The sequence below is a fragment of the Nocardia neocaledoniensis genome (assembly GCF_003182135.1).
In the GTDB taxonomy this organism is placed as follows: domain Bacteria; phylum Actinomycetota; class Actinomycetes; order Mycobacteriales; family Mycobacteriaceae; genus Nocardia; species Nocardia neocaledoniensis.
Genome location: NZ_QGTL01000003.1, coordinates 228,971 through 285,946, shown reverse-complemented (window position 1 = coordinate 285,946; position 56,976 = coordinate 228,971). Strand labels below are relative to the sequence as shown.

Annotated in this window: 53 protein-coding genes (2 of these 53 only partly in view); 29 read left to right on the top strand and 24 right to left on the bottom strand. The window is 68.2% G+C overall.

The genetic code is table 11. From position 1 onward, the window contains the following. The 4 genes from eccCa to DFR69_RS09530 form a co-directional block, all read left to right on the top strand. On the top strand, positions 1-2,458 hold the 3' portion of the coding sequence (gene eccCa / locus DFR69_RS09545; protein WP_110037122.1) for a type VII secretion protein EccCa. Its footprint begins 1,580 nt before the window's first position; only the last 2,458 of its 4,038 coding nucleotides appear in the window; its start codon lies beyond the left edge, outside the window; its stop codon occupies positions 2,456-2,458. Next, complete coding sequence (locus DFR69_RS09540) at positions 2,455-3,885, top strand: type VII secretion-associated protein (RefSeq protein WP_110037121.1); 1,431 nt, start codon at positions 2,455-2,457, stop codon at positions 3,883-3,885. The genes eccCa and DFR69_RS09540 overlap by 4 nt, the downstream gene beginning before the upstream one ends. Before the next feature lie 281 nt (positions 3,886-4,166). Further along, positions 4,167-4,484 carry a WXG100 family type VII secretion target gene (locus tag DFR69_RS09535; protein WP_110037120.1) on the top strand — a complete coding sequence of 106 codons (318 nt, stop codon included), beginning with the start codon at positions 4,167-4,169 and terminating at the stop codon, positions 4,482-4,484. Positions 4,485-4,522: 38 nt separating this feature from the next. Beyond that, the gene (locus tag DFR69_RS09530) at positions 4,523-4,819 is read left to right on the top strand and encodes a WXG100 family type VII secretion target (protein WP_110037119.1); all 297 of its coding nucleotides are present in this window, start codon (positions 4,523-4,525) and stop codon (positions 4,817-4,819) included. A 112-nt stretch (positions 4,820-4,931) separates the two neighbouring features. Here DFR69_RS09530 and DFR69_RS09525 read toward each other — a convergent pair whose 3' ends face one another. The 7 genes from DFR69_RS09525 to DFR69_RS09495 all read right to left on the bottom strand — a co-directional run bounded on the left by DFR69_RS09525 (position 4,932) and on the right by DFR69_RS09495 (position 14,585). Then, positions 4,932-6,524 (bottom strand): serine/threonine-protein kinase, encoded by a 1,593-nt coding sequence (locus tag DFR69_RS09525; protein WP_167456208.1) that lies wholly within the window; start codon positions 6,522-6,524, stop codon positions 4,932-4,934. Between the two features lie 88 nt (positions 6,525-6,612). Continuing rightward, the gene (locus tag DFR69_RS09520) at positions 6,613-7,821 is read right to left on the bottom strand and encodes a DUF7373 family lipoprotein (RefSeq protein ID WP_146229244.1); all 1,209 of its coding nucleotides are present in this window, start codon (positions 7,819-7,821) and stop codon (positions 6,613-6,615) included. A 6-nt stretch (positions 7,822-7,827) separates the two neighbouring features. Then, a complete protein-coding gene (locus tag DFR69_RS09515) occupies positions 7,828-9,057 on the bottom strand; it encodes a DUF7373 family lipoprotein (RefSeq protein ID WP_146229243.1) in 1,230 nt (409 codons plus the stop codon). Positions 9,058-9,067: 10 nt separating this feature from the next. After that, on the bottom strand, positions 9,068-10,240 hold the full coding sequence (locus tag DFR69_RS09510; protein WP_110037115.1) for a DUF7373 family lipoprotein: 1,173 nt from the start codon (positions 10,238-10,240) through the stop codon (positions 9,068-9,070). Positions 10,241-10,473: 233 nt separating this feature from the next. Then, positions 10,474-12,054 carry a serine/threonine-protein kinase gene (locus tag DFR69_RS09505; protein ID WP_110037114.1) on the bottom strand — a complete coding sequence of 527 codons (1,581 nt, stop codon included), beginning with the start codon at positions 12,052-12,054 and terminating at the stop codon, positions 10,474-10,476. 48 nt (positions 12,055-12,102) lie between these two features. Beyond that, positions 12,103-13,326, bottom strand: a complete 1,224-nt coding sequence (locus tag DFR69_RS09500) for a DUF7373 family lipoprotein (RefSeq protein ID WP_146229242.1) — start codon at positions 13,324-13,326, stop codon at positions 12,103-12,105. Positions 13,327-13,352: 26 nt separating this feature from the next. Continuing rightward, on the bottom strand, positions 13,353-14,585 hold the full coding sequence (locus tag DFR69_RS09495; protein ID WP_146229241.1) for a DUF7373 family lipoprotein: 1,233 nt from the start codon (positions 14,583-14,585) through the stop codon (positions 13,353-13,355). Positions 14,586-14,897: 312 nt separating this feature from the next. Between DFR69_RS09495 and DFR69_RS09490 the strand changes: the two genes are divergently transcribed. After that, positions 14,898-15,371, top strand: a complete 474-nt coding sequence (locus DFR69_RS09490) for a hypothetical protein (protein ID WP_146229240.1) — start codon at positions 14,898-14,900, stop codon at positions 15,369-15,371. A gap of 35 nt (positions 15,372-15,406) precedes the next feature. On the opposite strand, the gene DFR69_RS09485 is transcribed toward DFR69_RS09490, so the two are convergent. The 4 genes from DFR69_RS09485 to DFR69_RS09470 all read right to left on the bottom strand — a co-directional run bounded on the left by DFR69_RS09485 (position 15,407) and on the right by DFR69_RS09470 (position 20,729). Continuing rightward, positions 15,407-16,930 carry a serine/threonine-protein kinase gene (locus tag DFR69_RS09485; RefSeq protein WP_373867054.1) on the bottom strand — a complete coding sequence of 508 codons (1,524 nt, stop codon included), beginning with the start codon at positions 16,928-16,930 and terminating at the stop codon, positions 15,407-15,409. Between the two features lie 90 nt (positions 16,931-17,020). Further along, positions 17,021-18,253 (bottom strand): DUF7373 family lipoprotein, encoded by a 1,233-nt coding sequence (locus tag DFR69_RS09480; RefSeq protein ID WP_110037109.1) that lies wholly within the window; start codon positions 18,251-18,253, stop codon positions 17,021-17,023. After that, the gene (locus DFR69_RS09475) at positions 18,250-19,449 is read right to left on the bottom strand and encodes a DUF7373 family lipoprotein (protein ID WP_244198177.1); all 1,200 of its coding nucleotides are present in this window, start codon (positions 19,447-19,449) and stop codon (positions 18,250-18,252) included. Before DFR69_RS09475 ends, DFR69_RS09480 begins: the two co-directional genes overlap by 4 nt. A gap of 74 nt (positions 19,450-19,523) precedes the next feature. Then, positions 19,524-20,729: a DUF7373 family lipoprotein gene (locus DFR69_RS09470; protein WP_110037108.1), complete on the bottom strand. Its 1,206-nt coding sequence runs from the start codon at positions 20,727-20,729 to the stop codon at positions 19,524-19,526. A 167-nt stretch (positions 20,730-20,896) separates the two neighbouring features. On the opposite strand from DFR69_RS09470, the gene DFR69_RS09465 reads away from it, so the two are divergent. After that, complete coding sequence (locus tag DFR69_RS09465) at positions 20,897-22,198, top strand: FHA domain-containing protein (RefSeq protein WP_244198176.1); 1,302 nt, start codon at positions 20,897-20,899, stop codon at positions 22,196-22,198. Here the strand turns inward: DFR69_RS09465 and DFR69_RS09460 are convergent. Next, on the bottom strand, positions 22,195-23,640 hold the full coding sequence (locus DFR69_RS09460) for a neutral zinc metallopeptidase (protein WP_110037106.1): 1,446 nt from the start codon (positions 23,638-23,640) through the stop codon (positions 22,195-22,197). The two genes, DFR69_RS09465 and DFR69_RS09460, sit on opposite strands and share 4 nt — an antisense overlap. Before the next feature lie 107 nt (positions 23,641-23,747). Between DFR69_RS09460 and DFR69_RS09455 the strand changes: the two genes are divergently transcribed. The 6 genes from DFR69_RS09455 to DFR69_RS09430 all read left to right on the top strand — a co-directional run bounded on the left by DFR69_RS09455 (position 23,748) and on the right by DFR69_RS09430 (position 30,805). Beyond that, positions 23,748-26,282, top strand: coding sequence for an FHA domain-containing protein (locus tag DFR69_RS09455; protein WP_167456207.1), 2,535 nt, complete (start codon positions 23,748-23,750; stop codon positions 26,280-26,282). A 73-nt stretch (positions 26,283-26,355) separates the two neighbouring features. Beyond that, the gene (locus tag DFR69_RS09450) at positions 26,356-27,681 is read left to right on the top strand and encodes a hypothetical protein (protein ID WP_244198175.1); all 1,326 of its coding nucleotides are present in this window, start codon (positions 26,356-26,358) and stop codon (positions 27,679-27,681) included. Between the two features lie 155 nt (positions 27,682-27,836). Further along, positions 27,837-28,280 carry a 50S ribosomal protein L13 gene (gene rplM / locus DFR69_RS09445; protein ID WP_022567307.1) on the top strand — a complete coding sequence of 148 codons (444 nt, stop codon included), beginning with the start codon at positions 27,837-27,839 and terminating at the stop codon, positions 28,278-28,280. Next, the gene (rpsI, locus tag DFR69_RS09440; RefSeq protein WP_110037104.1) at positions 28,277-28,795 is read left to right on the top strand and encodes a 30S ribosomal protein S9; all 519 of its coding nucleotides are present in this window, start codon (positions 28,277-28,279) and stop codon (positions 28,793-28,795) included. The genes rplM and rpsI overlap by 4 nt, the downstream gene beginning before the upstream one ends. A gap of 164 nt (positions 28,796-28,959) precedes the next feature. Beyond that, entirely contained in the window at positions 28,960-30,297 is a 1,338-nt protein-coding gene (glmM, locus tag DFR69_RS09435) for a phosphoglucosamine mutase (RefSeq protein WP_110037103.1), read from the top strand. A 133-nt stretch (positions 30,298-30,430) separates the two neighbouring features. Further along, the gene (locus DFR69_RS09430; RefSeq protein WP_110037102.1) at positions 30,431-30,805 is read left to right on the top strand and encodes a hypothetical protein; all 375 of its coding nucleotides are present in this window, start codon (positions 30,431-30,433) and stop codon (positions 30,803-30,805) included. On the opposite strand, the gene DFR69_RS09425 is transcribed toward DFR69_RS09430, so the two are convergent. Both DFR69_RS09425 and DFR69_RS09420 read right to left on the bottom strand, forming a co-directional pair. Continuing rightward, positions 30,806-31,231, bottom strand: a complete 426-nt coding sequence (locus DFR69_RS09425) for a hypothetical protein (protein WP_110037101.1) — start codon at positions 31,229-31,231, stop codon at positions 30,806-30,808. An 8-nt stretch (positions 31,232-31,239) separates the two neighbouring features. Then, complete coding sequence (locus DFR69_RS09420) at positions 31,240-32,880, bottom strand: ABC-F family ATP-binding cassette domain-containing protein (protein WP_110037100.1); 1,641 nt, start codon at positions 32,878-32,880, stop codon at positions 31,240-31,242. A gap of 146 nt (positions 32,881-33,026) precedes the next feature. On the opposite strand from DFR69_RS09420, the gene DFR69_RS09415 reads away from it, so the two are divergent. From DFR69_RS09415 to DFR69_RS09395, 6 genes are all read left to right on the top strand, one after another. Continuing rightward, positions 33,027-33,218 carry a PspC domain-containing protein gene (locus tag DFR69_RS09415; protein WP_110037099.1) on the top strand — a complete coding sequence of 64 codons (192 nt, stop codon included), beginning with the start codon at positions 33,027-33,029 and terminating at the stop codon, positions 33,216-33,218. Positions 33,219-33,310: 92 nt separating this feature from the next. Then, the gene (locus DFR69_RS09410) at positions 33,311-33,613 is read left to right on the top strand and encodes a DUF6802 family protein (RefSeq protein ID WP_110037098.1); all 303 of its coding nucleotides are present in this window, start codon (positions 33,311-33,313) and stop codon (positions 33,611-33,613) included. Between the two features lie 96 nt (positions 33,614-33,709). Beyond that, positions 33,710-34,042, top strand: coding sequence for a hypothetical protein (locus tag DFR69_RS09405; RefSeq protein ID WP_146229239.1), 333 nt, complete (start codon positions 33,710-33,712; stop codon positions 34,040-34,042). Between the two features lie 8 nt (positions 34,043-34,050). Then, on the top strand, positions 34,051-35,811 hold the full coding sequence (locus DFR69_RS09400; RefSeq protein ID WP_110037096.1) for a hypothetical protein: 1,761 nt from the start codon (positions 34,051-34,053) through the stop codon (positions 35,809-35,811). 50 nt (positions 35,812-35,861) lie between these two features. Next, a complete protein-coding gene (locus DFR69_RS34795; protein ID WP_186817430.1) occupies positions 35,862-36,290 on the top strand; it encodes a hypothetical protein in 429 nt (142 codons plus the stop codon). Between the two features lie 130 nt (positions 36,291-36,420). Continuing rightward, complete coding sequence (locus DFR69_RS09395) at positions 36,421-37,419, top strand: serine/threonine-protein kinase (RefSeq protein WP_425271596.1); 999 nt, start codon at positions 36,421-36,423, stop codon at positions 37,417-37,419. A gap of 18 nt (positions 37,420-37,437) precedes the next feature. Here the strand turns inward: DFR69_RS09395 and DFR69_RS09390 are convergent, their stop codons facing one another. From DFR69_RS09390 to DFR69_RS09365, 6 genes are all read right to left on the bottom strand, one after another. Beyond that, positions 37,438-38,022, bottom strand: coding sequence for a hypothetical protein (locus tag DFR69_RS09390; protein ID WP_146229238.1), 585 nt, complete (start codon positions 38,020-38,022; stop codon positions 37,438-37,440). A gap of 187 nt (positions 38,023-38,209) precedes the next feature. Further along, the gene (locus DFR69_RS09385) at positions 38,210-39,892 is read right to left on the bottom strand and encodes a serine/threonine-protein kinase (protein ID WP_261774597.1); all 1,683 of its coding nucleotides are present in this window, start codon (positions 39,890-39,892) and stop codon (positions 38,210-38,212) included. Positions 39,893-39,948: 56 nt separating this feature from the next. Continuing rightward, entirely contained in the window at positions 39,949-40,467 is a 519-nt protein-coding gene (locus DFR69_RS09380) for a hypothetical protein (protein ID WP_110037093.1), read from the bottom strand. Beyond that, positions 40,464-41,807 (bottom strand): WXG100 family type VII secretion target, encoded by a 1,344-nt coding sequence (locus tag DFR69_RS09375; RefSeq protein ID WP_110037092.1) that lies wholly within the window; start codon positions 41,805-41,807, stop codon positions 40,464-40,466. Before DFR69_RS09375 ends, DFR69_RS09380 begins: the two co-directional genes overlap by 4 nt. Beyond that, a complete protein-coding gene (locus tag DFR69_RS09370; RefSeq protein WP_110037091.1) occupies positions 41,807-42,121 on the bottom strand; it encodes a hypothetical protein in 315 nt (104 codons plus the stop codon). The genes DFR69_RS09375 and DFR69_RS09370 overlap by 1 nt, the downstream gene beginning before the upstream one ends. A gap of 149 nt (positions 42,122-42,270) precedes the next feature. After that, entirely contained in the window at positions 42,271-43,128 is an 858-nt protein-coding gene (locus tag DFR69_RS09365) for an alpha/beta hydrolase (protein ID WP_110037090.1), read from the bottom strand. An 84-nt stretch (positions 43,129-43,212) separates the two neighbouring features. Here DFR69_RS09365 and glmS point away from each other — a divergent pair, with 84 nt between their 5' ends. Continuing rightward, a complete protein-coding gene (glmS, locus tag DFR69_RS09360) occupies positions 43,213-45,093 on the top strand; it encodes a glutamine--fructose-6-phosphate transaminase (isomerizing) (protein ID WP_110037089.1) in 1,881 nt (626 codons plus the stop codon). Positions 45,094-45,096: 3 nt separating this feature from the next. Here the strand turns inward: glmS and DFR69_RS09355 are convergent, their stop codons facing one another. Further along, positions 45,097-45,522, bottom strand: coding sequence for a cupredoxin domain-containing protein (locus DFR69_RS09355; protein WP_110037088.1), 426 nt, complete (start codon positions 45,520-45,522; stop codon positions 45,097-45,099). Between the two features lie 70 nt (positions 45,523-45,592). Between DFR69_RS09355 and DFR69_RS09350 the strand changes: the two genes are divergently transcribed. From DFR69_RS09350 to tsaD, 8 genes are all read left to right on the top strand, one after another. Further along, complete coding sequence (locus DFR69_RS09350) at positions 45,593-47,032, top strand: NAD(P)H-hydrate dehydratase (RefSeq protein ID WP_110037087.1); 1,440 nt, start codon at positions 45,593-45,595, stop codon at positions 47,030-47,032. Next, entirely contained in the window at positions 47,013-47,162 is a 150-nt protein-coding gene (locus DFR69_RS34380) for a hypothetical protein (protein WP_167456206.1), read from the top strand. Before DFR69_RS09350 ends, DFR69_RS34380 begins: the two co-directional genes overlap by 20 nt. A 223-nt stretch (positions 47,163-47,385) precedes the next feature. Beyond that, a complete protein-coding gene (gene alr / locus DFR69_RS09345; protein WP_244198211.1) occupies positions 47,386-48,522 on the top strand; it encodes an alanine racemase in 1,137 nt (378 codons plus the stop codon). Further along, positions 48,519-49,598 carry an alpha/beta fold hydrolase gene (locus DFR69_RS09340; protein WP_110037530.1) on the top strand — a complete coding sequence of 360 codons (1,080 nt, stop codon included), beginning with the start codon at positions 48,519-48,521 and terminating at the stop codon, positions 49,596-49,598. The genes alr and DFR69_RS09340 overlap by 4 nt, the downstream gene beginning before the upstream one ends. Next, entirely contained in the window at positions 49,591-50,046 is a 456-nt protein-coding gene (gene tsaE, locus DFR69_RS09335) for a tRNA (adenosine(37)-N6)-threonylcarbamoyltransferase complex ATPase subunit type 1 TsaE (protein WP_110037086.1), read from the top strand. The genes DFR69_RS09340 and tsaE overlap by 8 nt, the downstream gene beginning before the upstream one ends. 65 nt (positions 50,047-50,111) lie before the next feature. Then, complete coding sequence (gene tsaB / locus DFR69_RS09330) at positions 50,112-50,804, top strand: tRNA (adenosine(37)-N6)-threonylcarbamoyltransferase complex dimerization subunit type 1 TsaB (RefSeq protein ID WP_110037085.1); 693 nt, start codon at positions 50,112-50,114, stop codon at positions 50,802-50,804. A gap of 29 nt (positions 50,805-50,833) precedes the next feature. Beyond that, positions 50,834-51,328: a ribosomal protein S18-alanine N-acetyltransferase gene (gene rimI / locus DFR69_RS09325; RefSeq protein ID WP_110037529.1), complete on the top strand. Its 495-nt coding sequence runs from the start codon at positions 50,834-50,836 to the stop codon at positions 51,326-51,328. Next, positions 51,325-52,371, top strand: a complete 1,047-nt coding sequence (gene tsaD, locus DFR69_RS09320) for a tRNA (adenosine(37)-N6)-threonylcarbamoyltransferase complex transferase subunit TsaD (protein ID WP_110037084.1) — start codon at positions 51,325-51,327, stop codon at positions 52,369-52,371. Before rimI ends, tsaD begins: the two co-directional genes overlap by 4 nt. 1 nt (position 52,372) lies before the next feature. Here the strand turns inward: tsaD and DFR69_RS09315 are convergent, their stop codons facing one another. Then, positions 52,373-53,875: a DUF7159 family protein gene (locus DFR69_RS09315; RefSeq protein WP_110037528.1), complete on the bottom strand. Its 1,503-nt coding sequence runs from the start codon at positions 53,873-53,875 to the stop codon at positions 52,373-52,375. Positions 53,876-54,235: 360 nt separating this feature from the next. Between DFR69_RS09315 and groES the strand changes: the two genes are divergently transcribed. Both groES and groL read left to right on the top strand, forming a co-directional pair. Continuing rightward, positions 54,236-54,535 carry a co-chaperone GroES gene (gene groES, locus DFR69_RS09310; RefSeq protein WP_110037083.1) on the top strand — a complete coding sequence of 100 codons (300 nt, stop codon included), beginning with the start codon at positions 54,236-54,238 and terminating at the stop codon, positions 54,533-54,535. A gap of 159 nt (positions 54,536-54,694) precedes the next feature. Beyond that, on the top strand, positions 54,695-56,305 hold the full coding sequence (groL, locus tag DFR69_RS09305) for a chaperonin GroEL (RefSeq protein WP_110037082.1): 1,611 nt from the start codon (positions 54,695-54,697) through the stop codon (positions 56,303-56,305). A 60-nt stretch (positions 56,306-56,365) separates the two neighbouring features. On the opposite strand, the gene DFR69_RS09300 is transcribed toward groL, so the two are convergent. Then, positions 56,366-56,617: an RskA family anti-sigma factor gene (locus tag DFR69_RS09300; RefSeq protein ID WP_110037081.1), complete on the bottom strand. Its 252-nt coding sequence runs from the start codon at positions 56,615-56,617 to the stop codon at positions 56,366-56,368. A 1-nt stretch (position 56,618) separates the two neighbouring features. After that, a protein-coding gene (locus DFR69_RS09295) for a sigma-70 family RNA polymerase sigma factor (RefSeq protein ID WP_373867072.1) crosses the window boundary here: on the bottom strand, positions 56,619-56,976 show its 3' portion. It continues 260 nt past the right edge of the window; the window shows 358 of its 618 coding nt (coding positions 261-618); its start codon lies beyond the right edge, outside the window; the stop codon is at positions 56,619-56,621.

Genomic DNA, 56,976 nt, shown 5'->3' with positions numbered 1-56,976 from the left:
CGTCCCGCACGTCGCCGCGGTCATCACCAACCTGGAAGAGGAAGCCGACCTCGTCGACCGTATGAAGGACGCGCTGGCCGGCGAGATGAACCGCCGCCAGGAAGTCCTGCGCCAGGCGGGCAACTTCGCCAACGTCTCCGAATACGAGAAGGCCCGTGCCGCGGGCGCCGACCTCGACCCGCTGCCCGCGCTGTTCGTCGTCCTCGACGAGTTCTCCGAACTCCTCACCCAGCACCCCGATTTCGCGGAACTGTTCGTGATGATCGGCCGCCTCGGCCGCTCGCTGCACGTCCACCTCCTGCTCGCCTCCCAACGCCTGGAAGAGGGCAAGCTCAAGGGCCTCGAATCGCACCTGTCCTACCGCATCGGCCTGAAGACCTTCTCCGCCAACGAATCCCGCCAGGTCCTCGGCGTCCCCGACGCCTACAACCTCCCGAATTCCCCCGGCGGCGGCTACCTCAAGGCCGACTCCGGCGAGATCCAGCGCTTCCAGGCCTCCTACGTCTCCGGCCCCTACGTCGGCGGCGGCCCCCAGCGCGAGGTCACCAGCGCCGGCATCGTCGGCGGCGAAATCGACGTCAACGCCCGCCCCTTCCACGCCACCCACGTCGAATTCCGCACGTCGGACCGGGTGCCGGTGCCGGTGGAGTCGAGTTACGAGCCCGAATCGCACAGCGACGACGGCGAACAGGTCTCGAACCTGAACATGCTGGTGTCCCGGATCGCCGGGCACGGCAGGCCCGCGCACGAGATCTGGCTGCCGCCGCTGGACGAAGCTCCCACGCTCGACCAGCTGGTGCCGCGCTCGATCCTCACCGGCGAGTACTCCGCGATCGCCACCCTACGGGCGCCCATGGGCATCGTCGACCGTCCCTACGATCAGCGTCGCGACCAGTTCATCGTCGACCTGTCCGGCGCGCGCGGCAACGTGGCCGTGGTCGGTGGTCCGCAGTCCGGTAAGTCGACCGCGCTGCGCACGCTGATCATGGCGATGTCGCTCACCCACACCGCCGAGCAGGTGCAGTTCTACTGCCTCGACTTCGGTGGCGGCACACTCGCCGCGCTCGAAGGCCTGCCGCACGTCGGTTCGGTGGCCAGCCGTCTCGACGAAGACCAGGTCCGTCGCACGGTCGCCGAGATGACCACCATCGTGCGTACCCGCGAGGCCCGGTTCCGCCAGCTCGGCATCGAGTCGATGGTCGAGTTCCGCAGGCTGCGCTCGATGGATCCGGCCTCCAGCCCGGCCGCCGCGGGCGCGCACGAGGATCCGTTCGGTGACGTCTTCCTGGTGATCGACGGCTTCGGCTCGATCCGTCAGGATTTCGACGCGCTCGAGCAGGTCGTCATGAACCTCGCGGTGCAGGGTTTGTCCTACGGCGTCCACGTCGTGATCGCGCTGAACCGCTGGGCCGAGGCCAGGCCCGCGCTCAAGGACCAGATCGGCACCCGGATCGAGCTCCGTCTCGGCGACCCGATGGACTCCGATCTGGGCCGCAAGTTCGCCTCGCTCGTCCCGCAGGGCCGCCCTGGCCGCGGTATGACCGCAGAGTGTCTGCACATGCTGACCGGCCTCCCGCGGATCGACGGCTCCTCCGACCCGTCGAACCTCGGTCAAGCGGTGGCCGCCGCGGTCGAGTCCATCTCGCGCATGACGCCGGGACGTCCGGCCCCGCAGGTGCGGATGCTGCCCGACCAGCTGCCGCGCGAGCAGCTGCTGTACCTGGCGGGCAACTGGCCGTCGCGGGTCGATCCCGCGTCCAAGTGCCTGCGAATCCCCATCGGTATCAACGAATCCGAGCTCGCGCCGGTCTACATCGACTTCGCGGAGAGCCCGCACTTCATCATCATCGGTGACACCGAGTCGGGTAAGACCACGCTGCTGCGTTCGCTCATCGACGGCATCGCCGCGTCCAACACTCCGGACCAGGCGCGCTTCATCGTCGGTGACTACCGCCGCTCGATGCTGGGCCTGATCCCCGAGGGGTATCAGGCCGGCTACGGTTCCACCGCCAAGCAGTTCTCGGACTACATGACCGGACTCGGCCAGTACGTCGCCAAGCGCACCCCGGGCCCGGATGTGACGCCGCAGCAGCTGCGTGAGCGGTCGTGGTGGAGCGGGCCGGAGCTGTACGTGATCATCGACGACTACGACCTGGTCGCCACCTCGCAGGGCAACCCGGTCAGCGCGCTGGTCGAACACCTCCCGCACGCGCGTGACCTCGGTTTCCACGTCATCATCGCCCGCCGCTCCGGCGGCGCCGGTCGGGCCATGTACGAGCCCACGTTGGCGCGGATGAAGGATCTCGGTTCGGCCGGCCTCATCCTCAGCTGCAGCCGCGACGAAGGTGTCCTGCTCGGCACCACCCGTCCCGGTCCCAAGCCGACCGGTCGCGGTACGTTCGTGACTCGCAACAGCGAGGGCCTCGTGCAGACCGCCTGGATGCCGCAGCCGGAATGACCACCGTCGAGCTCGTCGTCACCGAGGCGAAGATCTGGGCGCGCGGCGCGACCACCCACTGGGATGTGCCGCCCTCGATCGTGTTGGGCAGCAACAACTCCGACCTGGTCGTGGGTGAGCCGCTGACGACACCCACCCAGGTCGTGTCGGCTGTCCAGTACCTGATGTCGGACCACATCGCCGTGCCGCCGAGGGTGCCTTCGTCAGTGGAGGCGCTCACCGCGGTGGTCGCCGCGATCGTCGACTCCCTCGGAGTCGCGGCGCCTTGCGACCGCCTCGTCTGCGTGCACCCCACCGCGTGGGGTGCACGGTCGCTCGAGATGTTCGCCACCGTCGCACACGGATTCGCCCGCGAGGTCACGTTCGAGCCGTGCGCCGTGCGGGCCTCCGAGGTCGATACCGCGACGCGGCGCAGCCGTCGCACCGCGATCCTCGAGTTCGGCCTGCTGTCGACCACCGCGAGCACGGTCGTCTATGACGCGAACGGCACGCATATCGAGGCCGTCGAAGCCGAACCCAACCTGGCAGCGGTCGAACTCACCGCGGCACACGGCCGGGCGGCGTTGACCGATCTTCTGGAGCGTCTACTCGCCGACCGCCCGACGGACGTCCTGCAGGTGTTCGGCACCACCGATCCCGAGATCATGACGGTCGTGGGCGAGGTCGCCGAATCCGTAGCCGGGTCATCGATCGCCATCAGCCCCCTGACCGGGACCGACGTGGCCCGGCGCCCACAGCAGCCGACGCCGTACACGCCGAGCATTCCGCCGGCGCGATCCGAGTGGATGCAACCGCTCCGGGAGCGCGCCGCGGCGACCCATCCCGTCGATCGCCGCCCGCTGTATCTCGCGGCCGTCGCCGCTGTCGCCGTGATCGCGTCCGTCACGGCGGGCATCGTCCTGTGGGGCGGTGGTGACGATCCGACGCCGTCCGCGAATGCGGAGCCGACCTCGACACACACGGTGGCACCGACGACGACACCACCGCCGGCCACACCGAGGTCCGCCACCGAGACGATCGGGCGGGTCACACTCCGGGTTCCCGAGGGCTGGCGACGCGCGTCGGCGACCTCGCCCGTGACACGTGTCGACCTCTCCCCGGAAAGCGGTGCGCGACAGCGCATTACGATCGCCCAGCAGACGGTCGCCGCAGATGCCGGCTACGACGACATCGCTGCCGACCTCACCGCGCAGACCAGGAACAAGCCGCAGGGCACCGTCTCCGAGATCCGCCGCGACGTCGTCTTCGCGGGTCGCCCGGGACTCTCCTACGAGGAGCGCCCCCTGGACGGCTCGGAAGTCCGCTGGCACGTCCTCGTCGAACGCGGCATCCAGGTCAGCGTCGGCTGCCAGTTCATCGCGGGCCGGTGGGACGAGGTCTCGACCGCCTGCGAGCAGGCCGTGAGCGCGATCAGGGTCGATCCGTGACGATCGCGCGCCGGTCGGCATCACGTGACGTCGGGCTCGATCGGAGCAATTGCCCACTCGACCGGGACCGGGTATCGTCGCCGGGGCATGGTTCACATCAATGTTGGGGAGATTGATGGATTGGGTGGGGGAGATGCGTAGATGTCTCGCTAGTCATCTGCTGGCCGATCGCCGAAATTTTCTCAGATGAGTGGAACCAACCGCACACCTGTTGCGTCTAACTCAGTGTATGGCGACTGTCCCTCGAAGTGGGGGATGTCGGCGAACCGAAAGGAAAATCCATGGCTCTTGATGCCGATGTAGCTGCGCTGCAGGCGTTCTCGAAGCAAGCCGAGAGCTCCTACACCGAAATTGAAGGGCTTGTCAAGAAGATCTGGGCAGGCAAGATGTCGACGACGGAGACGTGGAAGGGTGGTGCGCAGCAGGCCTTCGACATGCTGATGGACCGGTATGTTTCCGCGGCGGAGAAGCTGAACGACAAGCTGCTCGACACGTCGCAGAAGATCATGGAGTCGTCAAACGCCTACTCCGAGCAGGATGCGGTCTTCAAGGGTCAGGTCGAGAGCAAGATGGCCGAGCTCGATCTTCCGGCTATCTGAAACATCCAACCTCATATTCTTGTAAGGAGATACTCGGCATGGTCGACAATGTTATTGCTTCAAACCGCGACTCAGTGGACATGGGTGCGCAGGATATGATTAACACTGCGAACCTCGTTGCTGACAAGCTTATCGCCTTCCATAAGGAGGTGGAGCGAGTTGTTACCACCAGCTGGGGTGGTAATGCTCAGGCTGCTTTCCAGGAAATGCAGAATGAATGGCAGAGGACTTCGACTCAGCTGAACACCACGCTGATGGAGGCCGCGAAGCTGGTCCAAACCGGTAACTCGGAACTGCATGACACGGACAAGTGGCTGTCGGGCAAGTTCGTCTGACTTACGTCGCGCGGTCGGCTCCAGGCATGCGCCTGGGGCCGACTCTTCTATTATCTGCAGTCCTCGGCCTTCTGCGTTGGCGTCGGCAGGTCCGATGGTAGCAGACTATGAGCTACTGTAGGACCTTGGATATTTCTGGAATCATCTTCTCAACTAAGGTTTCCGGCGACTGTGCAGTCCAAACTTGAAATGCTTGCACGGCGGATGGGTCGTCGATTATGACGACTTTTCCTGAGCCGCTCGTCAATGTGTATGGCAAGCCGCGAAATCCTCCGTTTCCTGCCTGAGTGTCGGTGCGGAATATGAGCACAATATCGGTATTGTTCTTTGGATTGTAGTCGCCGATTGAAAGTGCGCGGGGAGACTTTTCGTCACCCACGGCTTTGTACTCGGAGTTGTAGTCGAAGTCCAAGTCCCGCAGGAACTTCCATTGGTCGCTCGGGTTGAGGACAACGGACAGTGTCGAGTTTCCGAAGTTGTACGCGGTGATGGTCTTGCCGCTGAACTCGGGGTGGGTGGCACGCACCTGAGCCATCGGGTCCGCGCCGCCGCTGTTTGGCGAGCTGTTCGATCTGGTCAGGACGAAGACCCCGGTGCCGACGAGAGCTGCGACGACAAGGGTGATGAGGCCGGGGACCAGGAACCGCCTGGCTCGCTTCGGGCGATGAGACACGGGGTTTCGCGCGGTGAGTAGCTCGGATTCGGGGACGCCGCCGACGTGCACCGGGTTTCCGACGATCACACGATTCGGGTCGGTTCCACGCTGTGGATACATCCGGTCGGTAACTGCGGTGGTCGGGCCCGAGATAGGCGGGCGCTGTGCGGTAGTCATGCCCTGCGACTCAGGCGCGTGCATAACGGCGCCGTGTAGTGCGGAATGGGTGTCTTGGATGAATTCGCGGCAGGTGTTGTACCGGTCGTTGGGGTCCTTGGCCATCACCTTGGCGATGACGTGGTCGATCGCGGGCGGTAGGTCGGGACGGACTGCGGTCGGGCGCGGCGGTGGTTCGTGCAGATGTCCCATCATGACCATCGCGGGAACCGTCGCGGGAAAGGGGTTCAGGCCGGTGAGCAGCTTGTACAGCGAGCAGCCGAGGCTGTAGATATCCGCGCGATGGTCGAGGACGCTGCCCATCAGCTGCTCGGGCGGCGCGTACGCGACGGTGGCCATGAAATTGCCTGTCGCCGTGAGGTCCTGGCCGTCGTCGGTGGATTTGGCGACACCGAAGTCAGTGAGCAGGACGCGTTCCTCGTCGCCTTCATCCGCCGCAGCGATCATGAAGTTGGCCGGTTTGATGTCTCGGTGGAGTAGACCGCGGCGATGCGCGTAGTCCAGACCCTTGCCGACCTCACTGATGATGCGTAAGGCGCGCTGCGGTGGCATGGCGGAAGGGCCTTTGGCTACCTCGGCGGCCGCGTCGGTGCCGTCGATGTACTGCATCGCAATCCAGAGCTGGTCATCCTCGTGGCCGCGATTGTATACAGCGACGATATTGGGATGGTCGAGAGCTGCGGCGAGATTGGCTTCGCGCTCGAAACGACCGCGGAACTCGGGATCAGTCGACAGGTCACCGCTGAGAACTTTGAGCGCATCGCGGCGTGGAAGGCTCGGGTTCTGGGCGAGGTAGACGGTACCCATACCACCGGCTCCGAGGACCTTGATCACTCGGTAGCCACCCACAATTGCGCCGGGCCGCAAGGCCATTCGCATCTCCTCATCCTTCGCGCCCCGCAGTGCGTGTCAGCCAGGGCAATCTAGCAGGTGCTGATGAACCGTTCAGTCTTCGCAAACCTCACTCGAGCGCGGCCAACAGCTTGTATTGGGCGGCCGCGCGTTGGTGCACGTCCTGGATGTTCGTTCCACTCACCGCGAAGACGAATCTGCCGATGATGCCGTGGCACGTCGGGCGTACGAAGCTGTGCTTCTCCGCGGGATTCTTGTCGAAACAGTTGGCGGTCGGCATGTTTGCCGGGCGGGCGGCTTCGGCGTAGTCGCGGGCGTCGAGAGTCGCCTTGTTCATTGCCGCAAGGAACCGGTTCGCGGCAGACTCGTCGCGGCTGCGGTATATGGACCCCGCGTCGAAGGCGACGTAGTCGACTCCCGCATCGGCGAACGCCGGGCTCATGGTCTGGGCATTGTCTTCCATGTGCAGCACAGCTTGGGCCGGATAGACTGCAGCGCCGCTGGTCCCTTTGGGCCTCGATTCTTCCTCGGTCGGCAGCGCGTGAGCCAGCAGTTTGTCGCGGTCGAGCGGCAACTTATCGATATCACTCAGTGGTGTCGGCGTGTACATGCGCAGCATCTCGATCTGCTTGTCGAAAAACCGCTGGGCGACCATTGCGTCGGCGGCGGCATCGTAGGGTAGACCCAGCCAGTCCTCGACCTGGATGTGCAGCAGCATGTCACCACGGACCAGTGCGGCGCGCAGCGTCTGCACCGGGATGGGCTCGGGGTCGTCCTCAACCTTGATATACGCGTCGGAGTAGTTGGGGACCTGGAACAGCGACCCCGGGGTTCGCTGGAACAGCTCGGTCGCGGCGGACCTGGCTTGGTCAGCTGTTTCGAATCTGATGGTGTTCGTCTCGACGGTTCGCCCCGCGTTGGGCTCGTCGCGACGATTCCCGTTGCTCCGCCAGCCCGCGACGACGCCAGGGACCAGGGCGTTGAAGTCTTTGGACTCGATCCCGGTGCCGCGGAAGTAGGGGGGATCGGCCTGGGTGATGTGCCGGCCACCGCCACTACCCTTGGAGAAGACGAACCGCGCATCGTACTGGAATGGATACGGTGTCGCGGCGCCGATTCTTATCGACTCCTGCAAGGCTCCAGACGTTGGAACCCGGGTGGCTTCGAGATTCGTGGGCGTTGTGGGGTAGTTGCCGGAGTCGAGCGTGGCGATATCGATGGCGGGTGCCGACGATGTCGCATCCTCGCCGCCGTCACCGCAGCCACTCAAGACCAGACCAAGAGTCAGTAGCGCACTGCCTACACGGATTTTTCGCATGGACGTCTACTCGCTCTTCTTCAGGATCGCGTACTGCGCGGCGGTACGTTCCTGCAGGACGGGATCGACCTCGAGGGCGGCCTTCGACACCGATGCCAGTGACATCACGACCGCCACGTACCTGTCGTACACCAGGACACAGAACCCGTTGTATTCACGGTTCTTGTCCTCCTCCGCCAAGCGCACGCACTGGGCGTCGGCGATACCGGGCGGTGGGGCGAGGACAGTGTCGTTCTTTGCGCGCTTTGCCAGGACCGTTTGGAGCTTGAACGCGGCCTCGACGTCGCGGGCACGGTAAACCGTGCTGTAGCGACGTCCTACGAGGTCGACCCCCGCTTCCTCGAACGCTTTACGGGTCTCGAGGGTGTTGCGCTCGTAGTGCAGGATGCCCGAGGCCTCGAAGACACCGAAATCCTCGTTGTAGAAGCTTATTCCGAACGGATCGCCGCCGCCGGCCGACTTGTCCATCGTCCGCCGGACAATGCCTTCTCTGTCGCGGGGCAGGTCCATCAGGTCGTCGGGTGCGATCACCTTGAACTTGTCGAGCGCCGGGATCTGGGCGTCCATCGACTTCTTGATCGTGTCGGCCAGCCCGGTGACGTTCGGCGTGGACTGGGTCACCGAGTTGACGATCACGAACGGTCCGTGCTGCTGGAATGCATTCACGCCCTGGTCGTCAGCGCTGGACGCGTTGGCTTCGGGGTAGTTCGGAACTGCAACCGGGTGGCGCGGGCGCTCACCGGACATCGTCACCTGGAACATCGCGGCGGCGGCATTCTTGGCGTCCTGCTCGGACGCGAATTGGAGGACGCCGACAAGCATCTGCTCCGTGTTGCGTACGCTGCCATTCGTTCGCACGGCCGAGACACCGACGACCAATTTGTTCCTGGTGACGGCGTCAGCGTATTGCGCGGGAATGCCGCCGGTTTTCGACATCGCGTCCGCATTGGCGAAGATCCTGGTGTAGCCCAACTCGGGCAGGGATGGAAAGTAGTCGATGGGGTGCACCAGAACGTTGAGCAGTCTTCGCCCTTCGATCAACCGGATTCTCTCCGATGTCGCAGAGGGGAACCTCTCTACGAACTCGGTCGGTTCGGTGATCTGTGCCCCGGTCTTCAATGCGGCCAGGTCTACCGGAGTCATACCGGGTTTGGCCTTGCCTGAAATCGGTGCGGCACAACCGGATACGACAGCAAGCGCAGCCAATAGCCCCGCCACGCGTAGAGAGTTCTTCATCGTGAGTTCCTCAAGGGCGCGCGAGCAGGATGTACTGAGCGGTCACCTGCTGATGCAGGTTTTGCAGGTTCGAGTCTCTGGCCTGGACGACATAACGATCGACCTGCAGATAGCAGATGTAGTCTGCGATCTTTCGCACGCCTTCGGCTTCGAAGGTGTTGGCATGACAGTCGACCGGTACCGGCAGATTCTCGGGCGACTCCGCCTGTTGGTCCTTCTCGCCGAGTTTCTTCCACTCCTCGTACAGACCGTTCGCCCCCTCGGCCGTCGTCGAGCGGAAGACAACGCTCTGGCCGAATGTGATCAGATCCACGCCGTGCTCGGTGAGTTCTCGCAGTGCCTCGGCGCTCGGGTCGGCGAACAGGCTGAGGACACCACGACTTGTGACGAAGCCGTCCGGCTGCGCACGGACCGGGGCGGACTGATCGGATGGAAGGGTCCGGCCCAGCAGCCCGGACGGGTCGAGCGGGACGTGCTCGAGCTTGTCCGACGGAGTCGGCACGAACTTGTCGAGCAGGGGGATCTGTACCTCGAGGAGTTTCTCGACCTGTGTGGTCAGGGAACCGAGGTCGGGTGCCCGGGTCTCGTCCTCGAGCTTCATGAAGACCACATACCGGTCGTGCACGGTCCAGGAACCGATCGACGAGACCGACGGGCGCCAGTGCGCATAGGTCTTCGGGTACTTGGCGATCGGGACCTTCACGTTCTCGGGATTGAAGGTGAAATCGTCGTGCTCGAGCGTCGGACCGACGGATTCGGCGGTCTGTGCGTCAGGGAACATCAGGACCGAGAGATGCGCCTTGCGCTGTTTGCCCTCGGCGCTCGGTGCGGTCGCCCACGAGTTCAGCCACCCGGCGACCAGATCCTCGGCGACTTCGTCGAAGGTGTCGTTGACGATGAGCGCGCCGAGGCCTTTTCGGTTCAGGACGATCTGGGTGCCCGCTACGAACGAATCGAATCGGTTGTCCCTGACATAGGCCGGGTCGGCTTCGAACGGCAGGGCAACGTAGTCGCCGAGGCGCTGTGCTTCCCACGCCCGCGCCTGGGTCATGCTCTTGGCGTTGCCTACCGTGCGCGGCTGCGTCTGGTAGTTGCCGAAGTCCAGCTTCGATGTATCCAGTTCCGGCTTCGTGGCCGTTCCCGCCACCTCGGAACCGCAGCCGACGACAGCGGCCGAGACCATGGCCGCGACGACCGCCGTAACCGCTGCTCGCCGCCCCCGTGCACCACAATGAAGCAGCACACCCTCCCCCTCTACCTGTGGGTCTGACGTGATCGTGGGTGGCTGCTGATCAGCCTCCGCCCCCGGTGATCTGTCAGCGGGCATATTAGCGCACCCGCTGAATCGGTCCTGTCCGTGCGACCTGTTCGGCCAGGTCAGTCTTGCTGAGAGTCGACCGGCTACCTCGATCGGTGCTATTTGATCTGCTTGCTCAGGAGTGGGACCAAGTGGTCGACCAATTGCTGCTCGGACTTGTCGGTCCAGTTCCTGATCGCGGTCACCGTCGCTGGGTCGTCGACTACGATGACCGTGGCCTCGGAGGAGGCGATCGAACCCGGCATGCCGAGATGGCCGCCGCCGCCTGCCTTTTCGTCGGTTCGGATCGCGATGATGTAGTTGTTGCTCTTGAACTTCGAGAAGATGGTGTACCGGTCGTCCTTCGAGACGGCGCGGGGTGACGGCTCGTCCGCGGCCTTGGCGAACATCGGGTTGTACACCAGGCCGAGGTCGCTCAGGAAGGTCGTCTGCAGGGTCGGCGACAGGTACACCGAGATGTTCGGGTCCAGGCTGGTGCCGTCGGTGATATCGACCATGGCGACGGATTTCCCGGCGAACCCGGGGTTCGCCGCGCGGGCACGGTCGATGGGCTTCTGCGCGACGGTGGAACTGGCCGCGCCGCCTGTCGGCGCGTCGCCGCCGGACATCGCGAAGATCCCGACGGCGGCCGCTACCGCGACGACGGCCGCGGCCGCGCCCGCGATGAGCAGACGGGATCGGCCCTTGGCGGCGGGGCGTGTCCCCGGATCCATCGGCGGAGTGACCGTCGTACGTGGCCCCGTGGTGGAGATCGGGCCGAACTGGTTGTGCGGCCCCTGGTCGAGTACCTGGACCGGATAGGTGGGCGACGTATTCGTCGACACCGGGTTGTGGCCGGGAAGCAGGACGGCGGCCGCCGCGTCGGTGAATTCGCGGCAGGACGCGAACCGCTCCGCGGGATTCTTCGCCAATGCCCGGGCGAAGACTCTGTCGATGGCCGGTGGCAGACCCGGATTGACCGAGGTCGCGGTCGGCGGGGGCTCGTGCAGGTGCCCCATCATGACCATGGCGGGCTGGGTGGCCGGGTAGGGATTCCGGCCGGTCAGCAGCTTGAAGAACGAGCACGCCAGACTGTAGATGTCGGCGCGGTGATCCAGTGCGCCGCCGGCCAATTGCTCCGGCGGCGCATAGGCGATCGTCGCCAGGAAGCTTCCCGTCTGGGTGAGCTCGGACGCGTCGTCATTGGACTTGGCGACGCCGAAGTCCGTCAACAGGATCCGCTCGTCCTCCCCCGCCACGGCGGCGGACAGCAGGAAGTTGGCGGGCTTCACGTCACGATGCAGCAAGCCCTTGCGATGCGCGTAGTCCAGGCCCTTGCCGACCTCGGTGACGATCCGCAGTGCCCGAAGAGGATTCATCGAATACGGATCACGCGTCATCTCCGCCGACGCGTCCGTGCCCTCGATGTATTGCATCGCGATCCAGAGCTGGCCGTGCTCCTCGCCGCGGTTGAACACCGAGACGATGTTCGGATGATCCAGGCCCGCGGCGAGATTGGCCTCCCGCTCGAACCTGGCACGGAACTCGGCGTCGCGGGAGAGCTCCGAACTGAGAATCTTGAGGGCGTCCATCCGCGGCAGGCTGGGATGCTTGGCCAGATAGACCGAGCCCATGCCGCCGGCACCCAGGATTCGCTCGATTCGGTAACCGCCGATGACAGTCCCAGGGGTTATCGCCACCCTGATCGTCTCCTGTCGCGCTTCGAAGGGGTGTTCACGTTCACCTGGTCACTGGCTGTTCGCGAGCAGTGCGTACTGTGCCGCCGCGCGCTGATGCGCGTCGGCGAGCTGATCGCTTTCGACGGTCGCCACGTACTGGCGATAAGTCACCGCGCACCGGAAACGCTTGGTCTTGTAGTCGTCGTCGGGATCCTCGCCGCACAGTGCGTCCGGCACCGCCGAGGGCGGGGCAGCGGGATTCGGGTAGGCGCGCGCGAGAATCTGGGTGTTGAGCTTGCCCGCCGAGTCCTCGTCGCGGGCACGGAACAGCATGGTGGCGCTGGACATCGCGATGGACAGCGAGAATCGGTCCACTCCCGCGTCGGTGAGCACCGTTTTCCAGTGTGCCTGCGGGCCGACCTTGTGGAGGAATCCCCGAAGGTTCAGCGCTGCCTGCTGTCCGATGTTCGGCGACCCGTAGCCGTCCGGATTGAGCGTGCGGCGCAGCATCTGGTCCGGATCGTCCGGCAGGAAGAGCATCTCGGCCGGGCTGAGCGCGGGAATCTGATCCAGCAGCGGCAGCTGTGCGGCGTAGACCTTCTCCGTCAGGGCGGTCAACGCGCTGAGGTTCGCTTCCGGCGTGCCCAGGTAGAGGTTGACGACATAGCGCCCGTAGGCCAGCGTCGACCCGATCGTGGCGACGCCGGGACGCCAATGTGTATGCGCCGCAGGGTACTTGGACAGCGGAACGCGCTCGTTCTTGTCGGCGGCGACGGCGAAGTCGGTTTCCTCGATCTCGGTGGCGGCGCGCTTGGCGGTCTCGTCGTCCGGGAACTGCATCACCGTGACGGTGGTGAAGGTGGAACCGGGCACCGCCTTCGTGGAGTTGTCGTTCTCCTTGTCGGTCGAACTGCTGGCGAACCCGAACTGCATCCGATTTCGTTCCAGCACGGGCTTGTTGACGTTCGCCAGCACGTCGGTGGCCTTCTCGGCGTCCGTGATGGCGATGGACCCCGTGCCGAATTTGATCAGCGGGTCCACATCGACGCCGGTGACGACGTGGTCGGAGAGCCGCATGATGGCGAGATTCATCGCGCCGGAGAGATCGTTGTGGTAGTCGTATCGCATATCCAGCGGCGCGGTGGCCGCCGAGTACGAGCCCACATCCAAAGTGCGAACATCCAATTCGCCGGGAGTCGCGGTGCCGCTCGTGGTGCCGCAGCCCGAGGCGGTCAGAGCCGCGGTCACCGCGATGGCCACGCAGCTCAACACACGGGTTCGTGCCGAAGGCATCGACGATCCTTGCAATTTGTTCCGCATCACTTGGCCTTCGCGAGAATCGTGTACTGGGCGGCGACCCGCTGATGCACATCGATCAGCTGTGTCGCGGCGACCTGAGTGGTGTAGCGGTCGTAAGCGACGCTGCAGTAGTACTTCGTCGCGAACTTGTCGGGGCCGATGTATTCGAGGCATTTCGCGGTCGGCAGGTTCGCCGGGGCGGGGGCATCGCGCAGGAACTTCGACGAATCACCGAAGTAGTCCACGATCTTCGCCGCGCCAGCCGGATCCTTGGCGCGGAAGACGAAGTTGCCCTGCCAGGAGACGCGGTCGACTCCGCTCTCCTCGAACAGTTTCGCCATGTCCTCGGTGTCGCCGGTCAGTTGGAGACCACCATGGCGATCGTAAGCTCCGGGAATTCCGCGCTGATTCGAGTCGAGCGAGATCGTGTGCATCGCGCGGCCGAGCATTCCGTCGGGATCGACGTCGAGATCCATCATTTTGTCGACGGGGGTCGGAGTGAATTTCTGCAGCGCGGGCGCGACCTTGTTGATGCTCTTCTGGGCCAGTGTCACCAGTTTCTGTTCGTCCGCGGTCTTCAGGGTGCCCATGACGCTGTCGTAGACATAGGTGAAGATGACGAACCGGCCGATGGGCTTCCAGGATTTGATCATGCCCGGCCATTTCGGGCTCATCTGCGCGCGGACATCGTTGAGGTGCCCGACACCCGTCCCGACCGGCGGGAAGTAGGCATCCGGGTCGGTCGCCGCCTCTTCGGCGGCGAAGGCTTCGGCGGCCTTCGCGGCATCCTGTTCGGTATTGAACAGCATCGCGATGTTGTCGAGTTCGTAGGCGAGGGCCGGTTCCGCGTTCGAACGCGCCGTCGTGACGAATCCGGAGATGAATCCCGGTGCGCGTTCGTTCAATTTGGCCGCGTCGGCGCTCATGCGCGACTTGATCGCGGCGGACTCGTAGTCGACGAAAATTCGGACCGCGCCGCCCATAGCCGAAGGGGAGTATTTCGCCTCGGGCTCGATCTCCATGGGCAGCGGCATCGCATTACCGATACGCATGGCCTCGACCATGCCCGCCATGTCCATGTTGGTCGGTTTTCCGTAGACTTTCGGCTCCACGGGGAGGTTGCCGACGTCGAGTTTCGTCACATCGATGGTCGGCTGCGCCGACGTCCCCCCGTCGTCGGACCCGCATCCCGTGGTCGCCGCTATCGTCACAGCGAGACCGGCAGCGAGCAGCGCCGAACTCGTTCTCCTCATGTGATTCCCCTCCGTGGTGAGGCGACCGCGTCGTACTCGGTGGTCGCAGCCACTCGGAGCCTCCACAGCTACTTACCCGAGCGCTGGAGAGAAGATAGCACCCACATCGATCCATCTGCAGAGCTGATAGAACGCCCGCCCCGGCGCTGGATACGCTCTGGGGTCGTGGGATGTCGATGTGAGGTGCGGCGTGCGCTGGTGATGGGCGCAGCGCTGTTGTGGTTGGTGGGGTGCGGGGGTTCGGTGTCGGACCCGTCGAGTGCGACGCCTGGTCAGCATCTGGCCTGTGTCGCCGAGCGGCCCGCTGACTCGATGTTCACCAGCGAACCAGGGGTAGGGGGCTTCACGCTGCAGGTTCCGCGGCTGCCCGGTTGGACCCAGGGTCAACTGGAGGGCGCGTCGTCGCCGGGATTTGTGCTCCACCGGTTCGAGGCGCCGACAGCGGACGCCGAGATGGGCACGGCGACTGTCACAGTCAACGCATACAGCCCGATCGAGAACGCCGACGCCGCGCTCAGCACTCTCCGCACCCTGCGTGCGACCGGGCCCGGCTGGCAGGAATCGAGAAATGAGCCGATCGAGGTCTGCGGTCACCGGGGGCTGCGGGTCACCGGCATCGAGGTCACCACCGGGCTCGGTAGGCAGCTCGATTTTCTCGAATTTCCCTATGAGTCAGGGGGATCGGTGTATCCGATCCAGGTCGGAAGTCAGCTGAGGGTCGCCGACGCGGCACGCTATGAGGCGGATCTCCGCACCATCTTCGACGGTGTCCGCGTAGGGCCGTGAAACCGCGGACCCGGCCGCATGGCTGTGGCGTGCGGCTACTTCACCCGGCTTTTCAGGATGGGGAGCAGGCGGGAGAGGAGGGTTTGTTCGGAGTTGGCGGTCCAGGTGCGGATGGAGGTGACGGTGATCGGGTCGTCGATGGGGATGACGGTGGCTCGGGAGCCGGTGATCTGGTACGGGAGGCCGAGAAGGCCGCCGCCGCCTGCTTTTTCGTCGCTGCGGACGACGAGGATGTAGCTGTCGTCGGGGACGTCGAGGCGGGCGCTGGTGCTGTCGACCGGGCGGGGAGAGGGCTCGTCGCCGGACTTCGTGTAGTTGAAGTTGTAGACGAAACCGAGGTCCTGCAGGAATTGGGTCTGCAGGGTGCCGCCGAGGTAGGTGGCGACCTTTTTCTCGGCGTCGACGTCGACCATGAGGACCGTCTTGCCGGTGAAGGCCGGGTTGTCCTGGCGAGCCTGTTCGACGGGGCTCAGCGCGTTCTGCGCGGTCGTGGTCGTCGGGCCGCCGCCGGGGCCGCTGTCGCCGCTCGCCGCCCAGACGCCGATGCCGACGGCAACGGCGATGGCGGCGACCATGGCGCCCGCGGCGAGCGCGATCTTCTTCTTCGACGACTTCGGGGCGGGCGGCAGGGTCCGGTCGGACACGGTCGGCGCCTGGGCCGCCCACTGGGGCGGCGCCTGGATCGGGTACGTCGGTGACGTGTGATGGCCCGTGGGGTTCGATCCGGGGACCAGGGCGGCCGTCGCGGCGTCGGTGAATTCGCGGCAGGACAGGAATCGCTCGTGCGGATTCTTCGCCATCGCGCGGGCGAAGACCTGGTCGATGGCGGGCGGCAGGCCGGCGCGCACGCTCGTCGGGCGGGGCGGCGGCTCGTGCAGGTGGCCCATCATGACCATGGCCGGTTGCGTTGCGGGATAAGGGTTCTGGCCGGTGAGCAGCTTGTAGAACGAGCACGCCAGGCTGTAGATGTCGGCGCGGTGGTCGAGCTGGCCGCCGGAGAGCTGCTCGGGCGGGGCGTAGGCGATGGTCGCGAGGAAGCTGCCGGTCTGGGTGAGCTCGGAGGCGTCGTCGGTCGACTTGGCGACGCCGAAGTCGGTGAGCAGCACCCGTTCCTCGTCGCCGTAGGTGTTCGACAGCAGGAAGTTCGCGGGCTTCACGTCGCGGTGCAGCAGGCCGTGATGGTGCGCGAAGTCCAGGCCCTTGCCGACCTCGGTGACGATGCGCAGCGCGCGCAGCGGGGTCATCGCGTGCGGGTCGCGCGCGAGCTCGGCGGCGGCGTCGGTGCCCTCGACGAACTGCATGGCGATCCACAGCTGGCCGTGCTCCTCGCCGCGGTTGTAGACCGAGACGATGTTCGGGTGGTCCAGGCCGGCCGCGAGGTTGGCCTCGCGTTCGAAGCGGGCGCGGAACTCGGGATCGCGGCTGAGTTCGCCGCTCAGGATCTTGAGCGCGTCGGTCCTGGGCAGGCTCGGGTGACTGGCCAGATAGACCGAACCCATGCCACCCGCGCCCAGCTTGCGGATGATGCGGTACCCGCCGACGATGGTCCCTGGGCTCATCGCCATGTCCTACGATCTCCTGAGTCGTTACCGTGCTTCAGCTTCTCGGCGGGAGCATACTGGCCGCCGCGACAGTGCGCAGTCATCGGTTCAACGGGTGTTCGCGAAGAGCGCGTACTGCGCGGCCGCGCGCTGGTGGGCGTCGAGAAGCTGGTGACCGCCGACGATCCCGACGTACTGGTTGTAGGCGACCATGCAGCTGAAGCGCGTTTTGGTGGCCAGCGACTGGTTCTCCACGCAGACCGCGTTGGGCACATTGGGCGGTGCTGCGGCCTCGGCCTTGGTCCGCCAGGGGAACAGCTTGTCGGCGACCGCCCGCTTCGCGGTGCCGGGGTCCGGCGTGCGGATGCCGATCGAACCCCACGACAGCGCGACCTGGTCGGCCTTCATGGCGGTGAGCTGCTGGTCGACGTATTGCCGATCGCTGGGGAGCGCGTCGCCGGAGTAGTGCAGGACGCCGTGCTTCCCGGTGACGAGCAGGGTCCCCGAACCGTCCGGGTTCGCCAGCTCCTCGGGATTGAGGGTGCGCGCGACCAGCCGATCCGGGTCCCAGGGCAGCGACATGACCTCTTCGTCGGTCAGGGGTGTCGTCTCGGCGAGCGACTCGATCTGCTTGGTGTACGCCGTCTCGGCCATGGTGGTGAGGCCGGGCAGATCCGGTGACGGCACCGAAAGCAGGAAGGCGATGACGTAGGGGCCGTGCGGCATGACGGTACGCAGGAATGGTGCGTCTGGACGCCAATGTGACAGTGCCGCAGGATGTTTCGGCAGCGAGACCGGTTGGTTGCGGCCCTCCTGGGCGGCGAGATCGATGTCGTGGAATTCCCTGGCCGCCGCTGTCGCGGCCGCGGCGTCGGGGAACTGCAGGACCATCGTGGTCGCGGTGAACTTGGTGGTGTCCTTCTTGCTCGGCCAGGTGCTGGGGCTGTTGATCGTGGCGTCGGCGGAGGCTCCGCTGGATTCGAACCCGTAGAGCAGCTTGTGCTTCTTCGCGACGGGTTCGAGCGCGATGTCGTTGCCGAGGGCCTGGGGCAGCAGCCCGGCCGACACCGTCGACGCGCGTTTGCCGTAGATCATCTGCGGATCGATGTCGTGGGAGTTGACGACGTAGTCCGCGATCCGCATCCCGGCGACCTTGTACATCTCGTAGAAGTCGGGGAGTTTCGGATCGTCGTGCGCGTCGTACGGCTCGGTCGGATACGGGCCGACGTCGAGGGTGCGGATATCGACCTCGGCCGGCGTCGCGGTGCCGGACACCGAACCGCAGCCGGTGAGCACGGTGATCAGCGAGGCCGCGAGCAGCGCGGTGCCGCGGCGCCTCATGCGGCGTTCACCAGTAACGCGTACTGGGCGGAGATCCGCTGCTGGGCGTCGAGGAGCTGATTCGACCAGACGTAGGCGGCGTAGCGGTCGTAGGACACCGCGCAGTAGAACCGCACCGCCATCCGCTCCCTGCCGATGTACTCCTTGCACTGGGCGAAGGGCAGATTCTTCGGTGCCTCGGAGCGGGTGAACTTCTTGGTCAGGCCGCCGATCTCGTCGCGCACCGCCTGGGCGCCCGCGATGTCGCGAGCCTGGTAGACGTCGGAACCGTCGCTGGCGTACAGATCGACACCGGCACTGTCGATGATCTTCGCCATGGCGACGGGGTCGGAGGTGAAGTGGCGCGCGGTCCGCCCGGCGTAGACGCCCGGCGGATTGATCCAGGAGTCCTCGCGGGGTCGCGGCGCGGTACGCCCGAGCATGCCGTCGCGATCGCGTTGCAGCGAGGTCAGCTTGTCGCTCGGAGTGGGGACGAACTTCTGCACCGAGGGGACGATGGTGTCGAGGCTCTTGCGCGTCAGGTCCAGCAGCGCCTGCTTGTCCACCTTCTCCAGCCAGATCTTGAGGTAGTCGTAGAGCCAGGTGTAGATAACGAGATGGCCGGTGGCGAACCAGGATCCGATCGACTGCTGATCGGGCTGCCAATGCGCCTTCGCCGCGGGGTAGCCGGGGATCTCGATCGGCTGGTTGTTCGGCGCGTACTCGAAATCGGCGCGCTCGAGGGCGACGGCCGCCGCGGCGGCCTTCTGCTCATCGGGGAAGATCATGACCGCGTTCACCATGTCGATGCCCTTGTTCTGGCGCTCGGTCTCGGCGGAGCTCACGAAGCCGCCGATGAAATCCGGCGCGGTCTCGGCGAACCGGTCGACGGCCATGATCTTGCCGAGCGAGGCCTCCGCGTCGAGGAACACCGTCGCGATCGAGGGATTGGTGTGCACGAAGCGCGGGTCGATATCGGCCGGGGTCGGCACGAAATCGCCCAGTCGCTCGGCCTCGATGAACCGGCCCTGATCGAGATTGGCGACCACGCCGACCTCGCGCGGCTGGGTGGCGTAGCCGCCGACATCGAGCGAGGCCAGATCGACCGGCGGGTCGGTGGCTTCGGCCTGCTCGTCACCGGTACCGCACGCGGCCACGGTGAGCAGCGCGGCCGCCAGCGCGACGCACGCCCTTCTCGGCATTCCCCGGGTCCGCACGACGATCATCCTCCCCAATCGATGGTCGGCGGAATCCTACGACACCGGGCCGACGAAGGGGCGGGCTCGATCGGTCACAGACTGTTCGCCAGCAAGGCGTACTGCGCGGAGATCTTCTGCCGCACGTCGGGCTCCTGGTCGGAGCTGACGATGCCGAGGTAGCGCTTGTACGGGACGTAGCAGCGGTACTTGTACTCCTCCTCGGAGTCGCCGTCGTCGTTGAGTTGCAGGCATTTGGCGCCGGGGATGTCGGTGGGCGCGGGCAGGGCGTCGTAGTGGCCGGCGCTGTCGATCAGGCCGGTCATCAGGGCCTGCGCCCCGGCCAGGTCGCGCACCCGGGTCACCGAGCCGCCGTCGACCAGGGCGATGTGCTCGGCGCCCGCGGATTCGATGAGCCGCTGCCGCGCGGCCTGGTCGTCGGCGTTGTTCACCAGATGCGCGGGGCTGTAGACCCCGAACGAGTGCTGATCGGGATCGAGACCGGCGCGATCGGCCACGACGGCGCGGGCCAGCAGGCGCTCGCCGTCGACCGGGAGATCGGCGAGGTCGCCCATGGGAGTGGCGGTGAAGGTCGCGAGCTGGGCGAGTTCGGCGGCGAGGGTCTTGTCGACCCAGGCGGTGAGGTCGGCGGAGTCGGCGCGCGGACGCTGGATGAACAGCGAGATCACGAACTCCTCGTGCGCGAGGAAGGCGCCGATGGTCGGCACGTTCGGTCGCCAATGCACGTACGCCTCAGGATATTTGGTGGAGGCGAGCTTGCGGTTCTCCGGCGAGACCGCGAGGTCGACGTCCTCGAGTTCCCGTGCGGCGAGGGTGGCCGCGCCGGCGTCGGGGAAGCGGAGCAGGGCGGTGGTGACCGCGGTCGTGTCGTCGGAGGGTCGGGTCTGGCCCACCGGGTCGGGCTTGTCGGAGCCGAGCGCGGCGTAGCCGGTGACGAACTTGCGGTTCTCCAGAACGGGTTTGGACACATTGGCGACGAAATCGAGCGCGCGCTCCACATCGGGGATGACGGTGCCGCCGCGACCGTGCGACAGCGACGAGTCGATCCGCACGGCCGGAACGACCGCCGCCGACATCCGCATCCCCTCGACCAGCGCGCCCTCGTCGCCCGCGGTGTCGTCGTAGCTGTGCCGGTCGGTGGCGTAGGTGCCGGTTTCCAGGCCGCGCACATCGGGTTCACCGGCGATCGGTGTGCCGCTCACGGCGCAGCCGGTGAGAACGGCGGTCAGCGCGGCGCAACAGAGCGCGGACGCGATCCGGATCTTGGTCGAATTGCTCATCACAGGCCCCTCGCGTTCTTCGCGCTGTAGCAGTGAAGTTACCGGACGAAAGCCGCCCAGGGGGACCGATGTGGGCGGGTTTGCCATAGTCTGGAGTGCATGGCGACGACCCTGCTGCGCGGTTCCGGTGGAGGCCGATACCTGTGAAGGATCGGCAGGTCGAAGTCGTGCCAGGAAGTCATGCCGTCGCGCGGGTCGCGGGCGCGGTGATCGTGGTGGCGCACCGGGGTCCGGGTCGTCCGACCGCGGAGGACACCGCGGCCGTCGCCCTGGAATCGCTGGCCGAGCTGGTGCGCGCCGCCGCCGAGGACCAGCCCGGCGGGCCCGGCTCCGTGGTCGCCCGCGAGGCGACCCGCTGGCTGATGAAATACGCCGAGCAGATCTCGCCCGGTGTTCCCATCGACTTCGGGGTGCTCTCGGCCGCCGACAACGGCGGCGTGGCGATCTTCCTGCACGGCGCTGTCACCGCCGTGCTCGCCGGGGACGGCGCCAACGAGTACTACCGGGGCAGCGACGCCGCGTTCACGGTCGACCGGGTCGCGTCCGAGCCGGCCAAGGCGGTCGCGCTGTTCGTCGACGACGCCAAGGGCCGCATCCCTGATCTGCCGCCCGAACGCGGCCTCGGCTGGCTGGTCGAGGGCATCGCGCAGGCCGGCGGTGCCGTGGTCTGGTCCAACGGCGCGCGCTCGCGGGTGCGTACCGCCGAGCCGGCCGGTGAAGTGCGCAGGCCACCGCCGCAGACCGCCCGCATCGATCGGGAACCGCGTCCGCCGCAAGCCGATTCGCGCCCGGTCGAGCAGCCCGCCACCGGGATGCAACCGGCGACCTCGATGCTGGACGCGACCGGCAACGCGACCGGCCCCGGCCATCCCGCGGTGACACCACACGACCCGCACAACGCCGAGACCCGAGCGGGCGGCACCAACCCGGCCCCCGAACCCGACCCCGACCTGCAACGACGCCTCGAGGCGACCGCGCGGGCGACGGTGCTCACGGTCAAGGTGATGGGATTCAAGTGCGCGCGTGCGCATCCCAGCGATCCGCGCTCGGCGTTCTGCACGGTCTGCGGCATGCCGGTCGACCAGACCCAGGCCCTGAGCGAGGTCGTGCGACCGCCGCTGGGCATGCTCGTCCTCGACGACGGTATGACCTACCTGCTCGCCGCCGACGCGGTGATCGGCCGCGACCCTGAGCACTCCGAGGCCGCCCAGCGCGGTCTGGTCCCGCTGCGGGTCGACGACACCTCGGGCGGCATGTCCCGCGCGCATGCCGAAGTGCACCTGGTGAATTGGGACGTGCAGCTCATCGATCGCGGCTCGACCAACGGCACCCGCACCAGGCTGCCCGGCTACCGCGACTGGGTCCGCCTCACCCCGAACCAGCCGATGGTGCTGATCCCCGGCACCGAGGTGATGATCGGCAACCGGGTCCTGCGCTACGAACCCGCCGCGCCGCCGCCGTTCGGTTAGGAATAGCGCGACAGGCAGGTGGTCTCGCCGTTGAGGACGCCCGCGCGGAACGCGTCGACCCGCGAGAAACCGCTCGGCACCGTGTTGCCCTCGGTGTCACTGGCGGCCAGACCGTCGGTGAGCAGGCCGGAGACGGCCTCGTCGAGGTCGCCCGCGGAGAGCTGGATGTCGCCCTGGCTGGCCGGGCGGCCCGGCTCGGCCAGCTTGCCGGTGACCACGCCCGACAGGCAGGCCGCGCGCAGGCCGGTCTTGGCGCCGGTGAGCTGCTGACCGTGTCCCCGCTGCACCGCGAGCGTGTAGCGGGAGATGAAGACGACGTAGCCGTTGTAGTCGCCGCTGACCTTCACCGGCAGCGGGCCGTCGTCGTCGTTGTCGACCGAGCCGCGCTCGGCCAGGCCGGGGACGTCGGTGGCGATGACGTTCTTGGCCGGGCAGTAGGTGACCGGCTCGGTGGCGGCGCCGTCGGCGCAGTCGATCTTCGCGCCCGAGTAGTCGTAGGTCGGGCTGTCCTCGACGGGGAGGATGGCCTGCAGCGCCTTGCTCAGCTCGACCAGGTTGTCCTTCGAGATCGGGTACTCGCCGCGGCCCTGGTCGCCCGAGAAGCTCTGCGGGAGGTTGCCGCGACGCTGGTCGATCTCCTCGTCGTCGATGCCCTTGCAGCCGCGCGGGCCGTCGGTGAAGCCGATCTGCACGGCGGTGACCCGCTCGAACGCCGAACCGTGCACGCTCTCGGGATCGTCGGGGTCGGAGTCGCGGATCGAAACGGTCGCGGCCAGAACCGAATTCAGGCCGTCGGAGGTGTTGATCGTGAAGTGCTTCGACTTGCCCTCGGCGACGTGGCGCATGAACGCGCCGGCGAAGCAGTCCGCCTGCTGTTCCTTGACCAGCACCGGCGTCTTCTTGGTGACCAGCTTGGCCATGGTCTGGATGGCGTGGCCGTACTCGTGGGCGAGCACCATCACCACCGACATCTTCCCGAAGGTCTCGGTCATGGTGGGCAGCAGCATCGCGCGGTCCCAGCCGATGGAATTGTCGCTGCGGCAGTAGGCGGCGTTGACCAGGTGGTAGGTCGTCTCCTTGCAGAACTCCACCGCCTGGCCGCGGGCGGCGCGGGCGTTCCAGGAGATCAGCTTCTCGACCGGCTCGAAGGTCTCGCCGCGGAACTCGGTGCCGAACACGCCCTGCCAGTAGGCCTGGATGTCGTCGATCGCGTTGAGTGCCAGCGTGTCGACCTCGCCGCCGTCGCCGTTGGTCGCGGTCAGCGTCGTGTCGGGGACGCCGGGGCGCGGCCCGTTCGGCCCGCCGGTGGTCGGCAGGCCCGCCACCTTGAACGGATCGTCGTAGATCGAGACGCCGTGACCGTCGATCGCCCGCGTGCAGCCCACACTCAGCAGTGTGACCAGCGCAGCGGTGATCGCAACGAACACTTGGCCTTTCGACATCAGTCCCCCTGATCGGCCGGAAACATGGGCAGGTCGAGTGCCGGATCGGGCTTTCAGCCGTCTCGGGGGCACCGCCGATGTCCGGGCGATGGCATAGTATCCGCTCCATGTCTTCACCGGGGGCGCAGACCATCACCGTGCGCCATGATGGAACCGAACGAGTCTTCGAAGCGAGCCAGCAGATCACCATGGGCCGGGCGCCCGAGGTCACCCTGTTCGTGGACAGTCCGCTGGTCTCTCGCGTGCACGCCACTCTGCGCTTCCAGAACGGCGCCTGGGTGCTCGCCGACAACGGCAGCACCAACGGCGTGTTCGTCGACGCGCGCAGGCTGAGCCAGCCCGTCTCGATCGACCGGCCGACGCAGGTGCGTCTGGGGGACGCGATCAGCGGGCCGCTCCTGCATCTGGTTCCCGCGGCGCCGAACTCGCGCCACGCGGCCACGATGCTCGCCCAGCCGTCCCAGCCGCCCGCTCAGCACCGGCCGCCGCCGCAACGTCCGCAGCAGCCGTTCCCGCCGCAGCAGTCCAGACCGAATCCGCCGCAGCAACCGCAGTACGTGCCGACCTCGCAGCTGCCGTCGCAGCCGCAGCCGATGGCGCCGCAGGACAACATCAACATGACCCGGCGCGCCGATTCCTCGATGCTGCCGCCGGTGCGCAAGTCGGCCTCCACCGAGCCGGTGGCCCGCGGTGACCGCATCCCGCCCGGCGGCCTGAGCATCGGCCGTACCTCCGACAACCAGATCGTGGTGAACGATCCGCTGGCCTCGCGCAAGCACGCGCGGCTGGTGTCCTCGTCCGAGGGCCTGGTCATCGAGGATCTCGGATCGGCCAACGGCACCTTCGTCAACGGGCACCGGCAGCAGCGCACGGTGCTGCGCGAGCGCGACATCGTCACGATCGGCAACATCGACTTCGTCGTCGCGCAGGGGGCGCTGGCGCATCGGCAGAAGCCGGTCGCCGAACTCGGGCTCTCGGTGCACGGCGTCGGGTTCACCGTCGAGGGCAACAAGCAGCTGCTCGTCGACGTCAACATGCAGGCGGGCCGGGGCACCCTCACCGCGCTGATCGGTCCCTCCGGCGCGGGCAAGTCGACGCTGTCGAAGCTCATCGCGGGCAACACTCAGCCCTCGGGCGGTGTGGTCACCTTCGAGGGCCGCAACCTGCACGCCGAGTACGAGGCGCTGCGCTCCCGTATCGGCATGGTCCCGCAGGACGACGTGCTGCACCGTCAGCTCACCGTCCGCCAGGCCCTCGGCTTCGCCGCCGAGCTGCGCCTACCGCCCGACACCACCAAGGCCGACCGTCAGCAGGTGATCGACGGTGTGCTGCAGGAGCTCTCGCTCACCCAGCACGCCGATACCCGCGTCGACCGGCTCTCCGGCGGTCAGCGCAAGCGCGCGTCCGTCGCGATGGAGCTGCTCACCGGCCCCTCGCTGCTGATCCTGGACGAGCCGACCTCGGGCCTCGACCCGGCGCTGGACCGCCAGGTCATGCAGATGCTGCGCGAACTGGCCGACGCCGGCCGCGTGGTGATCGTGGTGACGCACTCGGTCGCCTGCTTGGACATGTGCGACCAGGTGGTGCTGCTCGCGCCCGGCGGCAAGACCGCCTTCGCCGGTCATCCCGGTGGCGTCGGCGCGGCGCTGGGCACCTCGGACTGGGCGGAGATCTTCGCCAAGGTCGCGGCCAACCCGGACCAGGCGTTCGCCGCCTACCGATCCAGACAGGCCTATGTGCCACCGCCACCGCCACCCCAGCCGCTGCAGCGCGGCAACGCGGGCGCGCCGCCGCAGTCCAGCGGGATGCGCCAGTTCAGCACGCTGGCGCGCAGGCAGCTGCGATTGATCTTCGCCGACCGCGGCTATCTCGCGTTCCTGGTGGTGCTGCCGTTCATCCTCGGCGCGCTGTCGCTGGTGGTTCCCGGTACCGACGGCTTCACCGAGGGCCCGTTGATCGCCCAGCCGGACGGTTCGTTCGCGCGCTCCAGCGGCGGTGAGGCCCAGCAGCTGCTCGTGGTGCTCATCCTCGGCGCCTGCTTCATGGGCGCCACGCTCACCGTGCGCGACCTGGTCGGCGAGCGGTCGATCTTCTATCGCGAACGCGCGGTGGGCCTGCTGCCCTCGGCGTACCTGATGGCGAAGATCGTCGTGTTCAGCGTGACCGCGTTCCTGCAGTCGGCGGTGCTGGTCGGCATCACGTTCCTCGGCAAGAAGGCGCCGCCGGAGGGCGCGCTGATCCCGCCGGGCGGCGTCGAGCTCTACATCGACATCGCGATGACGGCGGTCTGCTGTGTGGTGTTCGGCCTGTTGATGTCGAGCCTGGCCAAGTCCAACGAGCAGGTCATGCCGATGCTCGTGGTGATGATCATGGTGCAGCTGGTGATGGCGGGCGGCCTGATCCCGGTGACCGACCGCGTCGGCCTCGAGCAGGTGTCGTACCTGTTCCCGTCGCGCTGGGGGTACGCCGCGGGCGCGGCGACGGTCGACCTGCGGGAGCTGGTCATCGGCGCCCAGGAGGACCCGCTCTGGGTGCACGAGCCGGGGATCTGGATCCTGAACATCGTGCTGCTCGTGGTGATCACCGCGATCCTGGCGGTCATCACCTGGAGCCGGCTACGCCTGAAGAAGACGCAGTCATGAGCGATTGCCAGGTCAGAGCCGTATCGGCGGGCAAGCTGCGCGCGTCGCTCGCCGACCGGGCACACTTGAGCCTGTGACCGTTCGAGTTGGCGCCCTGCATCTGGGGTGGGATGTGGTGTCCGTTGCCGCGGGCGGCGGACAGACCCCGATCCGCCCGGTTCAGGTGGAGGGCACCTACACCCCACCCGCCTATCTGCTCGCCGACGCGGCGGGCCGGCTGCACACCGCGGGCGTCGACCGGCAGCGGCCGGATCTCGGCATGGCGATCGCCGACGTGCGCGACATCCTCGGGCACCCGCAGATCGTGATCGCCGGGGCCACCTGGCCCGCGGAGCTGGTGTTCCGCGCGCGGCTGTACAACCCGCTGGCCGCGGTCGGCAAGTACCTGCGCGGCAAGCCGCAGCTGGTCGCGCTGCCGTACCCGGACAGCTGGCCCGACGAGAAGGTCGACATCTACGCGGCCCTGGTCGAGCAACTCGACGTGGTCGTCGAGCCGCTGCCGGAGAGCGTCGCGCTCTCGGGATATGTGCGCGCGCTCGGCCTGGTCTCCCCGCCGAGCGAGCGGCACCGGCACGGCATCGGCGCCACCGGCGTGTACTCCGACGGCCGCACGCTGCTGGTCGTCGCCGTGCACGGCGACGACGAACAGCCCACCGAATCGGTCGAGGTGGCCGTCAGCGCCGAGGCGCTGCGGGATGCCCGCTCGGCCGACAACGTGGTGATCGAGGCGATGGCCGCGGCCCGTTCGATCGGCGCCGACACCTCCACCGTGCTGCTGGCGGGCAACGTCTGCTTCAACGACGCGCTGCGCCTGGCCTTCCAGAACCACCTCGGCCAGCGCCTGCAGGTGGCCGATCATCCGATGCACGCGCTGGTGCTCGGCGCCGCGCATCTGCTGGTCACCGAGCCGGGGCTGGACGAGGACGACTACCCGGACTCGCCGCATCCAGGGCAGGGCTACGCCGCGCAGGTCGGCTGGGGCGCGCCGCCGTCGGCGCCCGCGCCGGGCCAGCCACCGAGCCCGGCCGGGATCGTCGCCGGTCCGCCCGCGCAGTCCGGCGGGCGGCACGCGCTCGACGACCCGGAGGACGACGCCTCGCGCGGCAACCTGCTCGGCAAGGTGAAGAAGGGCTTCTTCGGCGCGCCGGCGGTCGTGGGCGCCGTCGCACTGGCGGCGACCGCCTGGCACGCGGGCACCGCCGCTCCCGCGGTCGCGGCCGAGCCGGTGGCCTGCGCGTTCACCCCGTACGCGCACACGATCCCGCCCGAGGGCATCGCGAGTGCGCGCGGCGGCGGGCTGGTCGACGACTCCTGTGCGACCCCTGGCATCGATACCCTGCGCTATCGCCTCCCCGGCCCGGCGCGGGCGACCGACCCCGGACCGCCGGTGGTGATCTAGGGGCCTCGGCCCGATTGTGGCCCGGTGATGCGTGGCTGGTATCGTGGTCCGCTGGTGTGTGGCAGCACGTCGAAGTCCCGGGTCTCCACCGGCCGCCGGGACGCTTCGATCCGCACCCCGTGGCCGGCAACACCGACGACAGACAGGGAACGACTGTGCCTACGTACAGCCCCAAGGCAGGTGACGTCACCCGCAAGTGGTACGTCATCGATGCCACTGACGTAGTCCTCGGCCGTCTCGCCGTGCAGGCCGCTGGCCTGCTGCGCGGCAAGGGCAAGCCGACCTACGCACCGCACGTCGATGGTGGCGACTTCGTCATCATCATCAACGCGGACAAGGTTGCCATCTCCGGCAACAAGAAGCAGGACAAGCTGATCCACCACCACAGCGGACACCCGGGCGGCCTCAAGTCGCGCACTGTCGGCGAGGTGTTGGCGACCCGTCCCGATCGTCTCGTGGAGAAGGCCGTCAAGGGCATGATCCCGAAGAACAAGCTGGGCAACGCGATCGCGGGCAAGCTGAAGGTCTACGCAGGCCCGAACCACCCCCACGCCGCGCAGCAGCCGGTTCCGTTCGAGATCAAGCAGGTGGCCCAGTGACCGCTCCTGAAGAGTTCACCCCCGAAGAGTTCGACGCGGTCGACGAGACCGTGGTCGAGGTCGTCGAAGACGGCGAAGGCTACGAGGCCGAGTACGTCGAAGAAGCCACCTACGCCCCGATCGTGATCGATCGCCCGGTGCAGACCGTCGGCCGCCGTAAGGAAGCCGTCGTTCGTGTGCGCCTGGTTCCCGGCTCGGGCAACTTCGTGCTCAACGGCCGCACCATCGAGGACTACTTCCCGAACAAGGTGCACCAGCAGCTCGTGAAGTCCCCGCTGGTGACCGTCGAGCGTGTCGAGTCCTTCGACATCTACGCTCGCCTGGTCGGTGGCGGCCCCTCGGGTCAGGCGGGCGCGCTGCGTCTGGCCATCGCCCGTGCGCTGATCGAGGTCACCCCCGAGGATCGCCCCGCGCTCAAGCGCGCCGGCTTCCTGACCCGTGACCCGCGTGCCACCGAGCGCAAGAAGTACGGCCTCAAGAAGGCCCGTAAGGCGCCTCAGTACTCGAAGCGCTGATTTACGCACTGCCGGCCACCATCGTTCGCATCCGCTAGGTATGCTCCCCGCGAGAGCGGGGACGAGCCCGGTCGGCGGAGCACGTGTGCGAGAGCAGGCTTCCAGCACGGCTGGTCGCCTGCTCTCGTGCTGTATTCGGGGACCTACTACCAGTAGAGGGTTTTATGGGACGGCTGTTCGGCACCGACGGTGTTCGTGGACTCGCGAACGACTCACTGAGTCCGGAACTGGCGATGCGCGTCGCCGCGGCGGCGGCACAGGTGCTCTCGCGCGGTAAGAAGCGCGCGGTCGCGGTGGTCGGTCGTGACCCGAGGGCCAGCGGCGAGATGCTCGAGGCCGCGGTGACCGCGGGCCTGACCTCGGTGGGTGTCGACGTCCTCTCCGTCGGCGTGCTGCCCACCCCCGCCGTCGCCTACCTGACCGGCCTCTACGACGCCTGCTTCGGCGTGATGATCTCCGCCTCGCACAACCCCATGCCCGACAACGGCATCAAGATCTTCGCGGCCGGTGGGCACAAGCTCGACGACGCCGTGGAACAGCGGATCGAGGCCCTGATCGCCGACGGCGTCACCGTGCGCCCGACCGGCGCCGGGATCGGCCGCGTGCGCGGCGACTACACCGTCGAGGGCACGCACGAACGCTATGTCGAGCACCTGCTCGAATCGACCGGCCAGAACCTGTCCGGGCTGACCGTCGTCGTCGACTGCGCGCACGGCGCTGCCGCCGAGGTGGCGCCCCAGGTGTACCGGGAGGCGGGCGCGACGGTCATCGCGATCAACGCCGAACCCGACGGCCTCAACATCAACGACGGTTGCGGCTCCACCCATCTCGACGCCGTGCGCGCCGCGGTGCTCGAGCACGGCGCCGATCTCGGCATCGCCCTCGACGGCGACGCCGACCGCTGCCTCGCGGTGGACGCCGCGGGCGAGACCGTCGACGGTGACGCGATCATGGCGGTGCTGGCGCTGGCCATGCGCGAGGCGGGCGAACTCGTCGACGACACCCTGGTCGCGACCGTGATGAGCAACCTCGGCCTGCACATCGCCATGCGCGCCGCCGGGATCACCGTGCTCACCGCCGCCGTCGGCGACCGCTACGTGCTGGAGGAACTGCGCCGCGGCGGATACAGCCTCGGCGGCGAGCAGTCCGGCCACGTGGTGTTCCCGCGCTTCGGCACCACGGGCGACGGTGTGCTCACCGGCCTGCGCCTGATGGCGCGGATGGCGCAGACCGGCCGCTCGCTGAGCGAACTGGCCGCGATCATGAGCACGGTGCCGCAGGTGCTGGTGAACGTGCCCGTCAGCGACAAGGCCGCCGTGGCCGCCGCCCCCGAGGTGCGCGACGCGGTCGCCGAGGCGGAGCGTGTGCTCGGCGAATCCGGCCGGGTGCTGTTGCGGCCCAGCGGAACCGAGCAGCTGGTGCGGGTGATGGTCGAGGCGACCGATCCGGCGCAGGCGCGGCAGCTGGCCGACGATCTGGCCAAGCGGGTCGCCGCCGTCTAGCTGTACGTCTGGCGGGCCGCGCCGGTCCGCTCTACTATCGGGCTACGCCGTAGGACCTGTGTGCCGGTGGCGCGTGTGCTGCTCGGCGCACCGGATAGTTTGGCGCGCAGCACGATTCGAAGGGGGCCGATCCATGGCGTCGCTGCCTGCCCGCAACTATCCCGACCAGGACCGGTACCCGCTCGACTACGGCACTCCCGACCCCTATCACCGCTGCGGTGGCGCGTGCGGCAGGCCGGGCTGCCGGGATGTGCCGCAGGGCTATTCGCACCACACCGTCCCCATCCGGGACGAGGGCTACGGGCAGCCCGTCGAGCACTACGAGCCGGTCCCCGAGCCGACCCGCGGCATGTCCCTGCCCATGCCGAGGGTGCCGCGGTCGCGCTCGCTCATCGCCGTGGTCGCGATTCTGTTCGTCACCGGTCTGGCGGGGCTGCTCGGCGCGAAGTTCGGCTCCGACATCGACCTGTTCGGCGTCGCGGAAACGGCTGTGGTGCAGTCGTTCTGATCAGAACTGGCCGGCGACGAAACCGCTGAACAGCACCAGGAACCCGCCGACCTCACCGGCGATGAGCCCGTACATCGACAGCCGCAGCCCGGCGGGAATCGTGCCCGCGAACTGGTTGGTGGTGTCGCGCTTGGCGCCGTGCAGCGCGTAACTGGCGATCGCGCCCGCGAAGAACCCGAGAATCACCAGGTCGGCGCTCAGGTTGACGATCGTCGGCCACGCGCTGAGTTCGGTGAACACCGCGAGCAGTACCCCGGCGAAGGAGTACATGAGCGCCGCGCGATGCGCGATGTCGACGTAGACGTGCGCCGCGCCCTCGGCCGAGGTCCGGATGCCGTGGTACTTCCACGCCCCGAGCAGCAGCGCGCTCAGGAAGATCAGGCCGGTGGCGAGCAGCGTGACGCGGGTATCGATGCCGAGGTCCATGCCGGGTCCTATTTCTCGGTGAGCGTGCCGTCGGCCATGTGCCAACGCCGGGTCGCCCGGACAGAATCCAGCATCCGGCGGTCGTGCGTCACCAGAATCAATGTGCCGGTGAAGGATTCGACGGCTTGTTCGAGCTGTTCGATCGCGGGCAGGTCGAGGTGGTTGGTCGGTTCGTCCAGCACGAGCAGATTCACGCCGCGCGCCTGCAACAGCGCCAGCGCCGCCCGCGTGCGCTCGCCGGGGGAGAGCGTGTCGCAGGCGCGGGTGACGTGCGGACCGCGCAGCCCGAACTTGGCCAGCAGGGTGCGGACGTCGGCGTCGGGCCAGTCCGGCATGGCCGTACCGAAGGTGTGCGCGAGGCTGTCGGCGCCACGGAACAGGCCACGCGCCTGGTCGACCTCGCCGATCTCGACACCGGAACCCAGTGTGGCGGAACCGGAGTCGGGGCTGATCTTGCCGAGCAGCAACCCGAGCAGGGTGGACTTGCCGGAGCCGTTGGCGCCGGTGAGGACGATGCGATCGGCCCAGTCGATCTGGGTGGTGATCGGGCCGAGCGTGAACTCGCCGCGGCGCGCGACGGCGTTCACGGCGGTGGCGACGACCGCGCCGCTGCGTGGCGCGGCGGCGATCTCCATCCGCAGCTCCCACTCCTTGCGCGGCTCCTCCACCACGTCCAGCCGTTCGATGCGCCGCTGCGTCTGCCTGGCCTTGGCCGCCTGCTTCTCGGTGGACTCGGCGCGGGTCTTGCGGCCCATCTTGTCCGAGTCGTTCTTGCCCTTGCGGCGGGCATTGCGCACACCGTGCTCGAGCCAGTTGCGCTGCATCTGCGCCCGCGCCTCCAAACCCGCCTTGGTGTCGGCGAATTCGTCGTACGCCTCGCGAGCGTGCCTGCGCGCGATCTCGCGCTCGGCCAGATACGCCTCGTAGCCACCGTCGTAGAGACCCACCTGCTGTTGCGCCAGGTCCAGCTCCAGCACTCGATTCACAGTGCGCGCCAGGAACTCCCGGTCGTGGCTGATCACCATCAGCGGCACGCGTACCCCGGTGACGAAGCGCTCCAGCCGGTCCAGACCGTCGAGGTCGAGGTCGTTGGTCGGCTCGTCGAGCAGCAGGATGTCGAAGCGCGACAACAACACCGAGGCCAGACCAGCCCGCGCGGCCTGGCCGCCGGAGAGTCCCGTCATCGGCGTGGCCAGCCCGCCTGCCAGGCCGTCGGTGAGTCCGAGATCGGCGGCGACCTCCTCGGCACGCTGATCCAGATCGGCGCCGCCGAGGGCGAGCCAGTGTTCGAGGGCGGGGGAGTAGTCGTCGTCACCGCCCTCGCCGAGCCGTTCCGCCGCGTCGTCCATCACCCGCTGCGCGTGCGCGACACCGGTTCGGCGGGCCAGGAATTCGAGCACCGTCTCGCCCTCGATCCGCTCCGGCTCCTGCGCCAGATAGCCGACCGTCGCGTCCGGCGGGCTCACCGTGATGCTGCCCGCGGCGGGCGCCCGCTCGGCGAGCATCCGCAGCAGCGTCGACTTGCCCGCGCCGTTCACCCCGACCAACCCGATCACATCACCGGGCGCGAGGGTGAAGTCGAGGTCGGCGAACAAGGTCCGCTCGGCGTGCCCGGCGGACAGACCGGTGGCTTGCAATGTCGTGCTCACCCCCTAGAGTCTGCCCGCCTCGGGGTAGGACCCTGAGATCGGGCCCGGCGGAAATCAGGGTGCGAATGGGTCTGGCGACCGATGCGACCGGGGCCTGCCGATCGGCACAGTGGAGTCATCACCGCTCGACAGGAAGGCAACACACAATGACTGCCCCCGCCCGCCGCTTCACCCGTTCGACCAGCGACAAATGGATCGCCGGCGTCTGCGGAGGGATCGCGGAGTACTTCGGCTGGAACGCCAACATCGTCCGCCTGGTCTTCGTCGTCTCCTGCCTCCTGCCCGGCCCCCAGTTCCTGATCTACCTGATCCTGTGGATCATGATGCCCAAGAAGTGAGGCCCGACCCCTCCCACACCCGCTCGCGGATGACAAGATGGTGGAAACCCCGCCGCGCCGTCATCCGCGAGTTCCGTTTGAGGAGGAGTCCCATGGTCACCTCAGGCGACAGCCTCGGCCTACCCGACATCGACGCCCACACCCCGCTGGGCAACCTCGGCCCCGTCGAACTCCATCAGCCGTCCCAGGACCTCGACGGCGACGGCGTCGTCGACTCCATCACCAACGCCACGCCCCACGACACCAGCATCTGGTCCGACTACGACCACGACGGCATCGCCGACCACGTGACGGTGGTCGAGTCCGACGGGGACTACGCGGCCTGGGAGTACCACCGGCACCCCGACGGGACGTCGGAGTGGCGGCGGACGGACCAGGGGAATCTGGGGGAGTGAAACTCTTCTCCGTCGGTGGGAACCGGTGGGGAGGTTCGCGCGTCGAACTAGGTAGGGCGCCGGTGTGGCGCACCCGAGGCAGCTGGAGGTGGGGGAATGGGTGACACGGTTTCTGGCGGACTCAAGGTGGATCAAGGTGCGATGGATCGAACGATCAGCACTCTGAGAGACACCGTGTCGACGACCCGCACGTCGGCGAAGCAGGTCGCTTCGCTGGAGTGGTCCGCAGCCGATGCCGGTCGGGCCTACGCCAGTAGTGGCCAGAAGATCGATGCGGCCCTGGACACGGTTGTCGGCTGGGCCAAGATCTGGACCAGTGCCTCCGAAGGGCTCGCCGATGCGATCGGCACAGCGGTGATCGAGTACACCGCCGTCGACACCCGCACCGCACGTGGCCTCGACGGTGTCGCCCCGAGCCCGGTGAAGTAGGCGCGGCGATGACCAAGTCCATGGACGATCTCCTCAACGACGGCGCACCGGGCCTGCAGTACTTCGAGCAGCTGGGCCCGCGCTATGCCGCCGCCTTCGGCGGAAGCTTCGACTTCTACGCATTGGTTCGGCCATACGACAACGAACGCGGGATGAGCGTGGCCAAGCTGGAGGCTGCCTCGACGGCCCTTCGCCAGCTGCTGACCACGGCCGATTCCAAGATCACCGCGCAACAGTCGGCCGCCCAGACGATGCAGGCGGGTTGGCAGGGTGCGGCCGCCGAGGCCGCCGCCGGTCAGCTCGGCCAGATCGCCTCGATGGCGAGCGAAGACCGCGACGCCGTGCGGAACTTCGAAGCCGCGCTCTCCACTGCGGCAGCGCAGATTCCTGCGCTCGTCACAGCCAAAGCGGACACGGTCTCGAAGTTGATGGAAGGGTCGGTCGACAAGTACGTCGGAGCGAAGACCAAGGCGGTCCCGACGGTCGGAGGGTTGGACCCGGTCGGCATCGACAGCGTGATAGACGGGTCGAAGACGGGGAGCGGCGTTCTCGACCACGAGTTGGCGGCGATGACCTCACACCGCACCGTGGAAGGCGTGGCAGACATCCCGGATACCTCCGCGGAGATCAAGAACAAGACCTCCCCGGAATACAAGGATGCGATCAAGGAGATCTGCAAGCGCTGGCTATCGATCGTTTTCATGCCGGACTACAACGACAAGGTGCGGATATTCCAGGATCAGTGCACCACGACTCGTCTCGCCATCGAGAACCTCTTCACATCTGTGGAGACAGCGGCTGCCGGAGTTGTCGAGCGTAGCTATCCCTCTGTGCACGGCAGCGGGACGGCACCCGCTGCCACCGAACAGCAGCCGCAGGGTGATCAGAAGCAGCCGGTCCAGGACGGCAAAACCCAGCCGCAGGGTACCCAGCAGCAAGCCCAGGGCGGCGATACCCAGTCGCAGGGAGATCAGTCGGGCGGCAGCAACCAGCCGTCCACCGGAACCCCGACAACGACGGCCGGGACTCAGACCGGCGATACCACCGGCACGAAGACCGCTACTCAGAACACCGACGATTCGAACGATGACACCGATACCAGCACGGCGCTGAGTACCCTGACGTCGACGATCAGTGAGCTGGGCACCTCGCTGTCGAGTGCGTTGACCGGTGATCTCGGGGACACGATCACCTCGGCGGTGGAGTCGGTCGGTACGTCCCTCAGTGACGGCATCGAGCAGCTGACCGAGCAGGCGAGCAGTCTGATGTCGAGCGAGCACTCGGCGTCCTTCCAGATCGGCGACACCAAGGTCAGCGTGGAAGCCGGGGAGAACGGGCTGTCGTTGACGACCACTGACGCGGATGGTGGGACGAACAAGTACTCGTTGACGTTGGACGAGAACGGGAACCCGGTGATCACCCAGGAGTCGACCACCGCTGATGCCGGGGGAGCTTCAGCCGAGCAGGGTGACGGTTTGTCCGCGGGCACACCGCAATCCGGTGCCGCCGAAGGTTCGGACGATACGGCAGCCGATGGAGGCAACGATGTCGATCAGCCGGATACCGGGGCCCCCACTCCGAACGCCCCGGTGACCAGCGGGAGCGGGGTGGACGACCAAGCCCCGGCCCCCGTGGTCAACGGCGGTCCCGCCGCGCCGCGTCCGGCGAATCAGGAATCCGACGGTGAACACACCCCTGGTATAGAGAACCATCCCGTGAATGATCCCGGCGACAGCGGCGCGGTTCTGGCCGAAGCGGGTCCGCTGTGACGCGGACATGCGGCGGCGGAACACTCTCGACGCGGGGAGAATGACCGACCGTGGACTATGCGGCAGAGATCGAGCAGATCGCGGCGGAGGCGCGTCGGCGGTCAGCACTGTTGATGGACGAGATCGACGAGATCAACCGGCAGACATCGTTGCGCGCGGAACAGTTCGCTGTCGATGCGGCCGAGCGGCTACGTGCGCTGAGCGAGTCGGAGCCCGGTCCGGACTCGATTGAATCTGTTGAGCCACAACATGTTCAACCCGAGCCTCCAGCCGACGTCACCCGTGTGGAGGAAGTTCGGGCTCCTGCCCCGTTCGTGCCCGACCCCGCCATGTCGCCTGAGGAACAACGGCAGGCGGAGATTCGCGCTGCTGTCGCCCGTGCGCGGGCGGCGCGCGAGGCCCGCTCGACCGTGGCGCCGTCCGACGGGGACTACGACTCGGAATCCGAGTACTACCGCCGTTCGACCTGGCTGGACTGACGCACGCGTCGACGGGGAACGGTTGGTCGCGAGGCCGCCGAAAGCGAAGGGCGAAAGCTGGGTGAACGACTTGCTGCCAGGTGGATCGATCGCGGGATACCGGCTCGAGCGCGTACTCGGGCGCGGCGGAATGGGCACGGTGTACCTCGCGCAGCACCCGCGGCTGCCGCGTTCGGTGGCCTTGAAGCTGTTGGACGAGAACATGTTCGGTGACGCCGAGGCGCGGGCTCGGTTCCAACGCGAAGCCGACCTCGCCGCGCGCCTCGATCACCCGAATGTCGTCACCGTTTTCGACCGGGGCGTGGAGGGTAGGCGGCCGTGGATCGCCATGCAGTACGTGCACGGCACCGACGCGGGCGCCGAGGGACGGATCGAGCCGCAACGGGCGGTTCGGATCGTCTCCGAGGTGGCCGCGGCGCTGGATTTCGCCCACGGACATGGGGTGCTGCATCGAGACATCAAGCCGGCGAACATTCTTCTCGGGCGCACCGAGACTGCTCAGCCGGAGCGTGTCCTGGTCGCCGACTTCGGTATCGCGCGGCTACAGTTCGATCAGAATCCACTGACACAGACCGGGACATTCACTGCCACTCTGGCTTACGCGTCGCCAGAGCAATTGGCAGGTCTGCCACTGGATCCGCGGTGCGATCAGTATTCCCTCGCTTGTACCTTGTTCGTCCTGCTGACGGGGGCTCCGCCGTACGCCGCGACGAACCCGGTCGCCGTGATCCAGGCGCATATGTCGGCCGATCCACCGGCGATCTCGACGCACAGCCGCAATCTGCCGGCGGCACTGGATCCGGTGCTGCGGCGAGCTCTGGCCAAGCGTCCGGGGGATCGGTTCGGGACCTGCGCGGAGTTCGCCGACGCCGTGACGATGGCCTTCCAGTCCCCGCTGGTCGACCTGGGGCCATGGTCTGACAGCAGGACATCCCCGACGGCCGCCGCCACGCCACCGGTCGCGGCGGTGAGATCGGGAAGTGCGATGTCGGCACACCGTCAGACCACGCCCGCGCCCTTCGGTCGAGGACGGCGGCAGGGTGTATGGCGTCAGCGCTTCGAGACGTTGGGCGTCATCCTCGCTCTGGGCTGGGTCATCGCGATCGTCCTGCTCGCTGTGCTGTCCTGAATCGCGGCGGCTGTGGGATCAAGCCGGGCGAGGTTCGATGGACTGGAGCAGACCCCAGTCGAAATGCGCCCAGTAGAGGCAGTCGTCGCCGGTCTCTGGGTCCAGTGTCTTCAACGAGGCCACATCTCCGATGGAACCGAAACCGTCAACGAAATCGGTAGGCCCCAAAGTGATTTCGTGGAACTCCGCCCAAGTGCATGACCAAGGCACGAGGTCGGCTACCGATGCCACCGCAGGTCGTGGTGAGCCGGGTGTACGCAGGAGGTTCCTCAGCAATGCGTTGTGGCCTGATATCTCCATCCATTCCAGGCGTAGACCCGGCCAGAAAGGCAAATCCCACCCCGCATAACGTATTTCGCGGCCACCGTGGTTCTCCGTCCGTTCGGAGTCCGGTGTGCCCCAGGCATCCAGGTACTCCGCGATCCTGGTGAACTTGTTCGTTGCGCTGGTGAACCACCACCGTTTCTCCGCGGCGGCAGCCTCATCTCGTGTCGCCCCGAGCTCGGCCAAGAGCTTCCTGCTCTGTTCCGGAGCGCTGGTGCACATCGCATGCAACATCGAAAGCTGGAAGTCGTACAGCGACGTCACTGGCCCGCTCGTCATCGTTCCTCCCTATTGCGATCGAACGTACCGAACATCGGCCGACAGGCCATGTGCCTGCGCGGTCGGTGCTGACCGGAAGTGAACTGCGACCGCTCGATCTGATCACCGATGAGCGACCATGATGCGGCCCGCGGTGCGGGCGCGCCGACTACCGCTCCTCTTCGCGAGAGGCTACAGCCGTCGCACTCTACGTTCGACGGCTGAGCGACATTCGGCCGACAGCAGCCGTGGTGGCGATGATCGCGAGCGAGATCGACACCCACATGATCAGTGCGCTCTCGGTTTGGGCGTGCATGATCGGGACGGCGAGGGCGATCGCCGCGAGTCCGGTGCCGATGAGCCAGGCGGTCGGGGTGTCGGTCTTCGCGGGGGTCGGGGTTCGCGCGAGGACCAGGATCAGGGCCAGCAGGGTCAGTGGTGGCACCGTGAACTCGAGGGGGTGGGTTCCCGACCACAGGTCCCACCAGCCTCCGCCGTACAGCCGGTGGATGAGCGCGATCGCCGCGATCATCAGGATGGGGGCTGCGGAGAGCGTGGCCGCCAGCTGCGGATCAGGCCTTCTCGGAGCAGAATTGGAGATGATGGTTAGTAGCTGCCCTATGGCGATCGCGCCTGCAGTGACAGTCACGGTGGCGATCGCCGACTTCACCAACGTGGGACCCATGGCCAGTGTCAACGGGCTGCCGATCAGGGCAATCCCCAGTGCGGTCACGCAGACGGTCCGCGGGTCCAACAGACGGCCCACCAGCGGTGCGAGGCATATCGAGCCGAGAATCAAGGTCACCAACGCGCCGCCGGAGATCTGCTCGGCGACGAACATCGACCAGTAGTCCATGCCACGCGTGCTGAGCGCGAGGGAGAAGAACGCGCACCACAGTGCGATCAACAGGGGCGCACGACCGGTCGACGGCGCAGGAGGTCGCGGTCGCATCGGCATGGCGGGCACCTGATGGTGGCCCGGCGGGGCGACGGCGGCCGGAGCGTTCACCGGCGCCCACGCGGGAGCCGGAGCCGGGCCGCCCATCGGCGCGACGAGACTCGCACGCAGTGCTTGCTCCGCTGCCTGCGCGAATTGGGTGCAGGAACGGAATCGCTGATCAGGATTCTTGGCCATCGCCCGCTGGACCACCAGGTCGAGTCCACGGGGCAAGCCGGGCCGTCGTTCCGAGAGGAGCGGCGCGGGTGCGGACATGTGCGCGCCGATGACCGCGACCGGGTTGGTCGCGGTGAACGGAGCCGTACCGGTGAGGAGTGTGAAAAGTGTGCAGGCCAAAGAGTATTGGTCACTGCGATGATCGAGGATGCCGCCGGAGAGTTGTTCAGGCGAGGCGTAGGCGAGCGTCGCGGTGAACGTGCCGGTCTGGGTGAGGCCGTTGACATCGTCGCGGAGCCGCGCAATGCCGAAGTCCGCGAGGAGCACACGTTCGGGTTGGTGGGGTTCCGGGCTGGACAGCAGGATGTTGGCCGGTTTCACATCCCGGTGCAGGATGCCGCGACCGTGGGCGAAATCCAGGGCGGCCGCGACATCGCCGATGATGCGCACGGCCCTGGCCGGATCCATCACGCCGTGCGTTCCCGCGTCGGCACCCGCGACATATTGCATGGCGATCCAGAGGTTGTTTCCCTCGAGCCCGCGGTCCTGCACGGCGACGATGTTCGGGTGATCGAGCCGGGCTACGAGATCGGCCTCGCGTTCGAACCGCTGGCGAATCTCGTTGTCGCCCAGTAGTTCCGAGTTGAGAATCTTCAGAGCGACGTGGCGTGGCAGCCGCGGATGTCTAGCCAGGTACACCGTACCCATCCCGCCCCGGCCGAGGACCCGCTCGATCCCGTAGCCGGCGAAGGTCGCCGACGTCCCCCAGGTGTCCACTGTGATCCTTGTCTGTGTCGATCGCGGTCTGTCCCGATGGTCGGGCGCCTGAGTGCTCAGCCGAACCAGTTCCGGCCGCGGAAGTATTCGCTCTCTTGGTCGTAGCCGTCGTAGTCGATCGGCTCGACGCGTTCGGCAGCTCGGCGCGCGGCGGCCGAACGAGCGATCGCTTCGCGTGCCTCGCGCAGTTGGTCTTCGTGGAGGGCGGTCGCGTTGTCGGCGGGTGGCCACTGCTGTTGCGTGGTGAGGGCGGGGCGTTGCACAGCCGCTTGCTCCTCGGCGATCGCTCTGGCGCGCTCGGCGGCCACACGTGCCATCGCTTCGCGTTGCTGGTCCTCGCGGCGCACAGCGTCCAGGTCGATGGTCGGTTGCGGCTCAGTCGGCGGCTCCTGCGCGCCGATGGCCTGCTGTGGCGCCTGTTGCTCGGCGGCCCGCTGCTCGGCATCCCGTGCCGCTGCCAGGAGCGCATCGCCCTTGGCTTGCAGGCGAGCTCGTTCGTCTTCGAACTCGGTGCGCAGCATGCGGACCCGGCGCAGATGCTCGGCGACCAGATCCTCGATGGGGGAGTAGCTCACAGCGGACCTGCCTCAGCCAGTTGGGCGCCGGTGTCGGGCACTTCAGGTTGGGGGACTGTCGCCAGGTGCTCGGTGTCGGTGGCCTGGGCCGGGTTGGCGGCGGCGGGGACACCTCCCGGCTGAGCGGGGGCGGTCTCCGGGACAGTCGCGGGCGCTTCCTCGGTCACGGGCGCTTGCTCGGTCGTAGGCGTGGCCGGCTCGGTGGGTGCGCTCGGTGCCGGTTCCGTCGCCGCCGCCGCGTCGCTGATCACCGGGATGCCGTTCTCGTTCAACGTGAGACCGTATTCGTGGGCGGTGCCCGCGGAGTCGGTGGTGGTGAGGGTGAGTCCGTTGTCCCCGTTCGCCAAGCTGAGCGTGGTGCCCGCGATGTTGAACTCGGCGGTTCCCGTTCCGTTGAACAGGTTGCTCAACTGTTCGACCCCGCTGGTGATGGAGGTGCCGAGCGAGCTCAAGCCGGTGCCGATCGATTCGGCGATCGATTCGGCCGATGTGCCCGATCCTGAGGTGAGGCTGGATAATTCGCTGACCACCGAGCTCAGGGTGGACAGGCCGCTCGAGACGGTCGACAGCAAGCTGCTCAGGTCGGTGGACGAGTTGTCGTCGGTGTCGTCGTCATCATCCCGAGAAGTCTCTTTGCACACTTCTTCGAAGTGCAGAACGGTCGCCTCGACCCCCGGAACGAAAACGTCGCGCAGGAATCTCATCTGGTAGTCGACGTCTTTGGCAGTATTGACGCAGTTCGTGATCGTGGTGACGCCGAATTGATTGCTGCCAGGGTCGTCCAGGTGGAAGTCTGCAGTCCCCCGTGGACGCCAGTACCCTTTGACGTCAGTAGCCTTCTCGGTCACGATATTCCGGAGCGCGGTGGCCAGTTCTCCGATCTCGCGCGCGGCGTTATTCGCGTTGTTGTAGTCGTCGGTCGCGCGACGGACCTGTTCGTTCACCATCGTCAATGCGGCATCGCCGGCATCGCCTTGCCAGACCAGTTGCAAAGCATTGCGTTGTGCCTCTTGCTTCTGAAGCTCTGTGAGCAATGCGGGAAGTGTAGTCTTGAGGGTCGCTGCCATCCTGTCGATCGCATCGATGTCCATGCCCTCTTCTGCGTCGTACAGGGCGCACAACTGGTAGTAATCGCGGTTTGCGATATCGGCGCGACCGAGCTGGTGTTCATCGAAGCAGCGCTTGTAGAGCGGTAGGTAGTACTTGAAGTATTCGAGACCGTTCACGCCCTCGGAGAGGATCTTGTCGGCATTTCCCACCGAGCCTGAGACGTTGTGCTCCCAGTCGGTATTGACCTCGCCGTCTTTGACAACACCCGTCTCATCGGCGGTCCAGCCCATCAGAGACTCACCCCAACAGCGGTGATCTTCGTGACGTTCGCATCATCCACCGAGGCGTACGTGTTCGCGCTGGTGGTGTACGCGCTCCCCGTCTTGGTCATGGCCGTCTCCCAATGAGTCAGCCACGCACCGATGTTCACGATCTCGGCACCGAACTTCGTGCCCTCGTCTCCGTAGGCCCGCCCCGCCTGCGCGGCGGTGAACGACCACCCCTTGATGTCCTTGTTCAGGGTCTTGATCTTGTCCCCTGAACTGGTCAGATTCCCCCCGAGTTTGCGTAGCTGCGTCGGATCGACCGTCACGTGACCGCCCATCGGAACCCCTCCCCTTCGTCTCGCTCACCGCATAGCGTGGGCTACATACTAGGCAGGGGTGCGATCGGCCGCACCTACGGCCGCAAGCGGTTCAGGTAGGCCGACGAATGCGTCGAGCGTTGCGCTGGCGGGGGAACATTCGTGCGTGATCAGCCCCGGATGAGTTTGGCGACGGTGCCGAGGGAGAGTTTCGGGGTGGCTTCTTCGACCGGGGCCGTCGGGTCGACCAGGGTGGTGTGGGGGATGGTCGATTCGGGGTCGGTGAAGGGGGCGTAGGTCTTGTCGGCGGTGAGGGTGTGGAGGAGGTAGCCGGTGAGGACCGCGCGGGTGGTCTTCTCGGTTTTGTGTTCGTAGCGGCCCGCGCCGAGGGCGGCGAAGAGGCGGCGGCCCTCGATGATGCCGGTGTGGGTGGCGCCGTCGACGGTGCGCAGGAGCGAGGGGCCGGACCAGGCGGTGGCGAGGGCGCGCGCGTTGGAGTTGGTGGAGTCGAGGTCGAGCTCGCCGGCCAGGATGAGGCCGGGGGTGTCGAGGTCGGCGGCGATGTTCTCCGCGGCGGGGGAGGTGGGGGCGGGGAACAGGGCGGTGACGGCGGCGACGCGGCGCTGGGCGGCCGCGATGACCGCGGCGCCGGCGCCCATGCCGTGGCCGGCCAGGGCGAGGCGGTCGGGGTGCACGCTGATCGTGCCGTCGCCGAGGCGCACCTTGCTGACGATGTCGAGCGTGGTGAGCAGGTCGCTGGCGAGGTCTAGGTGCGAGGGGATCGGGCCGCGCTCGGTGTCGGGGGCGGCGACGACGAAACCCCAGGACGCGACGTGTTCGAGCAGGCTCTTGTAGTTCTCCGAGCTGGTCAGCCAGCCGTGCGCGAACGCGACGGCGGGCAGATTCGACCCGGATTCGGGCGTGTACACCACGCCCGGCTGGCCAGCGATCCCCAGATTTCCGCGCAGCACCCGGTGGGGACCACGCACGGACAGGGCGCTGAGGAGCGACTTCACCGACACCGACACGGAGAGAAGGGTATCGGATCGGTTCGCCGCGGACACCTACACCGCCCCGGCGAGATCCAGCCCATATCGCTAGGCTGGACCACCATGTGCGGAATCGTGGGCTACGTCGGGTACCGGGACGCGCTCGGCGTTGTCGTCGACGCGTTGCGACGCATGGAGTATCGCGGATACGACTCGGCGGGGGTCGCGATCCTCGACGGGAACGGGTCGATCGCGATCGAGCGCAAGGCGGGCAAGCTCGCCAATCTGGAAGCGGAGCTGGACGCGGCCGGGGCCGACCGGTTCGCGGGCACCAGCGGCATGGGACACACCCGGTGGGCCACCCACGGCGCGCCGACCGACCGGAACGCGCACCCGCACCGGGACGCGAGCGGCAAGCTGGCCGTCGTCCACAACGGCATCATCGAGAACTTCGCGCCGCTGCGCCGTGAGCTCGAGGACGCCGGGGTCGAGCTGCTCAGCGACACCGACACCGAGGTCGCGGTGCATCTGGTCGCGCGCGCCTACGCCGAAGGGCCCACCGCGGGCGACTTCACGGCGAGCGCGCTGGCCGTGCTGCAGCGGCTCGAGGGCGCGTTCACGCTGGTCTTCACCCACGCCGATCACCCGGGCACGATCGTCGCGGCGCGGCAGTCGACGCCGCTGGTCGTCGGGGTCGGGCAGGGCGAGATGTTCATCGCCTCCGATGTCACCGCGTTCATCGAGCACACCCGTGAGGCGGTCGAGCTCGGGCAGAACCAGGCCGTGGTGATCACCGCCGACGGGTACACCGTCACCGATTTCGCGGGCAACACCGAGGGCGTGGTCACCAGGCCGTTCACCATCGACTGGGACCTCGCCGCCGCCGAGAAGGGCGGCCACGACTACTTCATGCTCAAGGAGATCGAGGAGCAGCCGTCCGCGGTCGCCGACACGCTGATCGGGCATTTCGTCGTCGACGAGAACGGCGGCCGGATCGTGCTCGACGAGCAGCGCCTCGCCGATCAGGAACTGCGCGAGTTCGACAAGGTCTTCGTCGTGGCCTGCGGCAGCTCCTACCACGCGGGTCTGCTCGCCAAGTACGCGATCGAGCACTGGACCAGGGTGCCGGTGGAGGTCGAACTCGCCAGCGAGTTCCGCTACCGCGACCCGGTGCTGGACCGGTCGACGCTGGTCGTGGCCATCTCGCAGTCCGGTGAGACCGCTGACACGCTCGAAGCGGTGCGCCACGCCAAGGAGCAGAAGGCGCGCGTGCTCGCGATCTGCAACACCAACGGCGCGCAGATCCCGCGCGAGTCCGACGCGGTGATCTACACCAGGACCGGCCCGGAGATCGGCGTCGCCTCGACCAAGGCGTTCCTCGCGCAGGTGGCGGCGAACTTCCTGGTGGGTCTGGCGCTGGCGCAGGCGCGCGGGGTGAAGTACCCCGACGAGGTGGCCCGCGAGTTCGCCGAGCTCGAGGCCATGCCGAAGCTGATCGCGCGGGTGCTGGAGACCGGTTCGCAGGTGCGTGCCATCGCGCGCGAGCTGGCGCACGTGCCGACGGTGCTGTTCCTCGGCCGTCATGTCGGCTACCCGGTGGCGCTCGAGGGCGCGCTCAAGCTCAAGGAACTGGCGTACATGCACGCCGAGGGCTTCGCGGCCGGTGAGCTCAAGCACGGCCCGATCGCGCTGATCGAGGAGGGCCTGCCGGTGATCGTGGTGATGCCCTCGCCGAAGGGCAGGCCGGTGCTGCACTCGAAGCTGCTCAGCAACATCCGCGAGATCCAGGCGCGCGGCGCGCGGACCATCGTGATCGCCGAGGAGGGTGACGAGACGGTGCGCCCGTTCGCCGACGACCTCATCGAGATCCCGGCCGCGCCGACGTTGTACCAGCCGCTGCTGTCGACGGTGCCGCTGCAGATCTTCGCCGCCGAGGTGGCGCAGGCCCGCGGCTACGACGTCGACAAGCCGCGCAACCTGGCCAAGTCGGTCACCGTCGAGTAGGTCTCACTCGACGGTGATGGTGCCGCGCATGTCGGGGTGCAGGCTGCACAGGTAGCGGTAGGTGCCGGGCTGGGTGAAGGTGTAGGACCATTCGCCCTTGTCGATGATGGGGCTGTTGATGCCCATCGCCTTGTCGCCGATGCCCTGCACGTTGTGCGGGGCCTTGTCGGAGAACTTCCAGGTGACGGTCTGGCCGACCTTGATGGTGGCGTCGGCGGGGGAGTACTTCATGTCCGACACCTCGACCGTGAGGTTGGTCGGCTTGTGCTCGGTCTGCGTGGTCGTGGTGCTGACCGGGCGCGGCTTGCGGGTGGTGGTGGACGCGGCGTTGTCCGCGTCGCCGGAGCAGCCGGCGGCGAACAGGGTGGCGGCCACGACGAATCCGGCGAGAACCCGGGCGGATGCGGCGCGGTGACGAACCATCGACATGGGTGTGGAGCGTAGTCTGCCAACGATCGCGGGCCGGTCGTGGCCCGCGCCGGGGACCCGGGAGGCGACGATGTCGGATCGGCGCGGCTACTACACCGCCGACGAGGTACGGGCGGCCGAGGCGGAACTGTTCACCCGCGTGCCCGCGGGGCTGCCGATGCGGCGAGCCGCGTACGGGCTGGCCACGGTGGTGGCCGACGAATTGCGTTCGGCCACCGGCGGGGTGGTCGGCCGGGCGGTGGGCCTGCTGGTCGGCTCCGGCGACAACGGCGGCGACGCGCTGTGGGCGGGGTCGATGCTGGCGCGGCGCGGGGTGGCGGTATCCGCGGTGCTGCTGAATCCCGAACGCGCGCATCGGGAAGGGCTGGCGGCGCTGCGCAAGTGTGGCGGGCGGGTCGTCGAGCGGCTGGGCGCGGTGGACCTGGTGATCGATGGGATCGTGGGGATCTCCGGTCACGGGCCGCTGCGGCTCGAGGCCGCGGATCACGTTGCGGCGGTGGATGTCCCGATCATCGCGGCGGATCTGCCCAGTGGCGTCGACCCGGACACCGGGGCGGTGTCCGGGCCCGCCGTGCGGGCCGAGGTGACGGTGGCGTTCGGCGCGTACAAGCCGGTGCACGCCTTGGCGACACCGCACTGCGGGCGAATCGTGCTGGTGCCGATCGGTTTACAGCTGCCGGAGCCGGAGCTGGCCCAGCTCGAGCCCGCGGCGATCGGGGCGCAGTGGCCGGTTCCGCGCGCCTCGGACGACAAGTACTCCCAGGGCGTGGTCGGGGTGTGCGCGGGCAGTGCGAAGTATCCCGGCGCGGGTGTGCTGAGCACCGGGGCGGCGGTGGCGGCGACCTCCGGGATGGTGCGGTACGTGGGCGACGACGCCGAGGTGCTCGCGAAACTCCCCGAAGTGGTTGCCAGCCGGACGTTCTCGGACGCCGGTCGGGTGCAGGCGTGGGTGTTCGGGCCGGGCGCGGGCACCGACTCGGCGGCCCGCGATCGGCTCGCGGAAGTGCTCGGCACCGAGCTGCCGGTGGTGGTCGACGCCGACGGGCTCACGCTGCTCGCGGCCGAACCGGGACTCGTCCGCGGCCGCACCGCACCGACGGTGCTGACCCCGCACGCCGGGGAGTTCGCGCGGCTCACCGGCGCCGACCCGGGGCCGGACCGGGTGGCCGCGGTCCGCGCGCTCGCCGACGACTGGCAGGTGACCGTGCTGCTCAAGGGGCGCGCGACGATCATCGCCGCGCCGGGGGAGCCGACGCTGGTCAACGACGCGCGAGGATCGTGGGCAGCCACCGCGGGCTCGGGTGACGTGCTGTCGGGCATCCTCGGGGCGCTGCTCGCGGCGGGTCGCACGTCGGCATGGTCGGCCGCTGCGGCCGCCCGGGTCCACGCCTTGGCGGCCAACCTCGCCGCATACGAGGGCGAACCCGCCGCCGCGCCGATCTCCGCTTCCCCATTGCTCGCCCACATCCGGTCGGCTGTCCGTGTCCTTCGTGAGCTCGCCGAGGCCTGACTGGCTGGTGGGTCCGAGCCTGGCCGCCGACCTCGCCGCTTACGTGGGCGAGCCGGCCGCCGCGCCCATCTCGGCGTCGCCCTTGCTCGCCCACATCCGGCCCGTCGTCCGCGATCTCGCCAAGGCGTGACGGGCTGCGCTGAGCGACCCGACTCATGGCCACACTCGCACCCCTCCCGGTCCGCGCTGGGGGCCCAGCGCGGCCGACCCGTACCGGCCGCTTCCGCGGATTTTTTGGCCGATCCACTGATCCCGGCCGGGCTCCGCGGCAGGCCGTATCGGCGTCCTCGCACCCGCGCACAGGGCCGACCCGCGCCGACCCAGGTACCGGGAAGGGCGCGGGTCCTGGCAGGATCTATGCCGTGAACGCGCAAGTGGAAACCGTCATCGACCTGGATGCCATTGCCCACAACGTGCGCGTGCTGCGGGAGTTCGCGCAGGGCGCCGGGGTGATGGCGGTGGTCAAGGCCGACGGCTACAACCACGGCGCGGTCGAGGTGGCGCGGGCCGCGCTGGGGGCCGGGGCCGCCGAGCTCGGGGTCACCACCGTCGCCGAGGCGCTGGCCCTGCGCGCCGCCGGGATCACCGCGCCGATCCTGTGCTGGCTCAACACCGTCGACGCCGACTACGCCGCCGCGATCGCCGCGGACATCGAGATCGGGGTGTCCTCGCTCACGCAGCTGCGCGCGGTCGAGCGCGGCGCCAGGACGAGCGGCACCACCGCGACCGTCTCGCTCAAGGTCGACACCGGCCTGAACCGCAACGGGGTCTCGGTCGAGGAATACCCGCAGGTCCTGCGGGCGCTGCGCGCGCTGGTCGACGAGCAGGTCGTGCGTTTCCGGGCGATCTTCTCCCACCTCGCGCACGCCGACGAGCCGGAACACCCGATGCTGGACCGGCAGCGGGAGCGGTTCGTCGAGGCGATCGCACAGGCCAAGGAGCACGGCCTGGAACCCGAGCAGGTCCACTTGGCCAACTCCGCGGCCACGCTCACCCGACCAGACCTGCACTTCGATCTGGTGCGCCCTGGCATCGCCGTCTACGGGCTGTCGCCGATCCCCGAGCTGGGCGAATTCGGGCTGCGGCCGGCGATGACGCTGCAGGCCGAGGTCACCCTGGTGAAGTCGGTCGCCGCCGGGCAGGGCGTGTCGTACGGGCACCGCTGGATCGCGCCGCGCGACACCACCGTGGCGCTGGTCCCCGCGGGCTACGCCGACGGTGTGTTCCGTTCGCTCAGTGGACGTTTCGAGGTGTGGCTGGGCGGCACCAGGCACCGCAACGTCGGCCGGGTGTGCATGGACCAGTTCATGGTCGACCTCGGCGACAACGTCGGCGGCGTGCGCCCCGGCGACAAGGCGGTGCTCTTCGGCGGCGGCGCCGGCCACCCCCGCGCGCTCGACTGGGCCCGGCTGCTCGACACCATCGACTACGAGATCGTGTGCTCGCCCCGTGGCCGCGCGGTCCGCCGCTATGTGGGGGCCGGCCGATGAGGCGTGCGAAGGTGCTCCGGCGCGGCGGGCTGGCCACCGCGGGCGTGCTCGGCGCGCTGGCGGTGACCCACACGCTGCGCCGGATGGGTGCGCGGGTGCTCTGGCCCGCCGAGCGAGACGAGTACCGCGACGAGAACTTCGCGCTGATCGACGAGGACCAGCCGGGTGTGGTGTTCGCCGACGACGGTGTGTCGCTGGCCACCCGCACCTACGGCACCGATGCCGCCGAGCTGACGATCGTGTTCGTGCACGGCTTCTGCAACAGCATGGAGTCGTTCCACTTCCAGCGCCGCGACCTCGCCGCGCGCTACGGCGACCGGATCCGGATGGTCTTGTTCGACCAGCGCGGGCACGGCCGCTCCGGCACCCCGACCACCGACAGCTGCACGGTGCAGCAGCTCGGCCACGACGTCGCCGCCGTGCTGCGTGAATGCGCGCCGCGCGGGCCGGTGGTGCTGATCGGGCACTCGCTGGGCGGGATGGCCGTGCTGGCCGCCGCCGCGCGGTTCCCGGAACTGTTCGCCGCCCGCGTGGTCGGCGTCGGGCTGTTCTGCACCACGGCGGCCGAGGTGACCTCGGCCGGGCTCCCGCAGCTGCTGCGCAACCCCGCGATCGACGGCTTCCGGCTCGCGGCGCGTACGGCGCCCGCCGTCGTGCAGGTGAGCCGCAGCGCCAGCAAACAGATCGTGACGCCGTTCCTGCACGTGAGCTCGTTCCACGGGCCGGTGAGCCCGACGCTGTCGCGGTTCACCACGATGATGATCGACCGCACCCCGGTCGCGACCATCGAGAAGTTCCTGAAAGCGATTGAGCTGCACGACGAGTCGGCCGCGCTCGCGGTGCTGGCCCCGCTGCCGGTGCTGATCCTCGGCGGCACGCACGACATGGTGATCCCGTTCCGCAACTCCCGCGCGCTGGCCGCCGCGCTGCCCGGCAGCGAACTGGTGCGGATGTCGGAGGCCGCGCACATGCCGCACCTGCAGTACCCGGAACGCACCCTCGACGCGGTGGAGCGGTTGCTCGCCCGTGCCGGTTTCGGCGACCCGCGCGCCGCGGAGGAGGTCATCGGTGGTTGAGCCACAGCAGCGCGTCCTGGCCACGGTCGAGGACACCGAGGCCTTCGGCCGCGAACTGGCCCGCAACCTGCGCGCGGGCGACCTGGTGGTGCTCGACGGCCCGCTCGGCGCCGGGAAGACCGCGCTGACCAGGGGAATCGCCGCCGGGCTCGGGGTCGAGGGGCGGGTCAGCTCGCCGACGTTCATCATCGCCAGGGCGCACCGCGCCGGGCAGCGGCCCGATGGTTCGCCGGGGGTGCCGCTGGTGCACGTCGACGCGTATCGGCTCGCCGGTGACCTGGACGAACTCGACGCCCTCGACCTCGACACCGACCTGCATCACGCGGTCGTCGTCGTGGAGTGGGGCAAGGGTGTCGTGGAACACCTCGCCGAGCGGCACCTGCGGGTGCGACTCGCCCGGGAGCCGGAATCCGATGTGCGCACGGCCATCTGGGAGTGGATCGAATAAGCCGCCGTGCCCGTGGCACAGTGGCGCGCCGAGCGCGGATACCACCCGGTATTGTTGAGACAATCATGCTCGTACTAGCAGTCGACACCGCGACGCCCGCCGTTACAGCGGGATTGGTGCACCTGTCACCTGCCGCCGACGCGGACGCCCGGCCCGCCGTGGCGACGCTCGCTGCCCGCGTGAAGGTCGACGCCCGCGCCCACGCCGAAGTGCTCACCCCGCAGATCCTGGAATGCCTCGCCGAAGCCGAGGTGCGCCGCGACGAACTCGACGCGCTGGTCGTGGGGATCGGGCCGGGCCCGTTCACCGGCCTCCGGGTCGGGATGGCCACCGCCGCCGCCTTCGGTGACGCGCTCGGGCTGCCCGTGCACGGCGTCTGCAGTCTCGACGCGATCGCCGCCGCGGCCGCGGGCGAACAGCGCGACCCGGGTGAGCTGCTCGTGGTCACCGACGCGCGCAGGCGCGAGGTCTACTGGGCCCGCTACCTGCACGGCGCCAGGGTCGCCGGTCCCGAGGTCTGCAAGCCCGCGGAGGTGCCGCTCGGCGACGCCGTGGCGATCGCCGGATCGGCCGCGCACGTGGACTACTTCGATCTGCCGGTACTGCCCGCCGAGACGCCCTCGCCCGCCGGTCTGGTGACCGTCGCCGCACCGGCGCTGCTCGCCGGGGTCGTGCCCGAGCCGCTGGTCCCGCTGTACCTGCGCAGGCCGGACGCGGTGGAGAACAGCTTCCGCACCCTCGACCGGACCGGAGCGTGAGCGCCGTGTCCGGATACCGGATCGCACCGATGACGGTGCTCGACATCGACCGCTGTGTCGAGCTCGAGCAGCTGCTGTTCCCCGAGGACGACCCCTGGCAGGCGGTGTCGTTCCGCTCCGAGCTGGCCGGCGCGCACAACCGCTACATCACCGCCCGCGACGCCGAGGGCAGGATGGTCGGCTACGCGGGCATCGCGCTGCTCGGTGACGCCGCCCATCCCGAGGCCGAGGTGCACACCATCGGCGTCGACCCGGAGTGCCATCGCGGCGGCGTCGGCACGTTGCTGCTGGAGGCGCTGCTCGCGACGGCGGCCGAGCGCGGCGGACCGGTGTTCCTCGAGGTGCGCACCGACAACGCGCCCGCCATCGCGCTCTACGCCAAGCACGGCTTCCACATCATCGGGCTGCGCAAGAACTACTACCACCCCAGCGGCGCCGACGCCTACACCATGCGGCGCCCGGAACTCACCGCCGCGGCCGACGAATGGGCCGCGCGCGACAGGCAGGACGAGGTGCTGTCGTGATCGTCATGGGCATCGAAAGCTCCTGCGACGAAACCGGAGTCGGCATCGTCCGGCGGCACGAGGACGGCACGCTCGAACTCCTCGCCGACGAGGTGGCCTCCAGCGTCGACCAGCACGCCCGCTTCGGCGGCGTGGTCCCCGAGATCGCCTCGCGCGCGCATCTCGAGGCGATCGTGCCCGCCATGCGCAGGGCGCTGGCCGCGGCCGGGATCAGCAAGCCCGACGCGCTCGCCGTCACCATCGGACCAGGCCTGGCCGGTGCGCTGCTGGTTGGCGTCGCCGCGGCCAAGGCCTACGCGGCGGCCTGGGACGTGCCGTTCTACGCGCTCAACCACCTCGGCGGGCACGTCGCGGTGGACACGCTCGAACACGGGCCGCTGCCGCCCGCGGTGGCGCTGCTGGTCTCCGGCGGCCACACCCACCTGCTGCGGGTCACCGACCTCGGGCAGCCGATCACCGAACTCGGCAGCACCGTCGACGACGCCGCGGGGGAGGCCTTCGACAAGGTCGCCCGGCTGCTCGGCCTCGGCTACCCCGGTGGTCCGTTCCTGGACGCGGCCGCCGCCGACGGCGACCCGAACGCGATCGCGTTCCCGCGCGGCATGACCGGTCCGCGCGACGCCCGCTACGACTTCTCCTTCTCCGGCCTCAAGACCGCGGTCGCCCGCTACGTGGAGGCCGCGCAGCGGCAGGGCATCGGCCCCGACCAGTTGCCGATTCCGGATATCGCCGCGTCCTTCCAGGAGGCGGTGGCCGATGTGCTCACCATGAAGGCCGTGCGCGCCGCGACCGACGAGGGGGTCGACACGATCGTCCTCGGCGGCGGCGCCACCGCCAACTCGCGCATCCGCTCGCTCGCCGAGGAGCGGTGTGCCGCGGCCGGATTGACCCTGCGCGTGCCCAAGCCGCGGCTGTGCACGGACAACGGGGTGATGATCGCGGCGCTCGGCGCGCATGTGATCGCGGCGGGCGCGCAGCCCGCGGAGCTGACGGTGGCCACCGATCCGGGTCTGCCGGTGTCGGTGAGCGCCCTGCGCGGCTAGGTCAATCGGCCAGCTGCAGGGGTGCCGAGTTCGGCACTGACGCGGCGGGCGGGATCGGCAGACCGCCGCGGGAGGGTCGCTGGGTGGGGGAGGTGTTCGGCGTCGAGGGACGCTGCTGGCCGCCCGCGGAGCCGCTGTTCAGCGGCCCCAGGGGCGACTCGGGGTACGGGATCTCCGGCAGATTCGGATCGGGCCGCAGGGAGGGCGCCGTCGACGAGGTCGGCCCGCTCGGGCTCGGTGTCGTCGTCGAGGGTGACGGTGTGGTGGATGGTTGCGTCGTCGGGGGAGTGGTCGCCGCCTCCGTGGTCGGCGGGGCGACGGTGACGCCGGTGCGGTCGCTGCTCTCCCGGTTCGACTGACTGGAGGGCGGCAGTTGCGGGACGACGGGCAGCGGCGGCTGCCGCACGGTGCTGCTGGTGCCCGCGGGCGTGACATCGGGGGTGTCGGGCGAGATGGCCTGCACGCCATAGCCGATCACCAGGCCGACGACCACGACGGCGCCGGCCAGCGTCCCGGCCACCTTGGTGAACGTGCCGTTCGGCGAGTCACCGAGGGCGGCGGCCTGTAACGCGGACGGCGCCGAGGCGTCGGCGACCAGCGCCGCGCCCTTGGCGATCACGGCCTCCGGATCGGGCACGGTGACCACGGGCACGTCGAGCCGGGCCTGCAGCGTGTCGACGACGGCGGGGATGTTGGCGCACCCACCGATCACCGCGACGGCCTCCGGATACTTCGGGGCACGGGTGAACACCGAGCCGGCGAACAGCGCGATGTTGCGCAGCAGCCCGCCGATGAGCTCCTCGAAGTCGGAGCGGGTGAGCTTGAGCGGCTGCCCGGCCACGTGGTCGATGGTGACCGCGGGCGCGACCGAGAGGTGTTCCTTGGCGGCCCTGCCCCGGTTGGTGAGGGTGCCGCGGTTGGGCCTGGTGCCGCGCCGGGCGTAGTGCAGGTCGACGAGGTGGTGGTAGATCAGCTCGTCGATGGCGTTGCCGCTCAGCGTCGGCGTGCGCTCGGTGTGCAGGATCGCGGTGTCGGCGAAGTCGACGACGCTGACGGTGAGGCCGGTCGCGCCCAGGTCGATGACGGCGACGGTGGAGTACCGGTCGAGCAGGCCGGTGTCGCGCAGATAGGTCATGGCGGCGGTGCCCTCGGGCACCAGCCGCAGATCACGATGCCGGGTGGTGGCCGCGCGGATGGCCTGCGCCTGTTCCCTGTTCCGGTAGGCGACGGCGACGCTGGTCGGCGGCCGCGAACGGGCTGCTTCGGCTCTGCGGTGCGCGCCGGAGTAGCGGCCGAGTGGTTCGCCGAGGCCCGCGCTCTGGGAGACGGGTAACTGGGTCGTCATCAGCTCGATCGAGGACGACACGAGATCGCCGAGATCGGAGTGTGCCGCGTCGGCGGACACGACCCGGTAGTCGAAGTGCTGCTCACCGGCGGGCCCGGTGGCGACCAGTGCTGAGCACACCACCTCGTTCCCGGCGGAGATGCCGAGGGATGTTCGCATGTTCACCTCCCTTCGAGCGGATGGTTCTGTGATGCCGACCATCTCGAATGGAACGTTGTACATATCCTTTCACAGCCTGTTATGCGAACGTTACAGATTTTGGCAGGCGAAGTGAAGATCACTGTCCAGTGTGGGCGTGTCGAAAACGCGACATTGGCAGAACCCGGCCTTGAGCGCTGGCACTCTCGCGTATAGAGTGCTAGTCGGCACTGTGTAGCTGTGCTTGTGCCATCGACTACTGGGCTTCGGGTCCCGGCACCCGCGACGACGGGGCTGACGCGCAGAGTCGCAAGCTGACCGAAACCCGGTCCGGGACAACAGTTCCGGACGACCGAATTCCCTGAAAGTGGAGGGCTCAACGTGGCGAGCGTGAACATCAAGCCGCTCGAGGACAAGATCCTCGTCCAGGCCAACGAGGCCGAGACGACGACGGCCTCCGGCCTGGTCATCCCGGACACGGCCAAGGAGAAGCCGCAGGAGGGCACCGTCATCGCCGTCGGCGAGGGCCGGATCACCGACAAGGGTGACCGCATCCCCGTCGACGTCAAGGAAGGCGACGTCGTCATCTACAGCAAGTACGGCGGCACCGAGATCAAGTACCAGGGTGGGGAGTACCTCATCCTCTCGGCGCGCGACATCCTGGCCGTCGTCACCAAGTAGGCCAACGCCGCATTCGCGTTCCGCCCCGGCGTCGTCCAGCGACCCGGGGCGGATTGCGTTCTCACCCGCGGCGTGAGCGTCAGGCCCCGGAGGCGGTAGCTTGCGTGACCACGTAGGGGCTGGGGAACGCCGCAATCAGACACAGGAGCTGAATCCTTTATGGCAAAGCAGATCGAGTTCGACGAGAAGGCTCGCCGGGCTCTGGAACGCGGTGTCGACAAGCTCGCCGACGCCGTCAAGGTGACCCTCGGTCCCCGTGGCCGCCACGTCGTGCTGGCCAAGGCCTTCGGTGGCCCGACCGTGACCAACGACGGTGTCACCATCGCGCGTGACATCGACCTCGAGGACCCCTTCGAGAACCTCGGCGCCCAGCTCGTCAAGAGCGTCGCCACCAAGACCAACGACGTCGCGGGCGACGGCACCACCACCGCCACCGTGCTGGCCCAGGCGTTCGTGCGCGCCGGCCTGAAGAACGTCGCAGCGGGCGCCAACCCGATCTCGCTCGGCCAGGGCATCGCGCTGGCCTCGGAGAAGGTGTCGGAGGTGCTGCTCGCCGCGGCCACCCCGGTCTCCGGTGAACAGGCCATCGCCCAGGTCGCCACCGTCTCCTCGCGCGACGAGGAGATCGGCGAGATGGTCGGCAAGGCGCTGACCACCGTCGGCAAGGACGGCGTCGTCACCGTCGAGGAGTCGTCGAGCACGCACACCGAGCTCGTCGTCACCGAGGGCGTGCAGTTCGACAAGGGCTACCTCTCGCCCTACTTCCAGACCGATCCCGAGACCCAGCAGGCCGTGCTGGAGGACACCTACGTCCTGCTGCACCGCGACAAGATCAGCTCGCTGCCCGACCTGCTGCCGCTGCTCGAGAAGATCGCCGAGTCCGGCAAGGCCGTGCTGATCATCGCCGAGGACGTCGAGGGCGAGGCGCTGTCCACCCTGGTGGTCAACTCCATCCGCAAGACGATCAAGGCCGTCGCGGTCAAGGCGCCGTTCTTCGGCGACCGCCGCAAGGCGTTCCTCGACGACCTGGCCGTCGTCACCGGTGGCACCGTGATCAACCCCGATCTCGGCATCACCCTGCGCGAGGCGACCATCGAGCAGCTGGGCCAGGCCCGGCGCGTGGTGGTCACCAAGGACGAGACCGTCATCATCGACGGTGCGGGCAGCGCGGAGGACATCGCGGCCCGTGGCGCGCAGCTGCGCCGCGAGATCGAGGCCACCGACTCCGACTGGGACCGCGAGAAGCTCGAGGAGCGCCTCGCCAAGCTGGCCGGCGGCGTCGCGGTGATCCGCGTCGGCGCGGCCACCGAGACCGCGCTCAAGGAGCGCAAGTACCGCGTCGACGACGCGGTCGCCGCCGCCAAGGCCGCGGTCGAGGAGGGCATCGTCCCCGGTGGCGGCACCGCCCTGGCGCAGGCCGCGACCGCGCTGACCGAGCTGCGTGACTCGCTGACCGGCGACCAGCGCATCGGCGTCGAGGTCGTCCGCAAGGGCCTCGAGGCGCCGCTGTTCTGGATCGCCACCAACGCCGGCGTCGACGGCGCCGTCGTGGTCAGCAAGGTCGCCGAGGGCAAGGACGGCTTCAACGCCGCCACCCTCGCCTACGGTGACCTGCTCACCGACGGTGTCGTCGATCCGGTCAAGGTGACCCGCTCCGCCGTGGTGAACGCCGCCTCGGTCGCGCGGATGATCCTGACCACCGAGAGCGCCGTCGTGGACAAGCCCGAGGAAGAGGCCGACGACCACGGCCACCACGGGCACGCGCACTGACGCAACGCACGACGAAGGCCCCTGGACCGCACTGCGGTTCGGGGGCCTTTGTGGTGTGGGCTAGCTCGCTACCGGGGGCTCCTCGGCCTCGATCGCGGCCAGCAGGCGCGCGCGCAGGGAGGGCGGCGGCGGGGTCGGGGTACTCGCTCCGATCACGGCGAGAACCTCGCGGGTGCCGCGGAGCTCTCGCCGGAAATCGGAACAGAGGGTGGGGTCTTCGTTGTCGATGATGGTCTGAATGGCGTGATGGTCTTCGTCGTCGATCAATCCGAGCGCGACGGTGTGCGCGAGATCGATCTGGGCTTCGTTCATCTCACGTCACCCCCAAACTTTTCTTCAGTCGTGTCAATCCGTCCCGTATACGGGACTTAACGGTCGGTAACCCAATGCCGAGGTGCTGAGCTACCTCCGCGTAGGTGCGCCCGCCGTAGTAGGCGAGCGAGATCGCCTCGCGTTGGGTCTCGGTCAGTGTCGAGAGCCCGCGCTGGACGGCCTGTTGTTCGAGTCTGCGTTCCACCTCCTCCGTGACCTCGTCGAATTCGTTGCCGAGCACCCGGACCCCGTACGCGACCTCGCGCTGGGTGTGGGCTTGCTCGGCGCGAACCCGGTCGACCGCCCGTCGGTGTGCCAGCGTCATCAGCCAGGTCACCGCAGACCCCTTGGTGGGGTCG

What these genes read in the sequence shown, in the direction of transcription:
- DFR69_RS09540 (WP_110037121.1), top strand. Translation starts at nt 2,455, where the DNA reads ATGACCACCGTCGAGCTCGTCGTCACCGAGGCGAAGATCTGGGCGCGC.
- DFR69_RS09535 (WP_110037120.1), top strand. Translation starts at nt 4,167, where the DNA reads ATGGCTCTTGATGCCGATGTAGCTGCGCTGCAGGCGTTCTCGAAGCAA.
- DFR69_RS09530 (WP_110037119.1), top strand. Translation starts at nt 4,523, where the DNA reads ATGGTCGACAATGTTATTGCTTCAAACCGCGACTCAGTGGACATGGGT.
- DFR69_RS09525 (WP_167456208.1), bottom strand. Translation starts at nt 6,524, where the DNA reads ATGGCCTTGCGGCCCGGCGCAATTGTGGGTGGCTACCGAGTGATCAAG.
- DFR69_RS09520 (WP_146229244.1), bottom strand. Translation starts at nt 7,821, where the DNA reads ATGCGAAAAATCCGTGTAGGCAGTGCGCTACTGACTCTTGGTCTGGTC.
- DFR69_RS09515 (WP_146229243.1), bottom strand. Translation starts at nt 9,057, where the DNA reads ATGAAGAACTCTCTACGCGTGGCGGGGCTATTGGCTGCGCTTGCTGTC.
- DFR69_RS09510 (WP_110037115.1), bottom strand. Translation starts at nt 10,240, where the DNA reads ATGGTCTCGGCCGCTGTCGTCGGCTGCGGTTCCGAGGTGGCGGGAACG.
- DFR69_RS09500 (WP_146229242.1), bottom strand. Translation starts at nt 13,326, where the DNA reads ATGCCTTCGGCACGAACCCGTGTGTTGAGCTGCGTGGCCATCGCGGTG.
- DFR69_RS09495 (WP_146229241.1), bottom strand. Translation starts at nt 14,585, where the DNA reads ATGAGGAGAACGAGTTCGGCGCTGCTCGCTGCCGGTCTCGCTGTGACG.
- DFR69_RS09490 (WP_146229240.1), top strand. Translation starts at nt 14,898, where the DNA reads ATGTTCACCAGCGAACCAGGGGTAGGGGGCTTCACGCTGCAGGTTCCG.
- DFR69_RS09485 (WP_373867054.1), bottom strand. Translation starts at nt 16,930, where the DNA reads ATGAGCCCAGGGACCATCGTCGGCGGGTACCGCATCATCCGCAAGCTG.
- DFR69_RS09480 (WP_110037109.1), bottom strand. Translation starts at nt 18,253, where the DNA reads ATGAGGCGCCGCGGCACCGCGCTGCTCGCGGCCTCGCTGATCACCGTG.
- DFR69_RS09470 (WP_110037108.1), bottom strand. Translation starts at nt 20,729, where the DNA reads ATGAGCAATTCGACCAAGATCCGGATCGCGTCCGCGCTCTGTTGCGCC.
- DFR69_RS09460 (WP_110037106.1), bottom strand. Translation starts at nt 23,640, where the DNA reads ATGTCGAAAGGCCAAGTGTTCGTTGCGATCACCGCTGCGCTGGTCACA.
- DFR69_RS09455 (WP_167456207.1), top strand. Translation starts at nt 23,748, where the DNA reads ATGTCTTCACCGGGGGCGCAGACCATCACCGTGCGCCATGATGGAACC.
- glmM (WP_110037103.1), top strand. Translation starts at nt 28,960, where the DNA reads ATGGGACGGCTGTTCGGCACCGACGGTGTTCGTGGACTCGCGAACGAC.
- DFR69_RS09430 (WP_110037102.1), top strand. Translation starts at nt 30,431, where the DNA reads ATGGCGTCGCTGCCTGCCCGCAACTATCCCGACCAGGACCGGTACCCG.
- DFR69_RS09425 (WP_110037101.1), bottom strand. Translation starts at nt 31,231, where the DNA reads ATGGACCTCGGCATCGATACCCGCGTCACGCTGCTCGCCACCGGCCTG.
- DFR69_RS09415 (WP_110037099.1), top strand. Translation starts at nt 33,027, where the DNA reads ATGACTGCCCCCGCCCGCCGCTTCACCCGTTCGACCAGCGACAAATGG.
- DFR69_RS09410 (WP_110037098.1), top strand. Translation starts at nt 33,311, where the DNA reads ATGGTCACCTCAGGCGACAGCCTCGGCCTACCCGACATCGACGCCCAC.
- DFR69_RS09405 (WP_146229239.1), top strand. Translation starts at nt 33,710, where the DNA reads ATGGGTGACACGGTTTCTGGCGGACTCAAGGTGGATCAAGGTGCGATG.
- DFR69_RS09400 (WP_110037096.1), top strand. Translation starts at nt 34,051, where the DNA reads ATGACCAAGTCCATGGACGATCTCCTCAACGACGGCGCACCGGGCCTG.
- DFR69_RS09395 (WP_425271596.1), top strand. Translation starts at nt 36,421, where the DNA reads ATGGGCACGGTGTACCTCGCGCAGCACCCGCGGCTGCCGCGTTCGGTG.
- DFR69_RS09390 (WP_146229238.1), bottom strand. Translation starts at nt 38,022, where the DNA reads ATGACGAGCGGGCCAGTGACGTCGCTGTACGACTTCCAGCTTTCGATG.
- DFR69_RS09375 (WP_110037092.1), bottom strand. Translation starts at nt 41,807, where the DNA reads ATGGGCTGGACCGCCGATGAGACGGGTGTTGTCAAAGACGGCGAGGTC.
- DFR69_RS09370 (WP_110037091.1), bottom strand. Translation starts at nt 42,121, where the DNA reads ATGGGCGGTCACGTGACGGTCGATCCGACGCAGCTACGCAAACTCGGG.
- glmS (WP_110037089.1), top strand. Translation starts at nt 43,213, where the DNA reads ATGTGCGGAATCGTGGGCTACGTCGGGTACCGGGACGCGCTCGGCGTT.
- DFR69_RS09355 (WP_110037088.1), bottom strand. Translation starts at nt 45,522, where the DNA reads ATGTCGATGGTTCGTCACCGCGCCGCATCCGCCCGGGTTCTCGCCGGA.
- DFR69_RS09350 (WP_110037087.1), top strand. Translation starts at nt 45,593, where the DNA reads ATGTCGGATCGGCGCGGCTACTACACCGCCGACGAGGTACGGGCGGCC.
- DFR69_RS09340 (WP_110037530.1), top strand. Translation starts at nt 48,519, where the DNA reads ATGAGGCGTGCGAAGGTGCTCCGGCGCGGCGGGCTGGCCACCGCGGGC.
- tsaB (WP_110037085.1), top strand. Translation starts at nt 50,112, where the DNA reads ATGCTCGTACTAGCAGTCGACACCGCGACGCCCGCCGTTACAGCGGGA.
- rimI (WP_110037529.1), top strand. Translation starts at nt 50,834, where the DNA reads ATGACGGTGCTCGACATCGACCGCTGTGTCGAGCTCGAGCAGCTGCTG.
- DFR69_RS09315 (WP_110037528.1), bottom strand. Translation starts at nt 53,875, where the DNA reads ATGCGAACATCCCTCGGCATCTCCGCCGGGAACGAGGTGGTGTGCTCA.
- groL (WP_110037082.1), top strand. Translation starts at nt 54,695, where the DNA reads ATGGCAAAGCAGATCGAGTTCGACGAGAAGGCTCGCCGGGCTCTGGAA.
- DFR69_RS09300 (WP_110037081.1), bottom strand. Translation starts at nt 56,617, where the DNA reads ATGAACGAAGCCCAGATCGATCTCGCGCACACCGTCGCGCTCGGATTG.